The organism is Enterobacter sp. (genome assembly GCF_977039595.1).
This window is the reverse complement of sequence record NZ_CDRQYH010000034.1, coordinates 1-40,549: the sequence shown is the minus strand read 5'-3', so window position 1 is coordinate 40,549 and position 40,549 is coordinate 1. Positions and strand designations below refer to the sequence as shown.

44 protein-coding genes are annotated in these 40,549 nt (G+C 56.6%); 24 read left to right on the top strand and 20 right to left on the bottom strand.

Translation table 11 applies throughout. The features are described 5' to 3' along the window. From ACWYRJ_RS12250 to citG, 8 genes are all read left to right on the top strand, one after another. Positions 1–202 (top strand): 2-hydroxycarboxylate transporter family protein (locus tag ACWYRJ_RS12250; protein WP_455507963.1); only part of this gene is annotated, 202 nt, incomplete at its 5' end. 17 nt (positions 203–219) lie between these two features. Continuing rightward, positions 220–1,083: a fumarylacetoacetate hydrolase family protein gene (locus tag ACWYRJ_RS12245; protein ID WP_455507962.1), complete on the top strand. Its 864-nt coding sequence runs from the start codon at positions 220–222 to the stop codon at positions 1,081–1,083. Positions 1,084–1,096: 13 nt separating this feature from the next. Beyond that, positions 1,097–2,119, top strand: a complete 1,023-nt coding sequence (gene citC, locus ACWYRJ_RS12240) for a [citrate (pro-3S)-lyase] ligase (protein ID WP_047173623.1) — start codon at positions 1,097–1,099, stop codon at positions 2,117–2,119. A 16-nt stretch (positions 2,120–2,135) separates the two neighbouring features. Continuing rightward, positions 2,136–2,429 carry a citrate lyase acyl carrier protein gene (citD, locus tag ACWYRJ_RS12235; protein ID WP_455507961.1) on the top strand — a complete coding sequence of 98 codons (294 nt, stop codon included), beginning with the start codon at positions 2,136–2,138 and terminating at the stop codon, positions 2,427–2,429. Continuing rightward, entirely contained in the window at positions 2,426–3,301 is an 876-nt protein-coding gene (gene citE, locus ACWYRJ_RS12230; RefSeq protein WP_023306921.1) for a citrate (pro-3S)-lyase subunit beta, read from the top strand. The genes citD and citE overlap by 4 nt, the downstream gene beginning before the upstream one ends. Before the next feature lie 10 nt (positions 3,302–3,311). Beyond that, entirely contained in the window at positions 3,312–4,829 is a 1,518-nt protein-coding gene (gene citF, locus ACWYRJ_RS12225) for a citrate lyase subunit alpha (protein ID WP_111963234.1), read from the top strand. 2 nt (positions 4,830–4,831) lie between these two features. Then, the gene (citX, locus tag ACWYRJ_RS12220) at positions 4,832–5,371 is read left to right on the top strand and encodes a citrate lyase holo-[acyl-carrier protein] synthase (RefSeq protein WP_455507960.1); all 540 of its coding nucleotides are present in this window, start codon (positions 4,832–4,834) and stop codon (positions 5,369–5,371) included. After that, entirely contained in the window at positions 5,349–6,152 is an 804-nt protein-coding gene (gene citG / locus ACWYRJ_RS12215; protein ID WP_149367652.1) for a triphosphoribosyl-dephospho-CoA synthase CitG, read from the top strand. The genes citX and citG overlap by 23 nt, the downstream gene beginning before the upstream one ends. 79 nt (positions 6,153–6,231) lie before the next feature. On the opposite strand, the gene ACWYRJ_RS12210 is transcribed toward citG, so the two are convergent. The 4 genes from ACWYRJ_RS12210 to mutY all read right to left on the bottom strand — a co-directional run bounded on the left by ACWYRJ_RS12210 (position 6,232) and on the right by mutY (position 10,249). After that, the gene (locus ACWYRJ_RS12210) at positions 6,232–7,488 is read right to left on the bottom strand and encodes a nucleoside permease (RefSeq protein WP_115876247.1); all 1,257 of its coding nucleotides are present in this window, start codon (positions 7,486–7,488) and stop codon (positions 6,232–6,234) included. A 270-nt stretch (positions 7,489–7,758) separates the two neighbouring features. Then, complete coding sequence (gene mltC, locus ACWYRJ_RS12205) at positions 7,759–8,835, bottom strand: membrane-bound lytic murein transglycosylase MltC (protein WP_111963230.1); 1,077 nt, start codon at positions 8,833–8,835, stop codon at positions 7,759–7,761. A 56-nt stretch (positions 8,836–8,891) separates the two neighbouring features. Then, positions 8,892–9,164: an oxidative damage protection protein gene (locus ACWYRJ_RS12200; RefSeq protein WP_023309138.1), complete on the bottom strand. Its 273-nt coding sequence runs from the start codon at positions 9,162–9,164 to the stop codon at positions 8,892–8,894. Between the two features lie 26 nt (positions 9,165–9,190). Then, entirely contained in the window at positions 9,191–10,249 is a 1,059-nt protein-coding gene (mutY, locus tag ACWYRJ_RS12195; RefSeq protein WP_133295122.1) for an A/G-specific adenine glycosylase, read from the bottom strand. Between the two features lie 138 nt (positions 10,250–10,387). Here mutY and trmB point away from each other — a divergent pair, with 138 nt between their 5' ends. Genes trmB through ACWYRJ_RS12180 form a run of 3 tightly spaced genes read left to right on the top strand, consistent with a single transcriptional unit; the run spans position 10,388 to position 12,206 of the window. After that, positions 10,388–11,107, top strand: coding sequence for a tRNA (guanosine(46)-N7)-methyltransferase TrmB (trmB, locus tag ACWYRJ_RS12190; protein ID WP_025912470.1), 720 nt, complete (start codon positions 10,388–10,390; stop codon positions 11,105–11,107). Further along, positions 11,107–11,433 (top strand): YggL family protein, encoded by a 327-nt coding sequence (locus tag ACWYRJ_RS12185; protein ID WP_003862421.1) that lies wholly within the window; start codon positions 11,107–11,109, stop codon positions 11,431–11,433. Before trmB ends, ACWYRJ_RS12185 begins: the two co-directional genes overlap by 1 nt. A gap of 56 nt (positions 11,434–11,489) precedes the next feature. Continuing rightward, on the top strand, positions 11,490–12,206 hold the full coding sequence (locus ACWYRJ_RS12180) for a YggN family protein (RefSeq protein WP_219297162.1): 717 nt from the start codon (positions 11,490–11,492) through the stop codon (positions 12,204–12,206). Between the two features lie 208 nt (positions 12,207–12,414). Here the strand turns inward: ACWYRJ_RS12180 and hemW are convergent, their stop codons facing one another. Genes hemW through ACWYRJ_RS12155 form a run of 5 tightly spaced genes read right to left on the bottom strand, consistent with a single transcriptional unit; the run spans position 12,415 to position 15,729 of the window. Next, a complete protein-coding gene (gene hemW, locus ACWYRJ_RS12175; protein WP_455507959.1) occupies positions 12,415–13,557 on the bottom strand; it encodes a radical SAM family heme chaperone HemW in 1,143 nt (380 codons plus the stop codon). Further along, positions 13,550–14,143: an XTP/dITP diphosphatase gene (locus tag ACWYRJ_RS12170; protein WP_455507958.1), complete on the bottom strand. Its 594-nt coding sequence runs from the start codon at positions 14,141–14,143 to the stop codon at positions 13,550–13,552. Before ACWYRJ_RS12170 ends, hemW begins: the two co-directional genes overlap by 8 nt. A gap of 3 nt (positions 14,144–14,146) precedes the next feature. Next, entirely contained in the window at positions 14,147–14,443 is a 297-nt protein-coding gene (yggU, locus tag ACWYRJ_RS12165; RefSeq protein WP_008499758.1) for a DUF167 family protein YggU, read from the bottom strand. Then, positions 14,440–15,006, bottom strand: coding sequence for a YggT family protein (locus ACWYRJ_RS12160; protein WP_111963226.1), 567 nt, complete (start codon positions 15,004–15,006; stop codon positions 14,440–14,442). The genes yggU and ACWYRJ_RS12160 overlap by 4 nt, the downstream gene beginning before the upstream one ends. 21 nt (positions 15,007–15,027) lie before the next feature. Continuing rightward, positions 15,028–15,729, bottom strand: a complete 702-nt coding sequence (locus ACWYRJ_RS12155) for a YggS family pyridoxal phosphate-dependent enzyme (protein ID WP_111963225.1) — start codon at positions 15,727–15,729, stop codon at positions 15,028–15,030. Positions 15,730–15,746: 17 nt separating this feature from the next. Between ACWYRJ_RS12155 and ACWYRJ_RS12150 the strand changes: the two genes are divergently transcribed. Continuing rightward, positions 15,747–16,727, top strand: coding sequence for a type IV pilus twitching motility protein PilT (locus tag ACWYRJ_RS12150; RefSeq protein ID WP_455507957.1), 981 nt, complete (start codon positions 15,747–15,749; stop codon positions 16,725–16,727). A 10-nt stretch (positions 16,728–16,737) separates the two neighbouring features. On the opposite strand, the gene ruvX is transcribed toward ACWYRJ_RS12150, so the two are convergent. From ruvX to metK, 8 genes are all read right to left on the bottom strand, one after another. After that, positions 16,738–17,154, bottom strand: a complete 417-nt coding sequence (gene ruvX / locus ACWYRJ_RS12145; protein ID WP_021242076.1) for a Holliday junction resolvase RuvX — start codon at positions 17,152–17,154, stop codon at positions 16,738–16,740. Next, positions 17,154–17,714 (bottom strand): YqgE/AlgH family protein, encoded by a 561-nt coding sequence (locus ACWYRJ_RS12140; RefSeq protein WP_020883695.1) that lies wholly within the window; start codon positions 17,712–17,714, stop codon positions 17,154–17,156. Before ACWYRJ_RS12140 ends, ruvX begins: the two co-directional genes overlap by 1 nt. Before the next feature lie 87 nt (positions 17,715–17,801). After that, positions 17,802–18,749, bottom strand: coding sequence for a glutathione synthase (gshB, locus tag ACWYRJ_RS12135; protein ID WP_149367658.1), 948 nt, complete (start codon positions 18,747–18,749; stop codon positions 17,802–17,804). Between the two features lie 19 nt (positions 18,750–18,768). Then, positions 18,769–19,500 carry a 16S rRNA (uracil(1498)-N(3))-methyltransferase gene (gene rsmE / locus ACWYRJ_RS12130; protein ID WP_149367659.1) on the bottom strand — a complete coding sequence of 244 codons (732 nt, stop codon included), beginning with the start codon at positions 19,498–19,500 and terminating at the stop codon, positions 18,769–18,771. 51 nt (positions 19,501–19,551) lie between these two features. Beyond that, positions 19,552–20,259, bottom strand: a complete 708-nt coding sequence (gene endA, locus ACWYRJ_RS12125; protein ID WP_115876242.1) for a deoxyribonuclease I — start codon at positions 20,257–20,259, stop codon at positions 19,552–19,554. Positions 20,260–20,353: 94 nt separating this feature from the next. Next, positions 20,354–20,851, bottom strand: coding sequence for a SprT family zinc-dependent metalloprotease (locus tag ACWYRJ_RS12120; RefSeq protein ID WP_025757721.1), 498 nt, complete (start codon positions 20,849–20,851; stop codon positions 20,354–20,356). A 58-nt stretch (positions 20,852–20,909) separates the two neighbouring features. Continuing rightward, a complete protein-coding gene (gene galP, locus ACWYRJ_RS12115) occupies positions 20,910–22,307 on the bottom strand; it encodes a galactose/proton symporter (RefSeq protein WP_111963220.1) in 1,398 nt (465 codons plus the stop codon). 359 nt (positions 22,308–22,666) lie between these two features. After that, positions 22,667–23,821, bottom strand: coding sequence for a methionine adenosyltransferase (gene metK, locus ACWYRJ_RS12110; protein WP_014885184.1), 1,155 nt, complete (start codon positions 23,819–23,821; stop codon positions 22,667–22,669). A gap of 425 nt (positions 23,822–24,246) precedes the next feature. Between metK and ACWYRJ_RS12105 the strand changes: the two genes are divergently transcribed. The 4 genes from ACWYRJ_RS12105 to speB all read left to right on the top strand — a co-directional run bounded on the left by ACWYRJ_RS12105 (position 24,247) and on the right by speB (position 27,752). Continuing rightward, complete coding sequence (locus tag ACWYRJ_RS12105; protein ID WP_446488244.1) at positions 24,247–24,390, top strand: hypothetical protein; 144 nt, start codon at positions 24,247–24,249, stop codon at positions 24,388–24,390. A 94-nt stretch (positions 24,391–24,484) separates the two neighbouring features. Then, positions 24,485–24,616 carry an acid stress response protein YqgB gene (gene yqgB / locus ACWYRJ_RS12100; protein WP_127312443.1) on the top strand — a complete coding sequence of 44 codons (132 nt, stop codon included), beginning with the start codon at positions 24,485–24,487 and terminating at the stop codon, positions 24,614–24,616. 8 nt (positions 24,617–24,624) lie between these two features. Further along, positions 24,625–26,601, top strand: a complete 1,977-nt coding sequence (gene speA, locus ACWYRJ_RS12095) for a biosynthetic arginine decarboxylase (protein ID WP_008499744.1) — start codon at positions 24,625–24,627, stop codon at positions 26,599–26,601. 230 nt (positions 26,602–26,831) lie between these two features. Further along, positions 26,832–27,752 carry an agmatinase gene (gene speB, locus ACWYRJ_RS12090; RefSeq protein WP_008499737.1) on the top strand — a complete coding sequence of 307 codons (921 nt, stop codon included), beginning with the start codon at positions 26,832–26,834 and terminating at the stop codon, positions 27,750–27,752. Positions 27,753–27,804: 52 nt separating this feature from the next. Here speB and ACWYRJ_RS12085 read toward each other — a convergent pair whose 3' ends face one another. Together ACWYRJ_RS12085 and loiP are read right to left on the bottom strand one after the other, a co-directional pair. Further along, on the bottom strand, positions 27,805–29,073 hold the full coding sequence (locus ACWYRJ_RS12085; RefSeq protein ID WP_455507956.1) for an OprD family outer membrane porin: 1,269 nt from the start codon (positions 29,071–29,073) through the stop codon (positions 27,805–27,807). Positions 29,074–29,283: 210 nt separating this feature from the next. Further along, positions 29,284–30,042 (bottom strand): metalloprotease LoiP, encoded by a 759-nt coding sequence (loiP, locus tag ACWYRJ_RS12080; protein WP_021242066.1) that lies wholly within the window; start codon positions 30,040–30,042, stop codon positions 29,284–29,286. A gap of 272 nt (positions 30,043–30,314) precedes the next feature. Here loiP and tkt point away from each other — a divergent pair, with 272 nt between their 5' ends. The 7 genes from tkt to ACWYRJ_RS12045 all read left to right on the top strand — a co-directional run bounded on the left by tkt (position 30,315) and on the right by ACWYRJ_RS12045 (position 38,681). After that, the gene (gene tkt / locus ACWYRJ_RS12075) at positions 30,315–32,306 is read left to right on the top strand and encodes a transketolase (RefSeq protein ID WP_149367661.1); all 1,992 of its coding nucleotides are present in this window, start codon (positions 30,315–30,317) and stop codon (positions 32,304–32,306) included. Between the two features lie 325 nt (positions 32,307–32,631). Next, positions 32,632–33,651, top strand: coding sequence for an erythrose-4-phosphate dehydrogenase (gene epd / locus ACWYRJ_RS12070; protein ID WP_455507955.1), 1,020 nt, complete (start codon positions 32,632–32,634; stop codon positions 33,649–33,651). Between the two features lie 49 nt (positions 33,652–33,700). Further along, positions 33,701–34,864 carry a phosphoglycerate kinase gene (gene pgk / locus ACWYRJ_RS12065; RefSeq protein WP_023309116.1) on the top strand — a complete coding sequence of 388 codons (1,164 nt, stop codon included), beginning with the start codon at positions 33,701–33,703 and terminating at the stop codon, positions 34,862–34,864. A 92-nt stretch (positions 34,865–34,956) separates the two neighbouring features. Continuing rightward, positions 34,957–36,036 carry a class II fructose-bisphosphate aldolase gene (fbaA, locus tag ACWYRJ_RS12060; protein ID WP_008499731.1) on the top strand — a complete coding sequence of 360 codons (1,080 nt, stop codon included), beginning with the start codon at positions 34,957–34,959 and terminating at the stop codon, positions 36,034–36,036. Positions 36,037–36,222: 186 nt separating this feature from the next. Then, entirely contained in the window at positions 36,223–37,077 is an 855-nt protein-coding gene (locus ACWYRJ_RS12055; RefSeq protein ID WP_111963216.1) for a small-conductance mechanosensitive channel MscS, read from the top strand. A gap of 145 nt (positions 37,078–37,222) precedes the next feature. Then, positions 37,223–37,858 (top strand): arginine exporter ArgO, encoded by a 636-nt coding sequence (argO, locus tag ACWYRJ_RS12050; RefSeq protein WP_021242063.1) that lies wholly within the window; start codon positions 37,223–37,225, stop codon positions 37,856–37,858. Between the two features lie 91 nt (positions 37,859–37,949). After that, positions 37,950–38,681 carry an oxidative stress defense protein gene (locus ACWYRJ_RS12045; protein ID WP_455507954.1) on the top strand — a complete coding sequence of 244 codons (732 nt, stop codon included), beginning with the start codon at positions 37,950–37,952 and terminating at the stop codon, positions 38,679–38,681. 43 nt (positions 38,682–38,724) lie between these two features. Here the strand turns inward: ACWYRJ_RS12045 and argP are convergent, their stop codons facing one another. After that, a complete protein-coding gene (argP, locus tag ACWYRJ_RS12040) occupies positions 38,725–39,618 on the bottom strand; it encodes a DNA-binding transcriptional regulator ArgP (protein WP_008499727.1) in 894 nt (297 codons plus the stop codon). Between the two features lie 127 nt (positions 39,619–39,745). On the opposite strand from argP, the gene rpiA reads away from it, so the two are divergent. Next, on the top strand, positions 39,746–40,405 hold the full coding sequence (gene rpiA / locus ACWYRJ_RS12035) for a ribose-5-phosphate isomerase RpiA (protein WP_003860091.1): 660 nt from the start codon (positions 39,746–39,748) through the stop codon (positions 40,403–40,405). Positions 40,406–40,549 lie beyond the last annotated feature (144 nt).

Here is a 40,549-nt window from a genome sequence, read left to right as displayed (position 1 = left end):
CGGCAAAAAGATTGGTATGCACCCGATTGATGTCGCCATCGTCTCATGCTGCCAGAGCGGCCAGGGCGGAACCGGCGACGTGGCGATCCTGACCGCAGGCAACCGCATGAGCCTGATGCCGTTCGCCCAGATTGCTACCCGAATTGGCGGCGCGATTAACGTCTCTGTCTCACTGCTGATTCTGGGCAACTTCCTCGTTTAAGTTTTCAGGAAAGAACAATGAAACTCGCAAGCTTTTTATACCAGGGAAAACGCAGCTACGGCATCGTCCAGGCCGACGGCGTGATTGATTTAGGCCGCCGTCTTGGTGACCGCTACAGCGACCTTAAAGCGCTGCTGCAGGGTAACGGGCTGGCACAGGCCACCCGCTACCTGAACGATGCCGTGGACGTGCCGATGAGCGCCATCACCTTCTTACCGGTGATTGAGCAGCCGGAAAAAATCCTCTGCGTGGGCATGAACTACGCCGACAAGCGCAAGGAGTTTGACCAGCACAACCCGGCCCCAACCCTGTTTGTCCGTTTTCCGGATTCACAGACCGGCCACAACGAACCAGTGCTGAAGCCGCGCCACTCCAGCGAATTCGACTATGAAGGCGAGCTGGCGGTGATCATCGGTAAAGGCGGGGAAAACATCAGCCGTGACGACGCCCTGCGTCACGTGGCGGGCTACAGCTGCTACATGGACGGCTCCGCCCGCGACTGGCAGCACACCTGGTTTACCGCCGGTAAAAACTGGCGCAAAACCGGCGCGTTTGGCCCGTGGATGGCGACGGCAGATGAGATCCCCGATCCGCACAGGCTTGCAATCCGCACCTGGCTCAACGGCCGCATGGTGCAGGAAGACAACACCAGCAGCATGATCCACAAGGTTGCGGAGCTGATCGAGTACATCAGCACCTTCACCCGCTTAAGTCCCGGCGATGTGATCATCACCGGATCCCCGGGCGGGGTGGGTAAAAAGCGCAATCCGCCGCTGTTTATGAAAGAGGGCGATCGCATTGAGGTGGAGATCGAGCATATCGGTCATCTCAGCAACGTGATCGTGGAAGCGCCAGCCATCGGGCTTGCGGCAGCACATTAAGTAAGGCGGCAGCATGCAATCGCAACCCATCGATTTTCGCCACACCCTCGTGGCGAAACACCCGGAACGCTTAAGCCAGATCCGCTACCTGCTGGCAGACAGCGGCCTTGGCCTGGACAACGACATCACGCTGTTCGTCGAAGCCTGGTCCGGCTCGCAGCTGGTGGGTTGCGCAGGGCTTGCTGCCAACGTTATCAAATGCGTGGCGGTCAACGAGCAGCTTCGCGGCGAGAACCTCAGCGCGCGGCTGCTGGCAGAGGTGGAAAATGCGGCGCTGGAGTGCGGCCATTTTCACCTCTTCCTCTGCACCCGTCCGTGCAACCGGGAGCGCTTTGCCCGCAGCGGCTTCTGGCCGATTGCCCAGAGCGGGAACAACGCGGTGCTGATGGAGAACACCCCGCAGGGGATCGAGCGCTACTGCCGTTCCCTGAGCGCGAAGCGCAAGTGCGGGAAGAACATTGGCGCCATCGTGATGAACGCCAATCCGTTCACCCTCGGCCACCGCCATCTGGTGGAGCAGGCGGCGCAGCGGTGCGATGCCCTGCATCTTTTTGTGGTGCGTGAAGACGCCTCGTTCTTCCCGTTCAGCGCGCGTCTGGAGATGGTGCGCGCGGGCGTGGCGCATCTGCCGAACGTCGTGGTGCATGAAGGCTCGCAGTACATCATCTCTCGCGCCACCTTTCCGGCCTACTTCCTGAAGGAGACCGGCAAAGTGCAGCAGGCGTGGAGCGAGATCGACGTGCTGATCTTCCGGGACTTCATTGCCCCGGCGCTGGGCATCACGCACCGCTTCATCGGCTCGGAGCCGTTCTGCGATATCACCCGCCAGTACAACCAGACGCTGCACGACCTGCTGGCCTCGCATATTGAGGTGGTGGAAATGCCGCGCATCAAGGCCACCGGTAACGCCATATCGGCGTCCGAAGTGCGCCGCTTACTGAAGACACAGCAGTTTTCCCGGATCCGGGAGATTGTCCCGGACTCCACCTTCGCGCATCTCGAAACGCATTACCGTGCGAGTGCGGAAGTCGCTTAACTACCAGGAATTTATCATGAAAATTGTAAGGGAGGCGCTGGCCGGAACGCAGGAGTCCAGCGACCTGATGGTGAAAATCGCTCCCGCTCAAGGCGAGCTGGAGATAGTCATCCACAGTGAAGTGATTAAGCAGTTTGGCGAACAAATTCGCCAGGTGGTCAACGACACGTTGCGCGCCATGAACGTGCACCAGGGATTAATTATTATTGAAGACAAAGGGGCGCTGGACTGTGTGATCCGCGCCCGCCTGCAAAGCGCGCTTATGCGTGCCGCCGATGCACAGGCCATCAACTGGGGGGCGCTGAAATGAGCAAACTCCGCCGCAGTATGCTGTTCCTGCCGGGTGCCAACGCCGCCATGCTCTCCACCGCCTTTATCTACCGTCCCGACTCCATCATGTTTGATCTTGAGGACGCCGTTGCCCTGCGCGAGAAGGATACTGCGCGCATGCTGGTGTTCCATGCCCTGCAGCACCCGATGTATCAGGATATCGAAACCGTGGTGCGCATTAACCCGCTGAGCACGCCGTTTGGCCTGCTGGATCTGGAAGCCGCCGTGCGGGCAGGCGTGGACGTGATCCGACTGCCGAAAACCGACACGCCGGACGACATCTACGAGCTGGAAGGCCACCTTGAGCGCATCGAGCAGGAGTGTGGCCGCGAGGTCGGCTCCACCCGCGTAATGGCGGCGATTGAGTCGGCCATTGGCGTCATCAACGCCGTGGCGATTGCCCGCAGCTCTCCGCGCCTCATCGGCATTGCGCTGGCCGCCTTTGACTACGTGATGGACATGCAGACCGAGCGCGGCGACGGCACCGAGCTGTTCTACGCCCGCTGCGCCGTGCTGCACGCCGCCCGCGCGGCGGGTATCGACGCCTTCGACGTGGTGTGGTCAGACGTTAACGACGAGGCCGGGTTCCTGCGCGAGGTCGATCTGATCCGCAAGATGGGCTTTAACGGCAAATCGCTGATTAACCCGCGCCAGATTGACCTGCTGCACAACGCCTACGCCCCGACGCAGGAAGAGGTGGATCACGCCAAAAGGGTGATTGAGGCTGCAGAAGAGGGCGAGCGTAACGGCCTGGGCGTGGTGTCGCTTAACGGCAAAATGGTGGATGCACCGATTATTAACCACGCGCAGGTGGTGCTGGAGCGCGCGGCGGCCTCCGGCGTGCGTCGGTAAGGATGAAATAATGAATCAGACAGAACTTCTTCACGTGAATTTTCCCCATCTGCGGGACCTAAAACCGTTTGATACCGCCCACAGCGCCACGCCGTGGCTGGCGGACAGCGACGCGAAACACAGCCGCAAGCTGTGCGCCTCTATTGAAGAGGCGGTTAAGCGCTGCGGCCTGCAGGACGGCATGACCATCTCCTTCCACCACGCGTTTCGCGAAGGCGATCGGGTGATCAACACCGTTGTGGCGCTACTGGCGCGCATGGGCTTTAAAAACCTGACCCTGGCCTCCAGCTCGCTGATGACCTGCAACGACGCGCTGATCGAGCATATTGAAAGTGGCGTCATCACCCGGATTTACACCTCGGGCATGCGCGGCAGGCTGGCGGATGCCATCTCCCACGGCCTGATGGACGAGCCGGTGCAAATCCACTCCCACGGCGGTCGCGTGAAGCTGCTCCAGGACGGCGAGCTGAATATCGACGTGGCGTTTCTCGGCGTGCCGTGTAGCGATGAGTTTGGCAACGCCAACGGGACGCACGGAAAATCGTGCTGCGGCTCGCTGGGCTACGCCATGGTGGACGCGCACTTTGCCCGCAAGGTAGTGCTGCTGACCGAAGAACTGGTGCCGTTTCCTAATATGCCTGCCAGCCTGGTGCAGGACCAGGTGGACTACATCGTGCAGGTTGAAAGCGTAGGCGACCCGGCGAAAATCAGCGTCGGCGCGGCGCGCGTCACCAGCAACCCGCGCGAGCTGATGATCGCCCGCTATGCGGCGGACGTGATTGAGCATTCCGGCTACTTCAAACCGGGCTTCTCGATGCAGACCGGCTCCGGCGCGGCGGCCACGGCCTGCACCCGCTTTATGGAAGAGAAGATGGAGCGCAGCGGCGTGAAGGCACGCTTTGCGCTTGGCGGCATCACCGGCAGCCTGGTGGACCTGCACGAGAAGGGGCTGATCGAAAAGCTGCTCGATACCCAGTGCTTTGACGGCCAGGCGGCGGCTTCGCTGGCGCGCAACCCGAACCACGTGGAGATCTCCACCAACGTCTACGCCAACCCCGGCAGCAAGGCGGCAAGCTGCGACCAGCTCGACGTGGTGATCCTCAGCGCGCTGGAAATCGACGTTGATTTCAACGTCAACGTCATCACCGGCTCCGACGGGGTGATGCGAGGCGCGTCTGGCGGGCACTGCGACGTGGCCGCCGCGGCGAATCTGACCATCGTCGTCGCTCCTCTGCTGCGCAGCCGCATTCCCACGGTCGTGAAGCGGGTTACCACGCGCCTCACGCCGGGCGAAAGCATCGACGTGCTGGTCACCGACCACGGCATTGCGGTCAACCCGGCGCGCCCGGAAATCCGCGAGCGGCTGCTGGAAGCCGGGCTGAAGGTTGTGGATATCAACGCGCTGTACGAGCGGGCGATCTCCCTGACCGGCATCCCTAAACCGATAGAGTTTACCGACAAAATCGTCGGGGTGATCCGCTACCGCGACGGCAGCGTGATCGACACCGTGCGCCAGGTGAAGGAGTAAGTATGATTTCAGCGACACCCGTGCGGACGGGGGTCAGCCTGGACGAACTGCTGGCGGCGAAAGAGCGCCGCGCAGCGCGCCAGGCTGACATGCTCGAGCACTATCAACAACCGGTGATTTCCCTCACGCTGGTCACGCCGGGGGAAATCAAGGACAGCCTGCGCTACCGCAACACCATGGGCGTGGCGCTGCAAATGTGCGACCAGCTGCTGTGGGAAAACCGCTGGCAGGTGCTGGACCGCCAGGTTCTATGGCTCCCGACCGGGCCAGAAGCCCTGTGGTGCGTGGCCCATCCGGCGGCGGAAATCAAAGCGCACTGTGCGGATCTGGAGCAGACGCACCCGCTCGGCAGGCTGTGGGATCTGGACGTGATATGCCCTCAGCACGGCCACGTCGGGCGTCAGTCGCTGGGCGCAAATCTAAGGCGTTGCCTGATCTGCGACGAGACCGCTCATGCCTGTTCCCGTTCGCGCGCTCATCCTGTGGAGCAGGTGGTTTCCCGCGTGGAGAAAATGATCGATGACTGGTTTGCTCGCGACTAAACCGCGCCCGGTTGACGTGCCTGCGCTTGCCGAAGCGGCGCTGTGGCAGGAGCTGGAGCTGACGCCCAAGCCCGGGCTGGTGGACAAGCTCAATAACGGTTCCCATCGCGATATGGACCACGCGCTGTTCGTTCGCAGCATTATGGCGATTACGCCGTGGTTTACGCGCTTTGCCGAGTTGGGCAGCGCGCATGCGGATAAACCCGCTGGCGAACAGCTACGGCTTCTCCGCCCGATGGGGATGGCCTGCGAGCAGGCGATGTACGCCGCCACGAACGGAGTGAATACCCACAAGGGCGGGATTTTTGCCCTGGGTTTACTGTGCTTCGCCGCCGGTCGTGTGAAAAATATCTCTGCAGATAGCCTCTGCTGTGAGGTGAGTAACATCTGCCGCGGGCTGGTGTCGCGGGAGCTGGCCGCACGCAGCGGGCAGGCGACGGCGGGCGAGCGGCAGTTTCAGCAGTACGGCTTAACCGGGGCGCGCGGCGAGGCTGAGAGCGGCTTTGCGACGGTCCGTAAGGCGCTGGCGCAGTGGAACGGACATTCACTTCACGGCCTGCTGTTACGCCTGATGGCGGTTAATCAGGACAGTAATCTGGTTTCACGCGGCGGCATGGAAGGGCTGCGCTACGTTCAGGGCTACGCGCGGGAACTGCTGGCTAACGGCTGGGACCGCGAGGCGTTGCTTAAGATGGATAACGCACTGATTGAACGGAACCTGAGCCCGGGCGGCAGCGCGGATTTGCTGTCGGTGGGTTGGGTGCTGTCTGGAATAAAATAGCCGGGTGGCGGCTTCGCCTTACCCGGCCTACGGTCTTGTTTTGTGGGCCCGGCAAGCGCAGCGCCACCGGGCACAACAATCAATGCGCGATCGGCTGCGCACCGTGCGGTTCACGCACGTGCTTGTACTTGAACAGCGCGATGAACGCGAAGAACAGCACCAGCGAGTACGCCGCGAAGATCAGCCACACCGGCTGCCAGTTGGTGATGCCGTTAGTGGTGTACATCTCAACCACTTTACCGCTCACCACGCCGCCCAGAATACAGCCGAAGCCGTTGGTCATCATCAGGAACATACCCTGCGCGCTGGCGCGGATTTCAGGCTTCACTTCTTTTTCCACAAACACCGAACCGGAGATGTTGAAGAAGTCGAAGGCGCAGCCGTAAACAATCATCGACAGCACCAGCAGCACGGTGCCGAACGGGCTTGGATCGCCGTAGGCGAACAGGCCGAAGCGCAACATCCACGCCGCGATACTGATCAGCATGACGTTCTTGATGCCGTAGCGGCTCAGGAAGAACGGGATGGTCAGGATGAACAGCGTCTCAGAGATCTGAGAGATGGACATCATCACCGACGCATGTTCAACGATAAAACTGCCGGAGAACAGCGGGTTGTTATCGAAGCTGTGCAGGAAGGTGTTGCCGAACATGTTGGTGATCTGCAGCTCCGCGCCCAGCAGCATGGAGAAGATAAAGAAGATCGCCATGCGTTTGTTTTTGAACAGCGCGAAGGCGTCCAGGCCGAGCATGGTGCTCCAGCTCTGGTTTTTCTGCTGGTTAGAAACCGGAATGGTCGGCAACGTCAGGGTGAAGATCGCCAACACCACGGAGAGCGCCGCACCGATATAGAGCTGCATATGGCTCAGTTCGAAGCCCGCGAAGCTCACGCCCCACATCGCCATAATAAAGCCGATGGTGCCCCAGATACGGATTGGCGGGAAATCGGTCACGATATCCATATCCGCAGACTTCAGGCGGTAGTAGGAGATGGTGTTGATCAGCCCAAGCGTTGGCATATATGCCAGCGAGTTAAGCAGGATCACCATGAACATCGCCCCCGGCGTGGTCACCTGGGCTGCCATAAACAGCGTCCCCGCACCCACCAGATGACAAAGCATGTACAGCCATTTTGCGCTTAGCCATTTATCCGCCACGATGCCCAGCAGCGTTGGCATGAAGACAGCCGCAATACCGAGCGAGCTGTAGACGGCACCGATTGACGCACCATCGAACTTGAGCGTCACAAACATATAGGAGCCGAGTGTAGTCAGCCAGCTACCCCACAGGCAGAACTGCAGAAACGACAATATTTTAAGCTGCAGCTTAAGGTTCATGTTACTTTCCTCACAAGTGAGCGGGAGATATGTTGTTTTGGGAACATTCAGGGTTGTTATTTGATGCAATTCTATCAGTTGGCAACGATATGTTTTGTTACCTCCCGCAAAAAAATGCAATCCACATTAATTTGCAGTTTGGATTGTGATGCAAATAACATTTTCGTATGGGTGGGGTGAGTGAGTGCGGTCTGATGCCCTCACCCTGACCCTCTCCCACGGGGAGAGGGAAAGCAGAACACCTTCCCCTTGCAGGAAAAGGTGTGTTGATTATCGACGACGGTAGTTCTTCTGCGCCGTATTCACCTTATACAGATAGCGACGGGATTCCGCAGACGGGTGGCGGGTGGTGAGGGTAGAGTAGACATCCCCCGGCGCCATGCTGTTGATGATGTTCGCGGCCTGCACTTTGTCATTTGAGAAGACGCGCAGCACGCTGCCCGCGCCGCCGTTATAGGCGGTGATCACCGCATAGCGGCGCGACGTCGGGTTGTCTATGCCGCCGAGGTAGACATTGTTCAGCATCGCCAGATAGGCCGTGCCGGTATCAATGTTGCTCTGCGGGTCGAACAGATAGCTGCGGCTCGGCGTGCCGGATTTACCCTGCGCGCGGAAGACGTCTTTACCGGCGCTGTGCTGCACAACCTGCATCAGCCCCAGGGCATCGGAACGGCTTACCGCATACGGGTTAAACGAGGATTCGGTCTGCATAATCGCCAGGATCAGCGACTCATCCACGCCGTATTTACGCGAGGCCTGACGCACCATGCCCAGATACTTATGCGCACGCTTGTCGAGGTGGTTCGGGACGAGGTTGATGGTGACGCTATAGATGATCTTCAGACCGTTAGAGCGGCTCTTCAGGCGCGTCTGCAGCAGGTAGTCGGCAAATTTCGTGGCGCGGCCTTCCCAGCGGATCGGCTGGCCGGTCTGATCGACGACCTGGCCGTACAGGAACGGCTCTTTCGAGATGGTGATATCGTCGGCATCGGAGTAGAGATCGATAGAGCCAGGATCGTCACCCATCAGCAGGGTTTTGATTATCGCCTGACGGAGTCGTGCCGCAGGGTCCGTGCCTGCGATGGTCTCAATCGTGATCGTCCCCTCATCAAAGTTGATGTGGCTACGGGTCAGATAGGCGTCGGTGTACTTAACGTAGTCCTTAGGTCCGGCAATAAGAACTTCGTTAAATCCCCATATGTTCTCGATGTTGTGGGCAAACTGCCCCATCAAAATGTCAAAACCGTTGGTGTCCTTGATCCAGGCTTCGTTGTAATCTTCGCCTTTTTTTGACGAACACGAGACAAGCAACGGCGCAACAAGGGCTAGCGCTAAAAGTTTTTTCATCATTCCGGGAGTGCGTGTTGTGTTTGCTTTAACGGCGGGGTTTCCCCCGCACGCTGTTATTTTTCCGGTGGCGTATAGCCTTCGATGTGCACGTCTTTTCCTTCGAACAGGAAGCTCACCATCTCCTGCTCAAGCAGCTTGCGGTGTTCCGGGTTCATCATGCTGAGTTTCTTCTCATTGATCAGCATGGTCTGCTTTTTCTGCCACTGTCCCCAGGCTTCTTTGGAGATTTCATTGTAGATGCGTTTACCCAGATCGCCCGGATAAAGCTGGAAATCCTGGCCTTCAGCGTCACGCTGCAGGAAAGTACAAAAAATCGTTCTGGCCATACTCATTCCTCTTTTTCTTGTCGATGCTAAACCATTGCACCGGCACGTAATTGCTGTAACAGGCGCTCCACGGGAGCCGCCAGTCCGACTGATGGCGGTTGCGCTAAGTTATACCAGAGAGCGGTGCCTTCATCCATGCACGAGGCGAAGGAGGACACGGGAAGCCACATCGGCACAATATCCAGATGGAAATGGCTGAAGGTGTGGCGAAACGCGGTCAACTGCGTCAGGTTATCGGCAGCAATCCCGCGCTTTTTAAGCCATTCACGCAGCAAGTCTTCATCTTCAAACTGTGGGAAGCAGTATAGACCACCCCACAGACCGCTCGGCGGACGCTGGGCGAGGAAGACCTCGTCACCGTGCTGCATCAGCAGCATATAGCCGGTGCGCTCCGGCAGCGTCTGCTTGGGTTTCTTACCCGGATACTGCGCCCATGAATGGTTGGCATACGCCACGCAGAGATTATTCACCGGGCAGAGTTCGCATTTTGGTTTTGAGCGCGTGCAGACCATTGCGCCGAGATCCATCATCGCCTGGTTGAAACGCTCGACGCCGTTGGCCGGGGTGACCTCTTCACTAATTTCCCAAAGACGTTTTTCAACATCTTTCTTCCCCGGCCAGCCGTCGACGGCATAGCAGCGCGCCAGCACGCGCTTCACGTTGCCGTCGAGGATCGGGAAATGCTTGCCTAAAGACAGGGAGAGAATAGCGCCTGCGGTTGAACGTCCAACGCCGGGGAGATCGGCCACCTCATCGAAGGTTTCCGGGAACTTCCCGCTGTGGCGCGTGGCGACCTGCTGTGCGGCCTTGTGAAGGTTACGCGCGCGGGCGTAATAGCCAAGACCGGTCCACAGGTGCAGGACCTCGTCCAGCGGCGCGTTGGCCAGATCGGTCACCGTCGGGAAGCGCGCCATAAAACGCTCGAAGTAAGGGATCACCGTGGCGACCTGCGTTTGTTGCAACATCACCTCGGAGAGCCATACTTTGTAAGGCGTTTTTTCAATTTGCCAGGGCAGGGTTTTACGCCCGTATTTGTCGTACCAGTCCAGCACCTGGGCTGAAAATTGAGAGGCTTGCATGGTCATCGATTCGCATAATCAGGGACGCAGATTGCAGCACAGCGTCAATCTGCTGTAAACCGGATCTTTCCCATGCTTGCATAGAAGCCTTAACTTTGGATAATGCCCGTTTCCCGAACATTCTCACAAGCAGACAACTCTTTTATGAAAAACGACGTCATTTCACCGGAATTTGATGAAAACGGTCGCCCGCTGCGCCGTATTCGCAGCTTTGTCCGTCGTCAGGGCCGCCTGACAAAAGGTCAGCAACACGCGCTGGACAACTACTGGCCGGTGATGGGCGTTGAGTTCAGCGAGCAGCCTCTGGATTTTGCCGAGCTGTTTGGCCGCGACGCGCCGGTCACGCTGGAAATTGGCTTCGGTATGGGCGCCTCGCTGGTGACCATGGCGAAAGCTCGCCCGGAGCAGAACTTCCTCGGTATCGAAGTGCATTCGCCGGGCGTGGGCGCGTGTCTGGCAACGGCCCACGAAGAGGGCGTTGAGAACCTGCGCGTGATGTGTCACGACGCGGTGGAAGTGCTGCACAAAATGATTCCTGACAATTCTTTAACCATGGTTCAGCTCTTTTTCCCTGACCCGTGGCACAAAGCGCGTCATAATAAACGCCGTATCGTTCAGGCGCCGTTTGCCGAGCTGGTTAAAAGCAAGCTGAAGCTGGGCGGTGTCTTCCATATGGCGACCGACTGGGAACCGTATGCGGAACATATGCTGGAAGTGATGTCGTCGCTGGACGGTTACAAAAACCAGTCTGCGAGCAACGACTATGTACCGCGTCCGGAATCGCGTCCGGTAACGAAATTTGAACAGCGTGGCCATCGTCTTGGTCACGGTGTATGGGACTTAATGTTCGAGAGGGTGAAATAATGGCAAAGAATCGTAGCCGTCGTCTGCGTAAAAAGATGCACATCGAAGAATTCCAGGAAGTGGGCTTCTCCGTTGCGTGGCGTTTCCCGGAAGGCACCAGCGTTGAGCAGATCGATCAGGACGTGGATGCGTTCATCAACGAGGTGATCGAGCCAAACAAACTGGCCTTCGACGGTAGCGGCTATCTGGCCTGGGAAGGTCTGATCTGCACCCAGGAAGTGGGTAAATGCACCGAAGAACATCAGGCTCTGGTACGTAAGTGGCTTGAAGACCACAAGCTCGAAGATGTCCGCGTCAGCGAACTTTTCGACGTTTGGTGGGACTAATTAAGCAGTAAGGGGCCAGCATTAGCTGGCCCGTTTTGTCTGAGGGAGTGTTTAAGATGCGCAAAACGTTGCTGGCAGTTGCTTTGATGGCAACCGGATTCACCGCCCATGCGGATTATCAATGTAGCGTCACCCCGCGTGATGACGTGGTGTTAAGCCCGCAAACCGTGCAGGTCAAAGGCGAGAACGGCAATCTGGTGATTACGCCAGAAGGGAACGTCACCTATAACGGCAAGCAGTATAACCTGACTGCCGCACAGCGCGAGCAGGCGAAAGACTACCAGTCCGAATTGCGTACCGCGCTGCCGTGGATTAATGAAGGTGCCCTGACGCGCGTCGAAAAGAGCCACGTGGCGCTGGATAAGATCATCACCAAAGAGGTGGGGGAGAGCAGCAACATGCGCACCCGCCTGACGAAGCTGGACAAGCAGCTTAAAGAGCAGATGAACCGTATTATCGAGACGCGCTCCGATGGCCTGACGTTCCACTATAAGGCGATCGATCAGGTCCGTGCCGACGGGCAGCAGCTGGTGAACCAGGCGATGGGCGGCATCCTGCAGGACAGCATCAACGAGATGGGTGCCAAAGCGGTGCTGAAAGGCGGCGGTAACCCGCTGCAGGGCGTGCTGGGCAGTCTGGGCGGCCTGCAAACCTCCATTCAGAACGAGTGGAAAAACCAGGAAGATGATTTCCAGCAGTTCGGCAAAGACGTTTGTAAACGCGTGGTGTCGCTGGAAGACAGCCGTAAGGCGCTGGTGGGGACGCTGAAGTAAGGTCCCCTCACCCTATCCCTCTCCCCAAAGGGGCGAGGGGATGGTTTGCTCCCTCTCCCTTTCAGGGTGTACGGTCCGGGGACATGGCGAACAATTTTTAACATCCTTTACCCATGGTGATCGACTGTCTCTTCAGGTCGATCATCCCCACACTCTGCCAGCCTTTCCCTCAGCTGGCAGAGCGGGATGCAAAATCCTGAATCAGCCTTCAGGATTCTTCGGCGAGGAACAGCTCGAGAAGGGAGTTTAAGAACAGTTTGCCGTGCTCGGTGATCTGCCAGTATTCCTCACATTCCGTGAGATACCCCTGCGCCAGCGCTTCGTCGATCTGCGGGCGAATCACCGATTCCGGCAGCCCGGTGTACAGCGCAAACTCCGCGCGCGGCGCGGCTTCGAGCAGGCGGAAGCGGTTCATAAAGAACTCAAACGGCTTATCCGCCGCCTCGACGTCGTGCTGGCGCTCCAGGTAGCGGCCTTCCATATACCCGCGCGGGTGGCGGGTTTTGGCGGTGCGCAGAATGCGCCCGTCCGGGAAGGTCACCTTGCCGTGCGCGCCGCAGCCAATCCCGAGATAGTCGCCAAAACGCCAGTAGTTCAGGTTGTGCTGACACTGATAGCCCGGCTTCGCATACGCCGACGTTTCGTATTGCTGATAGCCCGCAGCGGTTAAAAGCCTGTGACCCTGCTCGAAGATATCCCACAGCGCGTCGTCATCCGGCAGCACCGGCGGACGCGAGCCAAACAGGGTGTTGGGCTCGATGGTGAGCTGGTACCACGACAGGTGCGGCGGGTTCAGTTCGATCGCCTGGCGCAGGTCGTCCAGCGCCTCTTCCAGCGACTGATCCGGCAGGCCGTGCATCAAATCCAGGTTAAAGCTGCGCAGGCCCAGACCGGTCGCCAGGTTTGCCGCGCGCTTCGCCTCTTCCGGGCCGTGAATGCGCCCCAGACGTTTTAGCTTCGGCTCGCTAAAGCTCTGCACACCGATGGAGATGCGGTTAACGCCAGCGCGCTGATAGTCGACAAAACGGTCGGCCTCAACGGTACCGGGGTTGGCTTCCATCGTGATTTCAGCATCCGCTGCCAGGTTCAGGCGCGCACGTACGCCGTCCAGCAGCGTTTGCATCGCCGGGCCTGACAGCAGGCTCGGCGTACCGCCACCTATGAAAATGGTCTTAACTTCACGTCCCTGTGCGTAAGGTACATCGGCGTCCAGGTCGGCCAGCAGATGCGCAACGTAGTCATCGTGCGGCACTTCGCCCTTCAGCGCGTGCGAGTTGAAATCGCAGTACGGGCATTTCTGCACGCACCACGGGATGTGAATATAAAGACTCAGAGGCGGCAAATTAGCCATTACGCAGTGCTTCCAGTAACAGTTTCAGCGCGCGTCCACGGTGGGATATCGCGCTTTTCTCTTCGCGGGTCAGTTCCGCAGCGGTTTTGCCCTCGGTCGGGACAAAGAAAATCGGATCGTAGCCAAAGCCGCCGTTGCCAGCCGCTTCACGGGTAATCACGCCCGGCCAGCTGCCGTGGCAGACGATCGGCGTAGGGTCTTCCGCGTGACGCAGATAGACCAGCACGCAGTGGAACTGCGCGGTGCGCTGCTCGTCCGGGACGTCTTTCAGGGCGACAAGCAGCTTTTCCAGATTCTGCTGGTCGGTAGCGTCAACGCCGGAATAGCGCGCAGAGTAGATCCCCGGCGCGCCGCCAAGGGCGTCTACGGCCAGGCCGGAGTCGTCGGCAATCGCGGGCAGGCCCGTAATCTGCGCGGCATGGCGTGCTTTGAGGATCGCGTTTTCGATAAACGTCAGCCCCGTCTCTTCGGCGGAATCCACGCCAAGATCGGTCTGGGCGACCACGTCCAGACCAAAATCATTTAATAGCGAGGCCAGCTCGCGCACTTTACCGGCGTTGCCGGTCGCGAGAACAACTTTCTGCATGGTTTAGTCCTGTTCTGTCAGAGCCGCGACTTCCGTCGGGATAGATTGCGGATTAAGGATTTTTACCTGTTTATGTCGCCCAAGTTCACCTTTTTCAATGATGACCTGGCTTTTGGCGACGCGAAACTGTTTTGCCAGATATTTGGTCAGATGCGCGTTCGCCTGGCCGTCAACCGGCGGGGCGGTGATGGCGACTTTTAACTCGTCGCCATGCAGTCCAACGATACCGTCACGGCTGGCTTTGGGCTGAATATATAGCCGCAAAACCAGCCCGTCAGCGCAGGTGCTTACTGCACTCATAGCGCCATCCACAGCCCCGGCAGCAGCATATTGCCCGTGGACTGCAGCAGCTCAGCGATCCCCATGTTGACCACATAGAGCAGCAGTACCAGGATCATCGGCGAGAAATCAATACCGCCCATCGAAGGCAGCAGGTTGCGAATCGGGCGCAGCAGCGGTTCGGCCAGTTGGATCAGCGCATATTCTACCGGACTACGGCCCTGGCTTACCCAGCTCATGATGGCCATCACCAGCAGCACCCAAAAAATCAGCAGACCGACGGTCTTGATTAAAATCAGGACCGCAGCAATCCAGATAATCGGCTGGAAGGTGATGACCATAAACAGCACGATCGCTTTGATCACGCTAAGAATAAACGCCACCAGCAGAGACGAACTGTCGATGGGGCCCATCGCCGGGATAATACGACGCAGCGGTCCGACAACAGGCTGCGTGATTTTCACGACAAACTGCGAGAACGGATTGTAAAAATCACAGCGGGCCCACTGCATCCAGACGCGCAGCAAAAGCGCCATCGTATACAGCTCAAGCACAGTTGAGAGCAGGAAAGTCAACGTCTTCATGGCGTTCCTCAGGTTTCCTTATTATTTTGAGTAGTCGCGCGCACCGAAAATTGCCGTGCCGATGCGCACCATAGTGCTGCCTGCCGCGATGGCGGCTTCCATATCATCCGACATGCCCAGAGAAAGCGTGTCTACCGTGTTATAGCGCGCTTTAAGCGCCTCAAATGCTACAGCCATTTGCTGTGCCACGGCAAACTGCCTTTCATAACTTGACTCAGGCGCCGGGATTGCCATCAAACCACGCAGGGTTAAACGCGGCAGGGCGTCCACTTCGGCTGCCAGCGCATCCAGCTCGCTCAGCGCAATGCCGGACTTGCTGTTTTCGTCGCTGATGTTGATTTGAATCAGCACGTTAAGCGCTGGCATCTCTGACGGACGCTGGTCGTTCAGGCGTGTCGCAATGCGCAGACGGTCAACGGTATGGCACCAGTCAAAGTGCTCCGCCACCAGACGGCTTTTGTTCGACTGCAGTGGACCAATAAAGTGCCACTGCAGATCCGTATTCCCCTGTTCCTGGAAGTAGCGAATTTTATCCACGCCTTCCTGGACGTAGTTTTCACCAAACGCGCGTTGGCCTGCGTCAATAGCTTCTGCGATGGCGCTCGCAGGCTTGGTTTTGCTGACTGCAAGCAGCGTAATTTCTTCTGAAGCCCGGCCGCAACGCGTTGCGGCGGCTGAGATTTTGTCCCGGACCTGTGCCAGGTTATGCGCAATGTCGTTCATTTTCCGAGGAGTAGTCTATGGATGTGGAAGAAATTGTGGCCCTTAGTGTAAAGCATAACGTCTCCGATCTACACCTGTGCAGTGATTCGCCACCCCGCTGGCGCAGAACGGGCCGCCTTGAACCGGCACCGTTTCCTTCTCCTGACGTCGGGGCGTTGTTAAAAGCGTGGCTCAACGATGAGCAGCAGGGAACATGGTGGGCAAATGGACAGGTGGATTTTGCCGCGACGGTAACGGGAGGCCAGCGTCTGCGCGGGAATGCCTTTAAGCAGATGCGCGGTGTCTCTGTGACGCTGCGGCTGTTGCCGCGTACCTGTCCACAACTCGCTACGCTGGGCGCGCCGCGGGCAATCCCGGAACTGTTATCCAATGACGCCGGGCTGATTCTGGTCACGGGGGCGACCGGCAGCGGCAAATCCACTACGCTGGCGGCGATGGTCGATTTTCTCAACCACCATACTGACGGCCATATCCTCACGCTTGAAGATCCGGTGGAGTTTATCTACCAGAGCGAGCGTTGCCTGATCCAGCAGCGGGAGATTGGCCAGCACAGTCCGTCATTTGCCGACGCGCTGCGCAGTGCCTTACGCCAGGATCCGGACGTTATTTTGCTGGGGGAGCTGCGCGACAGCGAAACGATCCGCCTGGCGCTAACCGCGGCGGAAACCGGGCATCTGGTGCTGGCGACGCTGCATACGCGCGGGGCATCGCAGGCGATTGAACGGCTGGTCGATACGTTCCCGGCGCAGGAGAAAGATCCGGTGCGTAACCAGCTGGCCGGCAGCCTCCGGGCAGTGCTGGCGCAGAAGCTCCTTCCCGATCTGCAGGACGGGCGCGTCGCGCTGTATGAACTGCTGGTGAACACCGCTGCGGCGGCAAATCTTATTCGTGAAGGGAAAACGTGGCAACTGCCCGGCATCATCCAAACCGGTCTGCAGGCAGGAATGCAGAACTTTGACCAGAGCCTGGCGGAGAGACGGGCGCAGGGGCGGCTGTAGGCCCCCGTGCTTAAAAGCCCTGTTCGAAATAGCTTTCGAGGATAATCACGGCAGAAGCGGAGTCCACGCTGCCTTTGTTGAGCGCCCGAAAGCCGCCGTGCTCAAACAGACCCGCACGCGCTTCGACGGTGCTCAGACGCTCGTCGTGCAGCTTCACGGAGACGCCAAAGCGGCCATGGATTTTATTGGCGAACTTTCGCGCCCGGGCTGTAAGCGGCTGTTCGGTACCGTCCATGTTCAGCGGCAGCCCAACAATAACGTCATCCGGCTGCCACTCTTTGAGCAGACGCTCAATAAGATTCCAGTCCGGCGTACCGTCGTTGGCCTTCAGGGCAGTAAGCGGACGCGCGGTACCGGTGATGCGCTGCCCCACGGCGACGCCAATGCTTTTGGTGCCAAAATCGAAGGCCAGAAGTGTTCCGCTCATCAGGCGTGCCCCGCTACGCCAGGCATGGTCAGGATATCAATACCAATCAGCTTCGCCGCGTCACGCCAGCGATCGGCGATGGGGGTTTTAAACAGGATATTCATGTCCGCAGGCGCGGTAAGCCAGGCGTTATCGAGGATCTCCTGCTCAAGCTGGCCTTTCTCCCAGGACGAATAGCCCAACGCCACCAGCACTTCAGAAGGCTGCTCTGCGGTACCCAGCGTTTCGAGCACGTCACGCGAGGTGGTGATGACGGTGTTATCCGAAATTCGAATACTGGAAGAGAACACCGGCGGCGTATGCAGGATAAAACCGCGATCTTCTGCAAGAGGTCCGCCCAGCATCACAGGTTTATCAAGCCGTATTTCCGGCAGGCGCTCTTCAGCCGAGATTTTCAGCTTGTCCAGAATTCCTTCAACCTGAAGATTTTCCAGCGGTTTATTAATGATAATACCCATCGCGCCGTCTTCATTGTATTCACAAATATAAACCACGGCGCGGCGAAAAATCGGGTCCTGGAGAGCAGGCATGGCAATAAGAAAGTGATGCTGTAAATTCATTGTCAGAGGTACTGTTTCCTGGTTTAAAAAGCGACAGCGCCCAGTATGGGGACAAACACAGGCGCTGTCACTAATAGTATTGTTAGGTTATTTCTGTAAACGTTTTTCGATAGCGTCCATCAGCATTCCGGTGATCGAAATCGGGAATTCAGCCTCAATTTCACGAATGCAGGTCGGGCTGGTGACGTTCACTTCGGTCAGACGATCGCCGATGATATCCAGGCCAACGAAGATCAGGCCTTTGGCTTTCAGCGTCGGGCCAACGCGACGGGCAATTTCCCAGTCGCTTTCGGTCAACGGGCGTGGCTCACCTCGGCCACCGGCTGCCAGGTTACCACGGGTTTCGCCACCCTGCGGGATACGTGCCAGGCAGTAAGGAACCGGTTCGCCATCCACGACCAGAACACGTTTGTCGCCGTCTTTGATCGCCGGAATATAGTTCTGCGCCATGCAGTAACGCGTGCCCAGCTCTGTCAGGGTCTCGGCAATCACGCCAATGTTCGGGTCGCTCTCTTTCACGCGGAAAATCGACGCACCGCCCATGCCGTCCAGCGGCTTCATGATGATGTCGCCGTGCTTCTGCCAGAATTCCTTCAGCTGAGCTTTGCTGCGGGTCACCAGCGTTTCCGGCGTCAGGTCAGAGAACCAGGCGGTGTAGAGCTTCTCGTTACAGTCGCGCAGGCTCTGCGGCTTGTTGACGATCAGCGTTCCTTTCTCTTCTGCGCGTTCGAGAATATAGGTGCAGTAGATGTATTCAGTGTCGAATGGCGGATCTTTACGCATCAGGATGACGTTGAGATCGGCAAGCGCAATGTCCTGCTCGGTGCCGAATTCGTACCATTTGTCGTAGTTCTGCTCGACGTTAACGATGCGGGTGCGGGCGCGGGCTTCACCGTTGATCAGGTAAAGATCGTTCATCTCCATATAGTGGAGTTCATAGTCGCGACGCTGCGCTTCCAGCAGCATGGCGAAGCTGGAATCTTTCTTGATGTTAATGTTTGCGATGGGGTCCATCACGATGCCGAGCTTGATCATGTTCTTCTCCGTTAATGCTTCAACCCAGATCGCCAAACCGTACCTGTAGCGCGGTAATGGCCGTGAGTGCCGTTGTCTCAGTGCGCAGAACGCGAGGTCCCAACAGAATATCAGTAAACTGGTAACGTGCCGTCATCGCAATTTCGTCCGCCGACAGGCCGCCTTCGGGGCCAATCAGCAGACGAACGCGCTCAACGGGCAGCGGTAGCGTATTGATGCTGGCGCTGGCGCGCGGATGAAGATTGAGCTTCAGCCCACTGTCCTCTTCTGCACACCATTCCTCCAGATCCATCGCCGGGCGGATCTCCGGAATACGGTTCCGGCCACTCTGTTCGCAAGCCGCAATGGCAATTTTCTGCCACTGCTGGATCTTTTTGTTCAGACGTTCCGCGTCCAGTTTAACGCCACAGCGCTCAGAAAAAAGTGGCGTAATGAGGCTTACACCCAGTTCAATGGATTTCTGAATGGTGAACTCCATTTTCTCACCGCGCGACATGACCTGGCCCAGATGAATGTGCAGCGGTGATTCCCGGTCATCCACTTCAGCGCGCAGGACGTTCACGTGTACGCTTTTTTTATCTGCCCGCGTAATTTCGGCGTCGAACACCTGGTTCGAGCCGTCGAACAGCTGGATTGCCTGACCGGCGCCCATGCGCAGCACGCGGCCAACGTGGTTGGCGGCGTCATCAGACAGGGCGATTTCGCGGCCTGTGGTAATCAGTTCAGGGTGGTAAATGCGGGGAATGCGCATAGTCAGAAATTCCATGTGTCATGCGATATAAGCGAATTGCCGTAGTGTAGGTTAGCTCTTTTGCGCCTGGCAAGCCCGCTGGACGTAAGGGTTGTGATTCCCCTGGACTCTGGCGATACGGTCGTCGCGCTGGCATTCCCACTCCGTCACCGGATACTGCTTGTCCCAGGCGTTGAACAGCTGCGTCTGCTGGCGGGAGAGGTTGAGATCGTAACGGTCGCGCATATAGAAGTAGGTACGGGCAATGCTGCCGCGCGCGCGGGCAGGGGGCTCGGCGACTTTCTCTTTAAAATCAATCTTCATACCGCACTGGCCGTACTGGCCTTCGCCACCGTTCCACTGGCTGTACATGAAGTTACCCCGGTCGCCGTTCACTTCGCCCACCGCGGGCTGCAGGTTATGCATGTCGCTTTCCATCTGGCGGTAAACCGGGTCTTTGGCGCAGTTTTTACGTCCGCCATCCTGCCAGCACTGGCGCTGGTGGCCAAACTGCCAGGCCGGAACGACATGCTCCCATTCAATACGGCTGGCGCGGTTTTCGTTTTTACGCACCTTGTAGCCGCAGGACTCAAGGTCAACGACCCCTTTTTTACCCTGCCAGTTAATTTTACAGCCGCAGTAGAAATCGCCCGGCACATCGGCGTTCACCTTCACGCCTGCGGCCTTGGCCTGGGAAAAACTGTTGATACCGTCGGCCAGAGCATGGCCTGAGAGCGCCGTCGTCAGAAAGGCGACCGCGAGAGAAAAATTACGGGACATCTTACACTCCGTGTCAAAACGAGCCCGCAACGTAACGAATGTTGTTCCTGTATGCAATCAGTCAGATCAGGAAAGTTCCTGAAAGTTCAGATGATTATTCCGCAACCAGCGGCTCGCCGCATTTGACGCAGCGGTAGGTCGCCTCGCCGCGCACCACGCGATTATGGCGACGGACGGTAAGCTGGTGCTGCTGGCACTGACAGCGGTAGGGGAAGGTATTGCGGCGCACCGACTCCAGCTCGAACTGGTGGGTACGACGCGCCGGAACGCCGAGCACCGCCTCCATCATCCACTTCCACTCTTTTCCGTGGGGGGCGACGCGCCCGAAGTGCTTCCACACCAGCAGATGCGCCAGCTCGTGCGGTACCACTTCGTCGATAAACGCCTGCTGGTTTTCCATCATCAGCACCGGGTTAAGGCGGATCTCATACGACTCGAGCCAGGCGGTACCGGCGGCGGTGCCACGCTGCTGATAAACGATTTTGGGTTCAGGGTAGTTGCGACCGAGCTTCAGGTTCGCCTGGGCGAGCTTTTCCCGCAGGCTGCGCATAACGGCCTGCTGAATGGCGATGGGGAGACGGGGTGCTTTCATAGGGGCGCAGCATAAAGCGCGAAGCGGGGAGGTGCAAGAGGCACCTCCCGAGTGAGGATTAGTCGTGGGCGCCGATTTCGCGCAGAGGACGACCTTTCATCAGGTTACGTTCAATATGCTCCAGGGACACATGTTTGGTTTCTGGAACCAGCCAGATGGTCAGCACAATAAAGAAGATGTTCAGACCGGCGTAGACCCAGAAGGTGTTGGCGTTGCCCAGGGTATTGAGCATGGTCAGGAACGTTGCGCCGACGATCATGTTGGCAATCCAGTTGGTTGCGGTAGAGCAGGTGATGCCAAAATCACGTCCTTTCAGCGGCTGGATCTCAGAGCACAGCACCCAGATCAGCGGACCGGCGCTCATCGCAAACCCGACGATAAACATCAGCAGCATGCCTACCGCAAAGTACTGGGCGGTTGGGGAGTGAATGCCCACATGCATCATGGTACCGAGGACGCCCATACCGGCTGCCATCACCAGGAAGCCCAGCGTCAGGGTTGGCTTACGTCCCCAGCGGTCCACCAGACCAATTGCGATAAAGGTCGCCAGCACGTTGGTCAGACCCACGATGACGGTCCCCCACATCTGCTCGGTGGTGTTGGTGTAACCCGCCAGTTCAAAGATTTTTGGCGCATAGTACATGATGACGTTCATTCCGGTGAACTGCTGCATGACCTGCAGCAGTACGCCGAGGAAAACCGCGCGGCGGAAGTTGCTGTTCTCTTTAAATAGCGCCCAGCCGGACTGTTTAACCTTCAGGCTTTCGCGGATCTCTTCCAGCTCGTTTTTCGCTTCCGCACTGGTATCGCGCAGGCGCATCAGCACGCGTTCGGCATCGTGGAATCGACGTTTCGCAGCAAACCAGCGAGGGCTGTCCGGCAGGAAGAAGACGCCAATCAACAGCAGAACTGCAGGGATGATGATCACGCCGAGCATCCAGCGCCATGCGCCGCTGTAGCTAAACGCGGTATCGGAAAGGTATGCACCGAGGATACCAATGGTGATCATCAGCTGGTACATGGAAATCATACTGCCGCGGATTTTCTCCGGCGCAATTTCAGACAGATAGAGCGGGGCGGTGTAGGACGCCACGCCCACGGCCAGACCAAGCAGCACGCGGGAAACCAGCAGGACCTCAACGTTAGGCGCTGCGGCAGAGAAGAGTGAGCCGGCAACGAACAGGATCGCGCCGATCATCAGGCTCTTTTTACGTCCGAGCTTAAAGGAGAGCCAGCCGCTGCCGACGGCCCCGACGGCAGCGCCAAACATCATGGAGCTCACCACCCACTCCTGGGTATGAGCGCTGATCTGGAACTCTTCTGTAATGAAAGGTAATGCACCGGCAATCACGCCGATATCCAGGCCAAAAAGTAATCCTGCCAGGGCGGCGAGGAAACAGACGAAGAATGTCATCGCCTTGTTGGACGTACGCCCCTGTTTTTTATTGTCAGGCATTATGCCCTCCAGTTGGGTTATCAGTTTTATTAATGTTAAGGGTAGGTGAGCGACCCACAAAAATATGTGAGATTAATCACACAGGTGTAATCGGTTACACAGCTTTGCAACCGTAAATAAAATTAAGGCTTTGAAAATATAGAGGTAAATGAGGTGATATGCATCGCGAAAGGACACATTTCAGACTTAACTGAAAGGGAATGTAACAGCAGAAGAAAGGCGAACATGCAAAGAGAATATTCTGAAAGCGCAGTGGTGCCGGTGCGGTGTAATCGGTTCCAAAGGGTGCACCTTTCAGCCGCCATCCGACAAAAAAAGGCCAGCCCGAAGGCTGGCCTTTTAAAAGCGATATCAGTCGATTACTTCAGACCGGCAGCTTCACGCAGCAGAGCGGCTTTGTCGGTTTTTTCCCATGGGAAATGTTCACGACCAAAGTGACCGTATGCAGCGGTTTCTTTATAGATAGGGTGCAGCAGATCCAGCATCTGAATCAGGCCGTATGGACGCAGGTCGAAGAACTCGCGTACCAGCAGCGTCAGCTGTTCTGAAGGCACTTTCTCGGTACCAAAGGTTTCAACCATGATGGAGGTGGGTTCAGCCACGCCGATTGCGTAGGAGACCTGAATCTCACAGCGGTCAGCCAGGCCGGCAGCAACGATGTTTTTCGCCACATAACGTGCCGCGTACGCCGCAGAACGGTCAACTTTAGACGGATCTTTACCGGAGAACGCACCGCCACCGTGACGCGCCATGCCGCCGTAGGTATCAACGATGATTTTACGACCTGTCAGACCGCAGTCACCCATTGGGCCGCCGATAACAAAGCGTCCTGTTGGGTTGATGAAGAATTTGGTCGCAGAGCTCAGCCATTCGGTAGGCAGAACCGGCTTGATGATCTCTTCCATCACTGCTTCCTGTAGGGATTTCTGATCGATTTCTTCGGAGTGTTGAGTAGACAGAACCACCGCGTCAATCCCGACGATTTTGCCGTCGTCATACTGGAAGGTGACCTGGCTTTTCGCATCCGGGCGCAGCCACGGCAGGGTGCCGTTTTTACGTACTTCAGCCTGACGCTGCACCAGACGGTGTGCGTAGGTGACCGGTGCTGGCATCAGCACGTCGGTTTCGTTGGTTGCATAGCCGAACATCAGACCCTGGTCGCCCGCGCCCTGTTCCAGCGGATCGGCACGGTCAACGCCCTGGTTGATATCCGGAGACTGTTTGCCAATTGCGCTCAGTACCGCGCAGGAGTTGGCATCAAAACCCATATCAGAATGCACATAGCCGATCTCACGCACCGTGTTACGGGTGATCTCTTCGATATCAACCCATGCGCTGGTGGTGATCTCACCGCCAACCAGAACCATGCCGGTTTTGACATAGGTTTCGCACGCTACGCGCGCTTTAGGATCCTGCGCCAGGATCGCATCCAGCACCGCATCGGAGATTTGGTCAGCAATTTTATCAGGATGTCCTTCTGATACGGACTCGGACGTAAACAGGTGTTTTGCCATGTTTTATTTCACCTAAGAGGAATTTGGTTAGCTCAAGCTGCTGTGTGGAATAGCCAAAGGAGATAATTCTACCAAGGCCTGCAGGTTTTTGACACTGGCAGTATGAGTGTTAATCAGTATAGATGGATTAACATCTGGATGGCTATTTTAGGTCACTTCTTCGCCCGATTTCCAGTTTTTTTTGACTAACCTCTCACTCAGTTGAAATTGCTGCTGGCAATAATTCCTGACGGCTCCGGCAACACGCGCATTTTTGTTTTGCTTTTTAGCCCCCTTATCGGTATAAAACGCGGCGCGCGGCTCATATAAAATAAGCGCTCGATGAACTCATCGTGTCGCCACTTCCAGCCGGGTTAAGCAGTGAACTTTTAGCTTTGGCTTGGGGTCCGTTTCAGCAGAAGCGGCCGTGGAGGTGATACGAGATAATGAACCATCGTTTTCCGCTAATTCAGCGCAGCCGTCCTGGCGCGCATTTGATTCCCGCAACCCGCATTTTTAGTCTGCAAACCTGCCGATGTTATACCCATCTCGGCGCTTCTCAGGATTCCAGGGCCGGTCACGCTTTGTGAAAACTGAACAAGGGCGCTCTTGTTAATACAAGAGTTTTCTCGTGGTTTCGCCGAACCTTGTCATACAGAGTTCGGATACGTGTTTTACAATGATATGAATAAGAAACCGGTCGCACGGTCTGGATTTCAGCATACTCTGCTGGGAAACGGAGCCGTTTATGGGTTGTTATCGCCGTATAACGCTGCGATAGTAGTCAACTGTTTTACACTTAATACAAAGAGTTGAGGTTCGCTATGTCTGACGACATGTCTTCTTTTTCGCCTTCGTCAGCGGGCGAACAGGGTGTACTACGTTCTATGCAGGAGGTTGCGATGAGCTCCGAGGAAGCCAGCAAGATGCTGCGCACTTACAATATTGCCTGGTGGGGCAATAACTATTACGACGTCAACGAACTGGGCCACATCAGCGTCTGCCCGGATCCGGACGTCCCTGAAGCGCGCGTGGATCTCGCGAAGCTGGTTAAAGCCCGTGAAGCTCAGGGCCAGCGTTTGCCTGCACTGTTCTGCTTCCCGCAGATCCTGCAACATCGCCTGCGTTCGATTAACGCCGCGTTTAAGCGCGCGCGTGAATCCTACGGTTATAAAGGTGACTACTTCCTGGTTTACCCGATCAAGGTGAACCAGCACCGCCGCGTAATTGAATCTCTGATCCACTCCGGCGAGCCGCTGGGTCTGGAAGCGGGTTCCAAAGCGGAACTGATGGCAGTTCTGGCGCATGCGGGCATGACCCGTTCAGTGATCGTCTGTAACGGCTATAAAGACCGTGAATACATTCGTCTGGCGCTGATTGGTGAGAAGATGGGCCACAAGGTCTATCTGGTTATCGAAAAGATGACCGAAATCGCCATCGTGCTGGAAGAAGCCGAGCGTTTGAACGTGGTGCCACGCCTTGGCGTGCGTGCGCGTCTGGCGTCGCAGGGTTCCGGCAAATGGCAGTCCTCCGGCGGCGAAAAATCCAAGTTCGGCCTGGCGGCAAACCAGGTACTGCAGCTGGTGGAAATCCTGCGCGAGCGCGGTCGTCTGGACAGCATTCAGCTGCTGCACTTCCACCTCGGCTCGCAGATGGCCAACATTCGCGACATCGCCACCGGCGTACGTGAATCGGCGCGTTTCTACGTGGAGCTGCATAAGCTTGGCGTAAATATTCAGTGCTTCGACGTGGGCGGCGGCCTGGGCGTGGACTACGAAGGGACCCGCTCGCAGTCTGACTGCTCCGTGAACTACGGCCTGAACGAATACGCGAATAACATCATCTGGGCGATCGGCGATGCCTGTGAAGAGAACGGCCTGCCGCACCCGACGGTGATTACCGAATCCGGTCGCGCGGTCACCGCGCACCATACGGTGCTGGTCTCGAACATCATCGGCGTTGAGCGCAGCGAAACCACCGAAGCGACGCCGCCGGCAGACGATGCGCCGCGTTCCCTGCAGAGCATGTGGGAAACCTGGCAGGAGATGCACGAGCCGGGCACGCGTCGTTCCCTGCGCGAATGGCTGCACGACAGCCAGATGGACCTGCACGACATCCACGTCGGCTACTCTTCAGGCACCTTTAGCCTGCAGGAGCGCGCGTGGGCCGAGCAGCTCTATCTGAACATGTGCCATGAAGTGCAGAAGCAGCTCGACCCGAGCAACCGCGCGCACCGTCCGATTATCGACGAGCTGCAGGAGCGTATGGCGGATAAGATTTACGTCAACTTCTCGCTGTTCCAGTCGATGCCGGATGCCTGGGGTATCGATCAGCTGTTCCCGGTTCTGCCGCTGGAAGGGCTGAACCACGCCCCGGAACGTCGCGCGGTGCTGCTGGACATTACCTGCGATTCCGACGGTGCTATCGACCACTACGTTGACGGCGACGGTATCGCAACGACAATGCCAATGCCCGAATACGACCCGGAGAACCCGCCGATGCTGGGCTTCTTTATGGTCGGCGCGTATCAGGAGATCCTCGGCAACATGCATAACCTGTTCGGTGATACCGAAGCGGTGGACGTGTTCGTGTTCCCTGACGGCAGCGTGGAAGTTGAGCTGTCCGATGAAGGGGACACCGTGGCGGACATGCTGGAATACGTTCAGCTGGATCCGAAAACCCTGCTGACACAGTTCCGCGATCAGGTGAAAAACACCGGTCTGGACGACGCGCTCCAGCAGCAGTTCCTGGAAGAGTTTGAAGCGGGTCTGTACGGATATACGTATCTGGAAGACGAGTAGTCGCTGATGCCCGGTGGCGCTGCGCTTACCGGGCCTACGAATGTAGGCCGGATAAGGCAAAGCCGCCATCCGGCAGAATGCTATACTCACTTGAACCCGTATGCATTACCGGCGATAATTCGCCCTAATAAGCGATTTACGAATCAATCCCTTCCTCGTCGGGTTTAACGACGCGGAGGGGATTTTTTTTCATCTGTTTTTAATGTATCGACTTTAAAAGAGGTCAGGACATGAGCACTTTAGGTCATCAGTACGATAACTCTCTGGTATCTAACGCGTTTGGTTTTTTACGCCTTCCGATGAACTTCCAGCCGTACGACAGCGACGCTGACTGGGTGATCACCGGTGTGCCGTTCGATATGGCGACATCTGGCCGCGCGGGTGGTCGTCACGGCCCGGCGGCGATCCGTCAGGTTTCCACTAACCTGGCCTGGGAGCACAACCGCTTCCCGTGGAACTTCGACATGCGCGAGCGCCTGAACGTGGTGGACTGCGGTGACCTGGTGTATGCCTTCGGCGACGCGCGTGAGATGAGCGAAAAGCTGCAGGCCCACGCCGAGAAGCTGCTGGCTGCCGGTAAGCGCATGCTCTCCTTCGGCGGCGACCACTTCGTGACCCTGCCGCTGCTGCGCGCCCACGCGAAGCACTTCGGTAAAATGGCGCTGGTACACTTTGATGCGCATACCGACACCTACGCGAACGGCTGTGAGTTTGACCACGGCACCATGTTCTTTACCGCGCCGAACGAAGGTCTGATCGACCCGAACCACTCCGTGCAGATCGGTATTCGCACCGAGTTCGACAAAGATAACGGCTTCACCGTGCTGGATGCGGGCCAGGTTAACGATCGCGGCGTTGATGACATCCTCGCTCAGGTGAAGCAGATTGTGGGTGATATGCCCGTGTATCTGACCTTCGACATCGACTGCCTGGATCCGGCTTTTGCACCGGGTACCGGTACGCCGGTTATCGGCGGCCTGACCTCAGACCGCGCCATCAAGCTGGTGCGCGGCCTGAAGGATCTGAACATTGTCGGGATGGACGTGGTGGAAGTGGCGCCTGCCTATGACCAGTCCGAGATCACTGCGCTGGCCGCAGCGACCCTGGCACTGGAAATGCTCTACATTCAGGCTGCTAAAAAAGGCGAATAAGCCTCGCCTGGCGTGAAAAAAAACCTCTCTATTGAGAGGTTTTTTATTGCCTTTAGAACACGTTAAACGGGTATTCCACGTAAGCGCGGATCTCGTCCCCGCCCACGTTGTACTCGCTGGCATTGCTGGAGACGCGCAGCACGGAGTAGCGCAGTTTAAGCTTCAGATCCTTAGCCGGACCATCCTGCACCTGGTACTGGATCTGGTTAAACCACTCGTGCTCTTTGCCGTTGCTGGTTTCAGAGGTTTTGATGTTATCGCCACGCACGTAGGCGGTGGTCCAGCTCAGGCCCGGTAAGCCAAGGCCGCTAAAGTCCAGACCGTAGGAAGCCTGCCATGAACGTTCATCTTCGCCGTTAAAATCTGACCAGTAGGAGTTCGCCAGCCAGATGGTGTTACCGCCGTCACCCACGCCGCCCTTGTCACGATAGCCGCCGTAGTTGTAGCCGGTACTGCCGTTGCTCTGCTGGTACGCTACTTTGAACGTGTGAATATCCCAGATGTAGCTCGCCGCCAGGCTCCAGATAGCGTTGCTGCGGCCCGTATCGAGGCTGTCCGCGTAACCCTGGTCGAGACGGGAGTTATAGCCGTTGAAGTCGAGCACCAGCTGCTGCCCGGTGCTGAACGGCTGCTTGAAGTTCAGGCCCAGGTACTGCTTGTTCATCACCTCTTCATTATGAGAGGCGTAAAGCGCGCCGCTGAACTGGTCGTTAAACTGGTAGCTCGCGCCGCCGAAGGAGAGGCTCTTCAGTCCGCTGTCGTGGCGGTCGTCACTTTTGCGCTGCTCGTCCGTGAAATAACCGGCGTTGACTTCCAGACCATCGATCTCTTTCGAGGTCAGCAGGGTGCCGGTGTAGCTTTCAAAGAGCAGGCGAGAGCTGTCGGCATTGACGATGGGCAGCTCAGGACGCTGATTCCCGTAGCTCAGTACGGTATTGGAGATGCGCATTTTGGCGGTTGCGCCAAACTTTGCCAGATCGGATTTTGCCCGACCATTATCTTCCTGTTTAAAGAAGTCGATGCCGCCTGCGCCGCTTTTGCCGCGGCCGCCGTCCAGGCGCACGCCATATTGAGCAATACCGTCCACACCAAAGCCCACCAGCCCTTCAGTATAGCCGGATGCAAACGTGGCGATGATACCCTGACCCCATTCGGCTTTGTCCTGCTGGCCCTGATGGTAGTCGCGGCTGATATATGCATTGCGGAAAAACAGATCCAGATGGCTGTCGTCAATAAAACCCTGGCTGTCGGATTGCTGGCTTGCAGCGGCAGGTAATGCGGCAAATAAGCTTAGAGCAACTAATGATAATTCTTTTTTCACGGAGGGAACGTCTCTGTCTGGATATATTAATTTGAATAACTGCGGAGGTGATAATTACCGGAAAAAGTGACCTTTGCAATAATTATGTGACCAGACATTTCAATGTGATAGGGCAGATTTGGCGGGGCTTTCAGGGATGTTATCGATACGTGCTGTTAAGTTAACAATTCATGCGAAATAAAAAGGAGGCAAAACTGCCTCCTTCTGAAATTATTTAATTCCGTCTGCGGCCATACGGTCGCGAATATGCTGCGCGCGTTCTTCTGAGGCCGGGTGATCGTCAAACATGGAGCTTTGGCGTCCCGCTTCCAGCTTGGCCAGTTTTTCGAAGCTGGTGGCTAAGCCTGATGGATTAATGCCGCGTTTGCGCAACAGATCGTAGGAGTAGTCATCCGCCTCGGACTCCTGACGCTGTGAGAACTGAGAGTTAACCAGCTTTTCACCCACGTCGCCAAGCTGTGACTGTGACAGGCTGCCAACGATCCCGCCCGCAGAGGCCGCCGCTGCGCGGATGGCATTGGTGCCCAGGGCAACCTGCATCCCTTTCTTCACGTGGCCCAGGGCAACGTGGCCCATTTCATGGCCGATAACCGCTTCCACTTCATTGTCGGTCATCATGTCCATCAGTCCGCTGTAAACGCGGATACAGCCATTCGCCATCGCGAAGGCGTTGACGTCTTTCGCCATGTACACCTTGTAGTTCACCGGCTGGCCGTTGATGTTGTCGCCCAGCGCGGAAGCAATCTTATTCAGACGCTGCGTGTAGGTACTGTTGGCCGGCGCAAGCGTGGCTTTTCCGTCCATATCTTTACAGGCCTGGTCGCTCAGCGCTTTCACCTGCGCATCGCTCAGGGAATAGGCCTGAAAGGCCTCTGCCCCTGACGTCATCAGACCGTTAGAATCCATATTCTGACAGCCGCTCAGCAGGAGCGTTGTACCCAGGGCCAGCACTATTGCACGCATTTTCATGAGGTTGCTTCCGTACTCGTTAATCTGAATAAAATCCGAAAAGGTCACCGTCAGCGAAGCCGGTGTCGGGCTAAGTATAAGGAATATCTACAGGGCCGGGCGAGTAGATTGCGCAACATGCGAGCATGATCCAGAGATTTCTTAAGCTGCAAAAGAATGGTCCATGTACATGGCATGCCGCTTGGGTTACATTGTTGGCACTTTTTTCCGGCGTAGCCCAAAACGCGCTGTCGTCAAGGGCATGGCCTTTAACAGTCCGATCTGGAGTTAAAATGTCCTCACGTAAAGAGCTTGCTAATGCTATTCGTGCGCTGAGCATGGACGCAGTTCAGAAAGCCAAATCCGGCCACCCAGGGGCCCCTATGGGTATGGCTGATATCGCCGAAGTCCTGTGGCGTGATTTCCTGAACCACAACCCGCAGAACCCGTCATGGGCTGACCGCGACCGCTTCGTGCTGTCCAACGGCCACGGCTCTATGCTGATCTATAGCCTGCTGCACCTCACCGGCTACGATCTGCCAATTGAAGAGCTGAAAAACTTCCGTCAGCTGCACTCCAAAACTCCAGGTCACCCGGAAGTGGGCTACACCGCTGGCGTAGAAACCACCACCGGCCCGCTGGGTCAGGGTATTGCTAACGCCGTGGGTATGGCGATTGCAGAGAAGACCCTGGCGGCGCAGTTCAACCGTCCTGGTCACGACATCGTTGACCACTTCACCTACGCGTTCATGGGCGACGGCTGCATGATGGAAGGCATTTCTCACGAAGTGTGCTCCCTGGCAGGTACCCTGAAGCTGGGTAAACTGGTTGCGTTCTATGACGACAACGGTATCTCCATCGACGGTCACGTTGAAGGCTGGTTCACCGACGACACCGCAGCACGTTTCGAAGCCTACGGCTGGCACGTTGTGCGTGGCGTTGATGGTCACGATGCTGACTCGATTAAACGTGCAGTAGAAGAAGCGCGCGCGGTGACGGACAAGCCGTCCCTGCTGATGTGCAAAACCATCATCGGCTTCGGTTCACCGAACAAAGCGGGTACGCACGACTCCCACGGCGCGCCGCTGGGCGATGCAGAAATCGCACTGACCCGCGAAGCGCTGGGCTGGAAACACCCTGCATTTGAAATCCCATCCGAGATCTACGCTCAGTGGGATGCAAAAGAAGTAGGCCAGGCGAAAGAAGCGGCCTGGAACGAGAAGTTCGCTGCTTACGCGAAAGCCTTCCCACAGGAAGCGGCTGAATTCACCCGTCGTATGAAAGGTGACATGCCGTCTGACTTCGACGCGAAAGCGAACGAGTTTATCGCTAAGCTGCAGGCGAACCCGTCTAAAATCGCGAGCCGTAAAGCGTCTCAGAATGCGATTGAAGCGTTCGGCCCATGGCTACCAGAATTCCTGGGCGGCTCCGCTGACCTGGCGCCATCTAACCTGACTCTGTGGTCTGGTTCTAAGCCAATCAACGAAGATACTGCCGGTAACTACATCCATTACGGTGTACGTGAATTCGGTATGACCGCGATTGCCAACGGTATCTCCCTGCACGGCGGTTTCCTGCCGTACACCTCTACCTTCCTGATGTTCGTTGAATATGCCCGTAACGCCGTGCGTATGGCGGCGCTGATGAAACAGCGTCAGGTGATGGTCTACACCCACGACTCCATCGGTCTGGGCGAAGACGGCCCAACTCACCAGCCGGTAGAGCAGGTGGCTTCCCTGCGCGTGACCCCGAACATGAGCACATGGCGTCCATGTGACCAGGTTGAATCCGCGGTGGCGTGGAAATACGGCGTTGAGCGTAAGGACGGTCCAACCGCGCTGATCCTCTCCCGTCAGAACCTGGCGCAGCAGGAGCGTACCCCTGAGCAGTTGGCGAACATCGCTCGCGGTGGTTACGTGCTGAAAGATTGCACGGGCCAGCCTGAGCTGATCTTCATCGCTACCGGTTCTGAAGTTGAGCTGGCTGTTGCCGCATGGGAAAAACTGACTGCCGAAGGCGTGAAGGCGCGCGTGGTCTCCATGCCGTCTACCGATGCGTTTGACAAGCAGGATGCCGCTTACCGTGAATCCGTTCTGCCTAAAGCGGTTTCCGCGCGTGTGGCAGTGGAAGCGGGTATCGCTGACTACTGGTTCAAATACGTGGGCCTGAACGGTGCCATCGTCGGTATGACCACCTTCGGTGAGTCTGCTCCGGCAGAGCAGCTGTTCGAAGAGTTCGGCTTCACCGTTGAGAACGTTGTCGCGAAAGCGAAAGAGCTGCTGTAATCGCCGTTTTGCCCGGTGGCGCTACGCTTACCGGGTCTACAAATGGCTCGAAAGTAGGCCGGGTAAGCGCTAGCGCGCCACCCGGCTTTTTTTGCGTCATTATTCCACCTAAAATGTGACGCAAGTCATATAGCTCTCTTATTCATCTGGACAGACATTCCTTTTATTCCCCGATTCGCTTATTCTTGCTGAAGCGTTTCAGTCGATTAAATGTTCGACAATTGACCAATCAATCGCAGTTTGTGACAGCAAGGATTCCCCTTCGGGCGTAGCTGGATTACTCTTTCAGCCACCTCAAACTCAGGGATTGCTTTGCAGGAGATCTATGACCGTACGCGTAGCGATTAATGGCTTCGGTCGCATCGGGCGTAACGTGGTTCGTGCTTTGTATGAATCCGGACGTCGGGCGGAAGTAACCGTGGTGGCAATCAATGAACTGGCGGATGCTGCGGGCATGGCGCATTTATTGAAGTATGACACCAGCCACGGACGTTTCGCCTGGGATGTGCGTCAGGAAAGAGATCTGCTTTTTGTGGGTGATGACGCTATTCGTGTTCTGCATGAGAACAGCATTTCCGGGCTACCCTGGCGTGAACTGAGTGTGGATGTCGTGCTTGACTGTACCGGTGTTTATGGCAACCGCGAACACGGCGAAGCGCATCTGACTGCAGGCGCGAAAAAAGTCCTGTTTTCTCATCCCGGCAGTAACGACCTCGACGCGACCGTCGTGTTTGGCGTCAACCAGCATGAGCTGCAGGCCGAACACCGCATTGTTTCCAACGCCTCCTGTACCACCAACTGCATTATTCCGGTCATCAAACTGTTAGACGATGCGTATGGCATTGAATCCGGCACCGTGACCACGATTCATTCCGCCATGCACGATCAGCAGGTTATCGACGCCTACCATCCGGATTTACGACGCACTCGCGCGGCGAGCCAGTCAATCATTCCGGTGGATACAAAACTGGCGGCAGGGATCACCCGAATTTTTCCGCAGTTTAATGACAGGTTTGAAGCGATTGCCGTGCGTGTTCCAACGATTAACGTTACTGCAATCGACCTTAGCGTGACGGTGAAAAAACCTGTAAAAGCCTGTGAAGTCAACCTGTTGCTGCAAAAAGCGGCACAGGGGGCATTTCATGGTATAGTTGACTATACGGAATTACCGTTGGTCTCAGTAGATTTTAACCACGACCCGCACAGTGCCATCGTTGATGGCACGCAAACGAGGGTTAGTGGCGCACACCTTATCAAGACGCTGGTCTGGTGTGATAACGAATGGGGCTTTGCTAACCGAATGCTCGACACCACGTTAGCAATGGCCGCTCAAGGTTTCAGGTAAGACGCATCGTGCGTCTGCAAAACTTTAAGAATCAACGAGAGGATTCACCATGTCTGTAATTAAGATGACCGATCTGGATCTGGCTGGTAAACGCGTTTTCATCCGTGCCGATCTGAACGTACCGGTTAAAGATGGCAAAGTGACCAGCGACGCGCGTATCCGTGCATCTCTGCCAACCATCGAACTGGCTCTGAAGCAGGGCGCGAAAGTGATGGTCACCTCCCACCTGGGGCGTCCAACTGAAGGCGAGTACAACGAAGAGTTCTCTCTGCTGCCAGTGGTTAATTACCTGAAAGACAAACTGTCCAACCCGGTTCGCCTGGTGAAAGATTACCTGGACGGCGTTGAAGTTGCGGCCGGTGAACTGGTTGTTCTGGAAAACGTTCGCTTCAACAAAGGCGAGAAGAAAGACGACGAAACCCTGTCCAAAAAATACGCTGCACTGTGCGACGTATTCGTGATGGATGCCTTCGGTACTGCTCACCGTGCACAGGCGTCAACCCACGGTATCGGTAAATTCGCAGACGTAGCGTGTGCCGGTCCTCTGCTGGCTGACGAACTGGAAGCGCTGGGTAAAGCACTGAAAGAACCAGCTCGTCCGATGGTGGCTATCGTTGGTGGTTCTAAAGTTTCTACCAAACTGACCGTTCTGGATTCCCTGTCTAAAATCGCTGACCAGCTGATCGTTGGCGGTGGTATCGCGAACACCTTCGTTGCCGCTCAGGGCCACAACGTGGGCAAATCTCTGTACGAAGCAGACCTGGTTGACGAAGCCAAACGCCTGCTGGGCACCTGCGATATCCCGGTTCCAACTGACGTTCGCGTCGCGACCGAGTTCTCCGAAACCGCAACCGCGACCCTGAAATCTGTAAACGACATCAAAGATGAAGAGCAGATTCTGGACCTGGGCGACGTTTCTGCACAGAAATTGGCTGAAATCCTCAAAAACGCAAAAACTATCCTGTGGAACGGTCCTGTTGGCGTGTTCGAATTCCCGAACTTCCGCAAAGGTACTGAAATCGTTGCTAACGCTATCGCAGACAGCGAAGCGTTCTCTATCGCAGGCGGTGGTGACACCCTGGCAGCAATCGACCTGTTCGGTATCGCTGACAAGATCTCCTACATCTCCACTGGTGGCGGTGCATTCCTGGAATTCGTGGAAGGCAAAGTACTGCCAGCAGTAGCAATGCTCGAAGAGCGCGCTAAGAAGTAAGCCATTCAAGGGCAGGGAAACCTGCCCAATTTTCAGCGCGCTTTTAAGAGCTCGCACCTTTTCTAACGGCCGAAGATACAGGACTAAGCAACATGTCTAAAATTTTTGATTTCGTAAAACCTGGCGTTATCACTGGTGATGACGTACAGAAAGTGTTCCAGGTAGCTAAAGAAAACAACTTCGCTTTGCCAGCAGTTAACTGCGTGGGTACCGACTCCATCAACGCCGTACTGGAAACTGCAGCTAAAGTTAAAGCTCCAGTTATCGTTCAGTTCTCTAACGGCGGCGCTGCGTTCATCGCAGGTAAAGGCGTGAAAACTGACATTCCTCAGGGTGCTGCAATCCTGGGCGCTATCTCTGGTGCGCACCACGTTCACCAGATGGCTGAACACTACGGTGTTCCAGTTATCCTGCACACTGACCACTGCGCGAAGAAACTGCTGCCGTGGATCGACGGTCTGCTGGACGCGGGTGAAAAACACTTCGCGGCAACCGGTAAGCCACTGTTCTCTTCTCACATGATCGACCTGTCTGAAGAGTCACTGCACGAAAACATCGAAATCTGCTCTAAGTACCTGGCGCGCATGGCCAAAATGGACATGACCCTGGAAATCGAACTGGGCTGCACCGGTGGTGAAGAAGACGGCGTGGACAACAGCCACATGGACGCTTCTGCCCTGTACACCCAGCCAGAAGACGTTGATTACGCTTACACCGAGCTGAGCAAGATCAGCCCACGCTTCACCATCGCAGCGTCCTTCGGTAACGTACACGGCGTTTACAAACCAGGTAACGTGGTTCTGACCCCGACCATCCTGCGTGATTCTCAGGAATACGTGTCTAAGAAACACAACCTGCCGCACAACAGCCTGAACTTCGTCTTCCACGGCGGTTCCGGTTCTTCTGCTCAGGAAATCAAAGACTCCGTAAGCTACGGCGTAGTGAAAATGAACATCGATACCGATACCCAGTGGGCAACCTGGGACGGTATCCTGCAGTACTACAAAGCGAACGAAGCTTACCTGCAGGGCCAGCTGGGCAACCCGAAAGGCGAAGACCAGCCGAACAAGAAATACTACGATCCACGCGTATGGCTGCGCGCTGCTCAGACGTCCATGGTGACCCGTCTGGAGCAGGCTTTCAAAGAACTGAACGCGATCGACGTTCTGTAATTTGAGCTGCTAACAGCATCAGAAGGCCCGCAAATGCGGGCCTTTTTTTATGCTTTTTCAATACCCTGCCAGACCTGTTTTTGTGATCTGTTTGGCAAACCCGGCGCTTTTTGTTTACCCTTTACGAACCTGCCTGTCTCCATGGGGGATGGATTTTGTGTTTTGGTTTAACAAAAGGAAGAATAAATGGAACAACTCGATGTTGTAGACAGCATCAATAACGCCGGTAACTGGCTGGTACGCAACCAGGCGCTATTGCTGAGCTATGCCGTGAACATTGTCGCGGCGATTGCCATCATCATCGTCGGGATGATCGTGGCGCGTATCGTATCGAACGCGGTTAACCGTGTGATGCTGGCCCGTCACATTGACGCCACGGTGGCTGACTTCCTCTCCGCACTGGTGCGCTACGGCGTTATCGCCTTTACGCTGATTGCGGCGCTGGGCCGTGTGGGCGTGCAGACCGCCTCCGTCATAGCCGTTCTCGGTGCAGCTGGTCTGGCTATTGGTCTGGCGCTGCAGGGCTCGCTTTCAAACCTGGCGGCAGGCGTGCTGCTGGTCACCTTCCGTCCGTTCCGCTCTGGCGAATACGTTGACCTGGGCGGCATTGCCGGAACCGTGCTGCAGGTGCAGATTTTCTCAACCACTATGCGTACCGTTGATGGCCGCATTGTGGTCGTGCCGAACGGGAAAATCATTGCAGGCAACATTATTAACTTCTCCCGTGAACCGGTGCGTCGTAACGAACTGATTATCAGCGTGGCGTATGACTCCGATATCGATCAGGTGAAGTCGCTGATTACTAATATCATTGCTTCAGACGATCGCATTCTGAAAGACAAAGAGCAGACGGTTCGCCTGAACGAACTCGGTGCTTCCTCCATTAACTTTGTGGTGCGCATCTGGAGCAAAAGCAGCGATCTGCAAAACGTGTACTGGGACGTGCTGGAACGCATTAAGCGCGACTTCGACGCCAACGGCATCAGCTTCCCGTATCCGCAGATGGACGTAAACGTCAAAAAAGTCAAAGAAGCAGAATAGCGTCACCCGTAGGCCCGGTAGGCGCTCGCGCCACCGGGCCTTGCTTTCATAAGCTCCGCTAATACCCAATTAATATTATCCATTTCCTCTAATGTGATTCGCGCAGTATAGTCAGCCTCCAGAACAACACTGCGAGAAAATCGTCATGCTATCTTATTATTTTCAAGGGCTTGCCTTAGGCGCGGCCATGATCCTTCCGCTCGGACCGCAAAATGCGTTCGTGATGAATCAGGGCATCCGCCGCCAGTACCATCTGATGATTGCCCTGCTGTGCGCGGTAAGCGATTTGCTACTGATCTGCGCCGGGATTTTTGGCGGCAGCGCGCTGCTGATGCAGTCTCCGTGGCTGCTGGCGCTGGTTACCTGGGGCGGCGTGGCGTTTCTGCTCTGGTACGGTTTTGGTGCCCTGAAAACGGCGATGAGCAGCAACCTCGAGCTGGCGAGCGCGGAGGTCATGAAGCAGGGCCGCTGGAAGATTATCGTCACCATGCTGGCGGTCACCTGGCTTAATCCGCATGTTTATCTCGACACCTTTGTGGTGCTGGGCAGCCTGGGCGGACAGCTGGACGTTGAGCCGAAACGGTGGTTTGCGCTCGGTACGGTCAGCGCCTCGTTCCTCTGGTTCTTCGGTCTCGCCATTCTGGCGGCATGGCTGGCGCCCCGCCTTCGTACGGCCAAAGCCCAGCGCATCATTAATACCCTAGTCGGCCTGGTGATGTGGTTTATCGCTTTCCAGCTGGCGAAAGAGGGGATTCATCACGTTCAGGAATTGTTCAACTAATCCTTGTCTTATGGACAACTGAATAAGACCCGCTAAGCTTGCTGGCATGCGCCCTGTTAATGGGCACTCTTCGCAACATGGAGGAATAACAGTGAAGTTTAAGGTGATGGCCCTGGCGGCATTAGTAAGTTTTGGGGCGGTGTCGGTGCAGGCAAGTGAACTGCCGGATGGCCCGCACATCGTCACTTCAGGCACCGCAAGCGTGGACGCGGTACCCGATGTTGCAACCCTGGCAATTGAGGTGAATGTGGCGGCGAAAGATGCGGCGACGGCCAAGAAGCAGGCTGACGATCGCGTTGCGCAATACCTCTCTTTCCTCGAGCAGAACGGTGTCGGTAAAAAAGATATCAACTCCGCTAACCTGCGTACTCAACCCGATTACGACTACCAGAATGGTAAAAGCATCCTGAAGGGCTACCGCGCCGTGCGTACCGTTGAAGTGACGGTGCGTCAGCTGGATAAGCTTAACTCGCTGCTGGACGGTGCGCTGAAGGCGGGTCTCAACGAAATTCGTTCCGTGTCGCTGGGCGTTGCGCAACCGGAGAAATACAAAGACGAAGCGCGTAAAGCGGCTATTGATGATGCCATTCACCAGGCGGAACAGCTGGCTTCTGGCTTTAAGAGCAAGCTCGGCCCGGTTTATAGCGTGCGTTACCACGTCTCTAACTACCAGCCAAGCCCGATGGTTCGTATGATGAAGGCTGATGCAGCCCCGGTGTCCGCTCAGGAAACTTACGAGCAGCCAACTATTCAGTTCGACGATCAGGTCGATGTGGTCTTCCAGCTGGAACCAGTTTCAGCACAGCCGAAACCTGCTCAGTAATCTGTAGGCCGGGTAAGGCGTAGCTGCCACCCGGCTTTTCTTTTTAATCCTGTCTCAACACCTTATGCCCGTATGCCAGCAGCGCGTCGGTGACGTTGCGCATCATACGGCTTTCCGGCGCAAAACGGTGCCAGTAGAGCATCCGGCGCTGATACAGCCCCGGCGTCAGGTCAATCAGCTCACCGCTTTTCAACTCTTTCTCAATCTGCAGGTGCGGGATCATGCAGCAGGTGGTGCCCTGGCGCGCAAGCTGCACGAAGGCTTCAGACGAGTTGACGATATGGCACGGCACGCTGCCAGGCGGCAGATCGAAGTTTTGCTGCAGGAATGCCTGATGCATATCGTCCAGATGGTCGAACGCCACGGCAGGGGCTTTCAGCAGCGCGGCGCGGGTGACGCCGTTGGGGAAGTAGCGCTCGGCAAAGGCTTTTGACCCCACAAACAGGTAGTCCAGTGCGCCCAGCTGATCGACAAGACAGCTTGGCAGCGCCTGAGGCTGAATACTGACGGCCCCAACCACTTCACCGCGACGCAGGCGCTCCTGGGTTCGGGTTTCATCTTCAACCTGTAAGTTCAGGCGGATAGGGGAATCTGCTAATACCGGCGCAAGAGCCGGCAGCAGCCAGGTTGCCAGACTGTCGGCGTTGACCGCCAGAGAGAGCAGCAGCGGCGTAGAGCCCGTTTGTTCGTCACCCAGCCACTCGTCTTCCAGCAGTTCAACCTGGCGCAGCAGGGCGAGGAGTTTTTGCCCTTGCTCGGTTGGACGTGGCGGCACGGTACGCACCAGCAGCGGCTGGCCGAACATGTTTTCAAGCTGTTTTATACGCTGTGATACGGCGGACTGGGTGATGCAAAGCTTTTGCGCCGCGCGCTCAAAACCTCGTTCACGAATAACTGCATCAAGTGCCTGTAGTGTTCTGTAGTCCGGACGTTTCATTGCTCTGGCTGACTCCTTAATTTTGCTTAATCTGCACTATGACACAATTTTCCCTTTGTGGCAGACGAATTCCATTCGACGTGTTCTATAATGCGCCCTGAGTTTTCACACCACAGGCAAAACGATCATGACGCAGGATGAACTGAAAAAAGCAGTAGGATGGGCCGCTCTCCAGTACGTACAGCCGGGTACCATTGTCGGTGTCGGTACGGGATCAACCGCGGCACACTTTATCGATGCGCTGGGCACGATGAAGGGGCAAATCGAGGGCGCGGTTTCCAGCTCTGATGCTTCCACGGAAAAGCTGAAAAGCCTCGGCATTACCGTTTTCGATCTCAACGAAGTGGATCGTCTGGGGATTTACGTTGACGGCGCGGATGAAATCAACGGCCACATGCAGATGATCAAAGGCGGCGGCGCGGCGCTGACGCGCGAAAAAATCATCGCCTCCGTTGCGGACAAGTTTATCTGCATCGCGGACGCCTCCAAGCAGGTCGACATTCTGGGTAATTTCCCGCTGCCGGTCGAAGTGATCCCAATGGCCCGTAGCGCGGTTGCCCGTCAGCTGGTGAAGCTTGGCGGTCGTCCGGAATACCGTCAGGGTGTAGTCACCGACAACGGTAACGTGATCCTCGACGTTCACGGTCTGGAAATTCTTGACGCGATTGCGCTGGAAAATGCCATCAACGGCATTCCGGGCGTAGTGACCGTAGGGCTATTCGCCAACCGTGGCGCGGATGTGGCGCTGATCGGCACCGCTGACGGCGTGAAAACCATCGTAAAATGATCTGATGGGGGGAGTCCTCCCATAAGCGCTAACTTAAGGGTTGAACCATCTGAAGAATGCGACGCCTCGGTGCCTCGTTAAGACGATGCCTCGCGTTCTTCAATTGCGTTTTGTAGGCTGTCAGGGATACTGTCCCACGAATGG

What these genes read in the sequence shown, in the direction of transcription:
- mutY (WP_133295122.1), bottom strand. Translation starts at nt 10,249, where the DNA reads ATGACCATGCAAGCCTCTCAATTTTCAGCCCAGGTGCTGGACTGGTAC.
- citG (WP_149367652.1), top strand. Translation starts at nt 5,349, where the DNA reads ATGACTGGTTTGCTCGCGACTAAACCGCGCCCGGTTGACGTGCCTGCG.
- ACWYRJ_RS12170 (WP_455507958.1), bottom strand. Translation starts at nt 14,143, where the DNA reads ATGCAGAAAGTTGTTCTCGCGACCGGCAACGCCGGTAAAGTGCGCGAG.
- yggU (WP_008499758.1), bottom strand. Translation starts at nt 14,443, where the DNA reads ATGAGTGCAGTAAGCACCTGCGCTGACGGGCTGGTTTTGCGGCTATAT.
- ACWYRJ_RS12180 (WP_219297162.1), top strand. Translation starts at nt 11,490, where the DNA reads ATGCGCAAAACGTTGCTGGCAGTTGCTTTGATGGCAACCGGATTCACC.
- ACWYRJ_RS12160 (WP_111963226.1), bottom strand. Translation starts at nt 15,006, where the DNA reads ATGAAGACGTTGACTTTCCTGCTCTCAACTGTGCTTGAGCTGTATACG.
- galP (WP_111963220.1), bottom strand. Translation starts at nt 22,307, where the DNA reads ATGCCTGACAATAAAAAACAGGGGCGTACGTCCAACAAGGCGATGACA.
- speA (WP_008499744.1), top strand. Translation starts at nt 24,625, where the DNA reads ATGTCTGACGACATGTCTTCTTTTTCGCCTTCGTCAGCGGGCGAACAG.
- ACWYRJ_RS12055 (WP_111963216.1), top strand. Translation starts at nt 36,223, where the DNA reads ATGGAACAACTCGATGTTGTAGACAGCATCAATAACGCCGGTAACTGG.
- rsmE (WP_149367659.1), bottom strand. Translation starts at nt 19,500, where the DNA reads ATGCGCATTCCCCGCATTTACCACCCTGAACTGATTACCACAGGCCGC.
- tkt (WP_149367661.1), top strand. Translation starts at nt 30,315, where the DNA reads ATGTCCTCACGTAAAGAGCTTGCTAATGCTATTCGTGCGCTGAGCATG.
- mltC (WP_111963230.1), bottom strand. Translation starts at nt 8,835, where the DNA reads ATGAAAAAACTTTTAGCGCTAGCCCTTGTTGCGCCGTTGCTTGTCTCG.
- ruvX (WP_021242076.1), bottom strand. Translation starts at nt 17,154, where the DNA reads ATGAGCGGAACACTTCTGGCCTTCGATTTTGGCACCAAAAGCATTGGC.
- endA (WP_115876242.1), bottom strand. Translation starts at nt 20,259, where the DNA reads ATGTCCCGTAATTTTTCTCTCGCGGTCGCCTTTCTGACGACGGCGCTC.
- ACWYRJ_RS12155 (WP_111963225.1), bottom strand. Translation starts at nt 15,729, where the DNA reads ATGAACGACATTGCGCATAACCTGGCACAGGTCCGGGACAAAATCTCA.
- fbaA (WP_008499731.1), top strand. Translation starts at nt 34,957, where the DNA reads ATGTCTAAAATTTTTGATTTCGTAAAACCTGGCGTTATCACTGGTGAT.
- epd (WP_455507955.1), top strand. Translation starts at nt 32,632, where the DNA reads ATGACCGTACGCGTAGCGATTAATGGCTTCGGTCGCATCGGGCGTAAC.
- trmB (WP_025912470.1), top strand. Translation starts at nt 10,388, where the DNA reads ATGAAAAACGACGTCATTTCACCGGAATTTGATGAAAACGGTCGCCCG.
- yqgB (WP_127312443.1), top strand. Translation starts at nt 24,485, where the DNA reads ATGAATAAGAAACCGGTCGCACGGTCTGGATTTCAGCATACTCTGCTG.
- ACWYRJ_RS12200 (WP_023309138.1), bottom strand. Translation starts at nt 9,164, where the DNA reads ATGGCCAGAACGATTTTTTGTACTTTCCTGCAGCGTGACGCTGAAGGC.
- ACWYRJ_RS12185 (WP_003862421.1), top strand. Translation starts at nt 11,107, where the DNA reads ATGGCAAAGAATCGTAGCCGTCGTCTGCGTAAAAAGATGCACATCGAA.
- loiP (WP_021242066.1), bottom strand. Translation starts at nt 30,042, where the DNA reads ATGAAAATGCGTGCAATAGTGCTGGCCCTGGGTACAACGCTCCTGCTG.
- ACWYRJ_RS12245 (WP_455507962.1), top strand. Translation starts at nt 220, where the DNA reads ATGAAACTCGCAAGCTTTTTATACCAGGGAAAACGCAGCTACGGCATC.
- citF (WP_111963234.1), top strand. Translation starts at nt 3,312, where the DNA reads ATGAATCAGACAGAACTTCTTCACGTGAATTTTCCCCATCTGCGGGAC.
- citC (WP_047173623.1), top strand. Translation starts at nt 1,097, where the DNA reads ATGCAATCGCAACCCATCGATTTTCGCCACACCCTCGTGGCGAAACAC.
- speB (WP_008499737.1), top strand. Translation starts at nt 26,832, where the DNA reads ATGAGCACTTTAGGTCATCAGTACGATAACTCTCTGGTATCTAACGCG.
- ACWYRJ_RS12150 (WP_455507957.1), top strand. Translation starts at nt 15,747, where the DNA reads ATGGATGTGGAAGAAATTGTGGCCCTTAGTGTAAAGCATAACGTCTCC.
- argO (WP_021242063.1), top strand. Translation starts at nt 37,223, where the DNA reads ATGCTATCTTATTATTTTCAAGGGCTTGCCTTAGGCGCGGCCATGATC.
- ACWYRJ_RS12105 (WP_446488244.1), top strand. Translation starts at nt 24,247, where the DNA reads ATGAACCATCGTTTTCCGCTAATTCAGCGCAGCCGTCCTGGCGCGCAT.
- pgk (WP_023309116.1), top strand. Translation starts at nt 33,701, where the DNA reads ATGTCTGTAATTAAGATGACCGATCTGGATCTGGCTGGTAAACGCGTT.
- metK (WP_014885184.1), bottom strand. Translation starts at nt 23,821, where the DNA reads ATGGCAAAACACCTGTTTACGTCCGAGTCCGTATCAGAAGGACATCCT.
- hemW (WP_455507959.1), bottom strand. Translation starts at nt 13,557, where the DNA reads ATGGCTAATTTGCCGCCTCTGAGTCTTTATATTCACATCCCGTGGTGC.
- ACWYRJ_RS12210 (WP_115876247.1), bottom strand. Translation starts at nt 7,488, where the DNA reads ATGAACCTTAAGCTGCAGCTTAAAATATTGTCGTTTCTGCAGTTCTGC.
- argP (WP_008499727.1), bottom strand. Translation starts at nt 39,618, where the DNA reads ATGAAACGTCCGGACTACAGAACACTACAGGCACTTGATGCAGTTATT.
- citX (WP_455507960.1), top strand. Translation starts at nt 4,832, where the DNA reads ATGATTTCAGCGACACCCGTGCGGACGGGGGTCAGCCTGGACGAACTG.
- ACWYRJ_RS12120 (WP_025757721.1), bottom strand. Translation starts at nt 20,851, where the DNA reads ATGAAAGCACCCCGTCTCCCCATCGCCATTCAGCAGGCCGTTATGCGC.
- gshB (WP_149367658.1), bottom strand. Translation starts at nt 18,749, where the DNA reads ATGATCAAGCTCGGCATCGTGATGGACCCCATCGCAAACATTAACATC.
- ACWYRJ_RS12140 (WP_020883695.1), bottom strand. Translation starts at nt 17,714, where the DNA reads ATGAATTTACAGCATCACTTTCTTATTGCCATGCCTGCTCTCCAGGAC.
- rpiA (WP_003860091.1), top strand. Translation starts at nt 39,746, where the DNA reads ATGACGCAGGATGAACTGAAAAAAGCAGTAGGATGGGCCGCTCTCCAG.
- citD (WP_455507961.1), top strand. Translation starts at nt 2,136, where the DNA reads ATGAAAATTGTAAGGGAGGCGCTGGCCGGAACGCAGGAGTCCAGCGAC.
- citE (WP_023306921.1), top strand. Translation starts at nt 2,426, where the DNA reads ATGAGCAAACTCCGCCGCAGTATGCTGTTCCTGCCGGGTGCCAACGCC.